At 48.7% G+C, this 57,671-nt stretch carries 60 protein-coding genes and 1 riboswitch (1 of these 61 only partly in view); of the genes, 17 read left to right on the forward strand and 43 right to left on the reverse strand.

Going from position 1 to position 57,671, the window contains the following annotated elements:
• Positions 1-191: 191 nt before the first annotated feature.
• From AM231_RS18540 to ilvB, 4 genes are all read right to left on the reverse strand, one after another.
• Positions 192-1,730 carry a 2-isopropylmalate synthase gene (locus AM231_RS18540; protein WP_054403970.1) on the reverse strand — a complete coding sequence of 513 codons (1,539 nt, stop codon included), beginning with the start codon at positions 1,728-1,730 and terminating at the stop codon, positions 192-194.
• Between the two features lie 170 nt (positions 1,731-1,900).
• The gene (gene ilvC, locus AM231_RS18545; RefSeq protein ID WP_053491839.1) at positions 1,901-2,893 is read right to left on the reverse strand and encodes a ketol-acid reductoisomerase; all 993 of its coding nucleotides are present in this window, start codon (positions 2,891-2,893) and stop codon (positions 1,901-1,903) included.
• A 174-nt stretch (positions 2,894-3,067) separates the two neighbouring features.
• A complete protein-coding gene (ilvN, locus tag AM231_RS18550) occupies positions 3,068-3,553 on the reverse strand; it encodes an acetolactate synthase small subunit (RefSeq protein ID WP_053491838.1) in 486 nt (161 codons plus the stop codon).
• A gap of 1 nt (position 3,554) precedes the next feature.
• Positions 3,555-5,297 carry a biosynthetic-type acetolactate synthase large subunit gene (gene ilvB, locus AM231_RS18555; RefSeq protein ID WP_054403971.1) on the reverse strand — a complete coding sequence of 581 codons (1,743 nt, stop codon included), beginning with the start codon at positions 5,295-5,297 and terminating at the stop codon, positions 3,555-3,557.
• Between the two features lie 605 nt (positions 5,298-5,902).
• On the opposite strand from ilvB, the gene AM231_RS18560 reads away from it, so the two are divergent.
• Positions 5,903-6,352, forward strand: coding sequence for a GNAT family N-acetyltransferase (locus tag AM231_RS18560; protein WP_053494118.1), 450 nt, complete (start codon positions 5,903-5,905; stop codon positions 6,350-6,352).
• Here AM231_RS18560 and AM231_RS18565 read toward each other — a convergent pair whose 3' ends face one another.
• The 5 genes from AM231_RS18565 to AM231_RS18585 form a co-directional block, all read right to left on the reverse strand.
• Positions 6,353-6,694 (reverse strand): hypothetical protein, encoded by a 342-nt coding sequence (locus AM231_RS18565; RefSeq protein WP_053491836.1) that lies wholly within the window; start codon positions 6,692-6,694, stop codon positions 6,353-6,355. It abuts the gene before it with no gap.
• A 212-nt stretch (positions 6,695-6,906) separates the two neighbouring features.
• A complete protein-coding gene (gene rplT, locus AM231_RS18570; RefSeq protein ID WP_006212255.1) occupies positions 6,907-7,266 on the reverse strand; it encodes a 50S ribosomal protein L20 in 360 nt (119 codons plus the stop codon).
• A 30-nt stretch (positions 7,267-7,296) separates the two neighbouring features.
• Complete coding sequence (gene rpmI, locus AM231_RS18575) at positions 7,297-7,497, reverse strand: 50S ribosomal protein L35 (RefSeq protein WP_053491835.1); 201 nt, start codon at positions 7,495-7,497, stop codon at positions 7,297-7,299.
• Between the two features lie 26 nt (positions 7,498-7,523).
• Complete coding sequence (gene infC / locus AM231_RS18580) at positions 7,524-8,018, reverse strand: translation initiation factor IF-3 (RefSeq protein WP_053491834.1); 495 nt, start codon at positions 8,016-8,018, stop codon at positions 7,524-7,526.
• Between the two features lie 277 nt (positions 8,019-8,295).
• Positions 8,296-9,534, reverse strand: a complete 1,239-nt coding sequence (locus AM231_RS18585; protein WP_053491833.1) for a glycosyltransferase family 2 protein — start codon at positions 9,532-9,534, stop codon at positions 8,296-8,298.
• Positions 9,535-10,195: 661 nt separating this feature from the next.
• Between AM231_RS18585 and AM231_RS18595 the strand changes: the two genes are divergently transcribed.
• The gene (locus tag AM231_RS18595; RefSeq protein ID WP_054403972.1) at positions 10,196-11,323 is read left to right on the forward strand and encodes an MGDG synthase family glycosyltransferase; all 1,128 of its coding nucleotides are present in this window, start codon (positions 10,196-10,198) and stop codon (positions 11,321-11,323) included.
• A gap of 117 nt (positions 11,324-11,440) precedes the next feature.
• On the opposite strand, the gene trmB is transcribed toward AM231_RS18595, so the two are convergent.
• Positions 11,441-12,154, reverse strand: coding sequence for a tRNA (guanosine(46)-N7)-methyltransferase TrmB (gene trmB / locus AM231_RS18600; protein WP_053491830.1), 714 nt, complete (start codon positions 12,152-12,154; stop codon positions 11,441-11,443).
• Between the two features lie 190 nt (positions 12,155-12,344).
• Positions 12,345-12,527 (reverse strand): hypothetical protein, encoded by a 183-nt coding sequence (locus tag AM231_RS18605; RefSeq protein ID WP_054403973.1) that lies wholly within the window; start codon positions 12,525-12,527, stop codon positions 12,345-12,347.
• Positions 12,528-12,778: 251 nt separating this feature from the next.
• Here AM231_RS18605 and mnmL point away from each other — a divergent pair, with 251 nt between their 5' ends.
• The 4 genes from mnmL to AM231_RS18625 all read left to right on the forward strand — a co-directional run bounded on the left by mnmL (position 12,779) and on the right by AM231_RS18625 (position 16,391).
• Positions 12,779-13,732, forward strand: a complete 954-nt coding sequence (mnmL, locus tag AM231_RS18610) for a tRNA modification radical SAM protein MnmL/YtqA (protein WP_054403974.1) — start codon at positions 12,779-12,781, stop codon at positions 13,730-13,732.
• The gene (gene mnmM / locus AM231_RS18615) at positions 13,732-14,322 is read left to right on the forward strand and encodes a tRNA 5-(aminomethyl)-2-thiouridylate-methyltransferase MnmM (RefSeq protein ID WP_054403975.1); all 591 of its coding nucleotides are present in this window, start codon (positions 13,732-13,734) and stop codon (positions 14,320-14,322) included. Before mnmL ends, mnmM begins: the two co-directional genes overlap by 1 nt.
• An 80-nt stretch (positions 14,323-14,402) precedes the next feature.
• The gene (locus tag AM231_RS18620) at positions 14,403-15,371 is read left to right on the forward strand and encodes a type I phosphomannose isomerase catalytic subunit (protein WP_054404270.1); all 969 of its coding nucleotides are present in this window, start codon (positions 14,403-14,405) and stop codon (positions 15,369-15,371) included.
• Positions 15,372-15,428: 57 nt separating this feature from the next.
• A complete protein-coding gene (locus AM231_RS18625; RefSeq protein ID WP_054403976.1) occupies positions 15,429-16,391 on the forward strand; it encodes an alpha/beta hydrolase in 963 nt (320 codons plus the stop codon).
• A 141-nt stretch (positions 16,392-16,532) separates the two neighbouring features.
• On the opposite strand, the gene AM231_RS29170 is transcribed toward AM231_RS18625, so the two are convergent.
• The 3 genes from AM231_RS29170 to recQ form a co-directional block, all read right to left on the reverse strand.
• Positions 16,533-16,709: a hypothetical protein gene (locus tag AM231_RS29170; RefSeq protein WP_165593437.1), complete on the reverse strand. Its 177-nt coding sequence runs from the start codon at positions 16,707-16,709 to the stop codon at positions 16,533-16,535.
• Between the two features lie 155 nt (positions 16,710-16,864).
• Complete coding sequence (locus AM231_RS18630) at positions 16,865-18,637, reverse strand: B12-binding domain-containing radical SAM protein (RefSeq protein WP_054403977.1); 1,773 nt, start codon at positions 18,635-18,637, stop codon at positions 16,865-16,867.
• A 157-nt stretch (positions 18,638-18,794) separates the two neighbouring features.
• Positions 18,795-20,678 (reverse strand): DNA helicase RecQ, encoded by a 1,884-nt coding sequence (gene recQ / locus AM231_RS18635; protein ID WP_054403978.1) that lies wholly within the window; start codon positions 20,676-20,678, stop codon positions 18,795-18,797.
• 178 nt (positions 20,679-20,856) lie between these two features.
• Between recQ and AM231_RS18640 the strand changes: the two genes are divergently transcribed.
• From AM231_RS18640 to speD, 4 genes are all read left to right on the forward strand, one after another.
• Positions 20,857-21,651, forward strand: a complete 795-nt coding sequence (locus tag AM231_RS18640; RefSeq protein WP_242615234.1) for a helix-turn-helix transcriptional regulator — start codon at positions 20,857-20,859, stop codon at positions 21,649-21,651.
• Between the two features lie 91 nt (positions 21,652-21,742).
• The gene (locus AM231_RS18645; RefSeq protein ID WP_054403980.1) at positions 21,743-22,204 is read left to right on the forward strand and encodes an SRPBCC family protein; all 462 of its coding nucleotides are present in this window, start codon (positions 21,743-21,745) and stop codon (positions 22,202-22,204) included.
• A gap of 25 nt (positions 22,205-22,229) precedes the next feature.
• Positions 22,230-22,595, forward strand: a complete 366-nt coding sequence (locus AM231_RS18650) for a VOC family protein (protein WP_242615235.1) — start codon at positions 22,230-22,232, stop codon at positions 22,593-22,595.
• A gap of 247 nt (positions 22,596-22,842) precedes the next feature.
• Positions 22,843-23,655: an adenosylmethionine decarboxylase gene (gene speD, locus AM231_RS18655; RefSeq protein ID WP_054403981.1), complete on the forward strand. Its 813-nt coding sequence runs from the start codon at positions 22,843-22,845 to the stop codon at positions 23,653-23,655.
• 19 nt (positions 23,656-23,674) lie between these two features.
• On the opposite strand, the gene AM231_RS18660 is transcribed toward speD, so the two are convergent.
• Both AM231_RS18660 and AM231_RS18665 read right to left on the reverse strand, forming a co-directional pair.
• The gene (locus AM231_RS18660) at positions 23,675-24,481 is read right to left on the reverse strand and encodes an MBL fold metallo-hydrolase (RefSeq protein ID WP_053491819.1); all 807 of its coding nucleotides are present in this window, start codon (positions 24,479-24,481) and stop codon (positions 23,675-23,677) included.
• Positions 24,482-24,505: 24 nt separating this feature from the next.
• Complete coding sequence (locus AM231_RS18665; RefSeq protein ID WP_207383638.1) at positions 24,506-25,117, reverse strand: winged helix-turn-helix domain-containing protein; 612 nt, start codon at positions 25,115-25,117, stop codon at positions 24,506-24,508.
• Between the two features lie 266 nt (positions 25,118-25,383).
• On the opposite strand from AM231_RS18665, the gene AM231_RS18670 reads away from it, so the two are divergent.
• Positions 25,384-25,899: a hypothetical protein gene (locus AM231_RS18670; RefSeq protein ID WP_054403982.1), complete on the forward strand. Its 516-nt coding sequence runs from the start codon at positions 25,384-25,386 to the stop codon at positions 25,897-25,899.
• A gap of 85 nt (positions 25,900-25,984) precedes the next feature.
• Here the strand turns inward: AM231_RS18670 and AM231_RS18675 are convergent, their stop codons facing one another.
• From AM231_RS18675 to AM231_RS18700, 7 genes are all read right to left on the reverse strand, one after another.
• Positions 25,985-26,839: a VOC family protein gene (locus AM231_RS18675; RefSeq protein WP_054403983.1), complete on the reverse strand. Its 855-nt coding sequence runs from the start codon at positions 26,837-26,839 to the stop codon at positions 25,985-25,987.
• Between the two features lie 231 nt (positions 26,840-27,070).
• On the reverse strand, positions 27,071-27,514 hold the full coding sequence (locus tag AM231_RS18680; RefSeq protein ID WP_053491816.1) for an Rrf2 family transcriptional regulator: 444 nt from the start codon (positions 27,512-27,514) through the stop codon (positions 27,071-27,073).
• Positions 27,515-27,709: 195 nt separating this feature from the next.
• Positions 27,710-27,871 carry a hypothetical protein gene (locus AM231_RS29175; protein ID WP_165593438.1) on the reverse strand — a complete coding sequence of 54 codons (162 nt, stop codon included), beginning with the start codon at positions 27,869-27,871 and terminating at the stop codon, positions 27,710-27,712.
• Between the two features lie 119 nt (positions 27,872-27,990).
• The gene (locus tag AM231_RS18685; protein ID WP_054403984.1) at positions 27,991-28,914 is read right to left on the reverse strand and encodes an AEC family transporter; all 924 of its coding nucleotides are present in this window, start codon (positions 28,912-28,914) and stop codon (positions 27,991-27,993) included.
• Between the two features lie 107 nt (positions 28,915-29,021).
• Positions 29,022-32,105, reverse strand: a complete 3,084-nt coding sequence (locus AM231_RS18690) for an ATP-binding protein (RefSeq protein WP_242615236.1) — start codon at positions 32,103-32,105, stop codon at positions 29,022-29,024.
• A 178-nt stretch (positions 32,106-32,283) separates the two neighbouring features.
• On the reverse strand, positions 32,284-32,787 hold the full coding sequence (locus tag AM231_RS18695; protein ID WP_053491813.1) for a hypothetical protein: 504 nt from the start codon (positions 32,785-32,787) through the stop codon (positions 32,284-32,286).
• A gap of 173 nt (positions 32,788-32,960) precedes the next feature.
• The gene (locus tag AM231_RS18700; protein WP_321178417.1) at positions 32,961-34,115 is read right to left on the reverse strand and encodes a response regulator; all 1,155 of its coding nucleotides are present in this window, start codon (positions 34,113-34,115) and stop codon (positions 32,961-32,963) included.
• A 181-nt stretch (positions 34,116-34,296) separates the two neighbouring features.
• On the opposite strand from AM231_RS18700, the gene AM231_RS18705 reads away from it, so the two are divergent.
• Positions 34,297-34,641 carry a hypothetical protein gene (locus AM231_RS18705; RefSeq protein WP_054403986.1) on the forward strand — a complete coding sequence of 115 codons (345 nt, stop codon included), beginning with the start codon at positions 34,297-34,299 and terminating at the stop codon, positions 34,639-34,641.
• 70 nt (positions 34,642-34,711) lie between these two features.
• On the opposite strand, the gene AM231_RS18710 is transcribed toward AM231_RS18705, so the two are convergent.
• The 3 genes from AM231_RS18710 to AM231_RS18720 form a co-directional block, all read right to left on the reverse strand.
• Positions 34,712-35,176, reverse strand: a complete 465-nt coding sequence (locus AM231_RS18710) for a GNAT family N-acetyltransferase (RefSeq protein WP_054404271.1) — start codon at positions 35,174-35,176, stop codon at positions 34,712-34,714.
• A gap of 130 nt (positions 35,177-35,306) precedes the next feature.
• Complete coding sequence (locus AM231_RS18715) at positions 35,307-35,882, reverse strand: GNAT family N-acetyltransferase (RefSeq protein WP_054403987.1); 576 nt, start codon at positions 35,880-35,882, stop codon at positions 35,307-35,309.
• 77 nt (positions 35,883-35,959) lie between these two features.
• Positions 35,960-36,463, reverse strand: a complete 504-nt coding sequence (locus AM231_RS18720) for a GNAT family N-acetyltransferase (RefSeq protein ID WP_207383639.1) — start codon at positions 36,461-36,463, stop codon at positions 35,960-35,962.
• Between the two features lie 208 nt (positions 36,464-36,671).
• Between AM231_RS18720 and AM231_RS18725 the strand changes: the two genes are divergently transcribed.
• Positions 36,672-37,760: a M24 family metallopeptidase gene (locus AM231_RS18725; protein ID WP_054403988.1), complete on the forward strand. Its 1,089-nt coding sequence runs from the start codon at positions 36,672-36,674 to the stop codon at positions 37,758-37,760.
• A 189-nt stretch (positions 37,761-37,949) separates the two neighbouring features.
• On the opposite strand, the gene AM231_RS18730 is transcribed toward AM231_RS18725, so the two are convergent.
• The 11 genes from AM231_RS18730 to AM231_RS18780 form a co-directional block, all read right to left on the reverse strand.
• On the reverse strand, positions 37,950-39,344 hold the full coding sequence (locus AM231_RS18730) for an L-cystine transporter (protein WP_053491808.1): 1,395 nt from the start codon (positions 39,342-39,344) through the stop codon (positions 37,950-37,952).
• A 206-nt stretch (positions 39,345-39,550) separates the two neighbouring features.
• Positions 39,551-40,369: an adenosylcobinamide-GDP ribazoletransferase gene (cobS, locus tag AM231_RS18735; protein WP_054403989.1), complete on the reverse strand. Its 819-nt coding sequence runs from the start codon at positions 40,367-40,369 to the stop codon at positions 39,551-39,553.
• Entirely contained in the window at positions 40,366-40,950 is a 585-nt protein-coding gene (gene cobU / locus AM231_RS18740; RefSeq protein ID WP_054403990.1) for a bifunctional adenosylcobinamide kinase/adenosylcobinamide-phosphate guanylyltransferase, read from the reverse strand. Before cobU ends, cobS begins: the two co-directional genes overlap by 4 nt.
• Entirely contained in the window at positions 40,947-42,005 is a 1,059-nt protein-coding gene (cobT, locus tag AM231_RS18745) for a nicotinate-nucleotide--dimethylbenzimidazole phosphoribosyltransferase (RefSeq protein WP_053494113.1), read from the reverse strand. Before cobT ends, cobU begins: the two co-directional genes overlap by 4 nt.
• 10 nt (positions 42,006-42,015) lie before the next feature.
• Entirely contained in the window at positions 42,016-42,876 is an 861-nt protein-coding gene (locus AM231_RS18750; RefSeq protein ID WP_082341748.1) for an ABC transporter ATP-binding protein, read from the reverse strand.
• Positions 42,873-43,919: a FecCD family ABC transporter permease gene (locus AM231_RS18755; RefSeq protein WP_054403991.1), complete on the reverse strand. Its 1,047-nt coding sequence runs from the start codon at positions 43,917-43,919 to the stop codon at positions 42,873-42,875. Before AM231_RS18755 ends, AM231_RS18750 begins: the two co-directional genes overlap by 4 nt.
• Entirely contained in the window at positions 43,916-44,920 is a 1,005-nt protein-coding gene (locus AM231_RS18760; protein WP_053491804.1) for an ABC transporter substrate-binding protein, read from the reverse strand. Before AM231_RS18760 ends, AM231_RS18755 begins: the two co-directional genes overlap by 4 nt.
• A gap of 257 nt (positions 44,921-45,177) precedes the next feature.
• Positions 45,178-45,377, reverse strand: a riboswitch (cobalamin riboswitch).
• Between the two features lie 152 nt (positions 45,378-45,529).
• Positions 45,530-46,177: a histidine phosphatase family protein gene (locus tag AM231_RS18765; protein WP_054403992.1), complete on the reverse strand. Its 648-nt coding sequence runs from the start codon at positions 46,175-46,177 to the stop codon at positions 45,530-45,532.
• Positions 46,168-47,145: an adenosylcobinamide-phosphate synthase CbiB gene (gene cbiB, locus AM231_RS18770; RefSeq protein ID WP_054403993.1), complete on the reverse strand. Its 978-nt coding sequence runs from the start codon at positions 47,143-47,145 to the stop codon at positions 46,168-46,170. The genes AM231_RS18765 and cbiB overlap by 10 nt, the downstream gene beginning before the upstream one ends.
• Positions 47,142-47,876, reverse strand: coding sequence for an adenosylcobinamide amidohydrolase (locus AM231_RS18775; RefSeq protein WP_054403994.1), 735 nt, complete (start codon positions 47,874-47,876; stop codon positions 47,142-47,144). Before AM231_RS18775 ends, cbiB begins: the two co-directional genes overlap by 4 nt.
• A 70-nt stretch (positions 47,877-47,946) precedes the next feature.
• A complete protein-coding gene (locus tag AM231_RS18780; protein WP_054404272.1) occupies positions 47,947-49,071 on the reverse strand; it encodes a pyridoxal phosphate-dependent aminotransferase in 1,125 nt (374 codons plus the stop codon).
• Between the two features lie 176 nt (positions 49,072-49,247).
• On the opposite strand from AM231_RS18780, the gene lplA reads away from it, so the two are divergent.
• Complete coding sequence (lplA, locus tag AM231_RS18785; RefSeq protein WP_054403995.1) at positions 49,248-50,249, forward strand: lipoate--protein ligase; 1,002 nt, start codon at positions 49,248-49,250, stop codon at positions 50,247-50,249.
• 87 nt (positions 50,250-50,336) lie between these two features.
• Here lplA and AM231_RS18790 read toward each other — a convergent pair whose 3' ends face one another.
• Positions 50,337-51,047: a metal-dependent hydrolase gene (locus tag AM231_RS18790; RefSeq protein WP_054403996.1), complete on the reverse strand. Its 711-nt coding sequence runs from the start codon at positions 51,045-51,047 to the stop codon at positions 50,337-50,339.
• A 278-nt stretch (positions 51,048-51,325) separates the two neighbouring features.
• Between AM231_RS18790 and AM231_RS18795 the strand changes: the two genes are divergently transcribed.
• The gene (locus AM231_RS18795; protein WP_054403997.1) at positions 51,326-52,228 is read left to right on the forward strand and encodes a DMT family transporter; all 903 of its coding nucleotides are present in this window, start codon (positions 51,326-51,328) and stop codon (positions 52,226-52,228) included.
• 41 nt (positions 52,229-52,269) lie between these two features.
• Complete coding sequence (locus AM231_RS18800) at positions 52,270-53,076, forward strand: Cof-type HAD-IIB family hydrolase (RefSeq protein ID WP_054403998.1); 807 nt, start codon at positions 52,270-52,272, stop codon at positions 53,074-53,076.
• 131 nt (positions 53,077-53,207) lie between these two features.
• Here the strand turns inward: AM231_RS18800 and AM231_RS18805 are convergent, their stop codons facing one another.
• Positions 53,208-53,969, reverse strand: a complete 762-nt coding sequence (locus AM231_RS18805) for a TioE family transcriptional regulator (RefSeq protein ID WP_054403999.1) — start codon at positions 53,967-53,969, stop codon at positions 53,208-53,210.
• A gap of 222 nt (positions 53,970-54,191) precedes the next feature.
• Here AM231_RS18805 and AM231_RS18810 point away from each other — a divergent pair, with 222 nt between their 5' ends.
• The gene (locus AM231_RS18810) at positions 54,192-54,599 is read left to right on the forward strand and encodes a GNAT family N-acetyltransferase (RefSeq protein ID WP_054404000.1); all 408 of its coding nucleotides are present in this window, start codon (positions 54,192-54,194) and stop codon (positions 54,597-54,599) included.
• 114 nt (positions 54,600-54,713) lie between these two features.
• Here the strand turns inward: AM231_RS18810 and AM231_RS18815 are convergent, their stop codons facing one another.
• From AM231_RS18815 to AM231_RS18830, 4 genes are all read right to left on the reverse strand, one after another.
• Positions 54,714-55,493: an MBL fold metallo-hydrolase gene (locus AM231_RS18815; protein WP_054404001.1), complete on the reverse strand. Its 780-nt coding sequence runs from the start codon at positions 55,491-55,493 to the stop codon at positions 54,714-54,716.
• Between the two features lie 127 nt (positions 55,494-55,620).
• Entirely contained in the window at positions 55,621-55,854 is a 234-nt protein-coding gene (locus AM231_RS18820; protein ID WP_053491793.1) for a hypothetical protein, read from the reverse strand.
• Entirely contained in the window at positions 55,851-56,879 is a 1,029-nt protein-coding gene (locus AM231_RS18825) for a TIR domain-containing protein (protein WP_053491792.1), read from the reverse strand. The genes AM231_RS18820 and AM231_RS18825 overlap by 4 nt, the downstream gene beginning before the upstream one ends.
• Positions 56,880-56,989: 110 nt before the next feature.
• Positions 56,990-57,671: the 3' portion of a serpin family protein gene (locus AM231_RS18830; RefSeq protein ID WP_242615237.1), read on the reverse strand. It continues 602 nt past the right edge of the window; 682 of the gene's 1,284 nt are visible here — the last part of the coding sequence; its start codon lies beyond the right edge, outside the window; it ends in the stop codon at positions 56,990-56,992.

Genomic DNA, 57,671 nt, shown 5'->3' on the forward strand with positions numbered 1-57,671 from the left:
CTTGGCTATGGTAGGCGCTTGCCAGCCCCCATTCCGGACTTTCACCGTATAGATGACGCCCATGCTGGGCGTACTAACAAAAAAGAGGAGCTGCATATATTGCGGCTCCTCTTTTTCATTGGATATCTCCCATGGATTTCTCGACGTACCCTGAGTTACCCATCATTCTTTGTACCAGATTAAGTATAGAATTACAGTGTTGCTCGCTCACGCCGGCTGAACGTTTTGCGTTTCTCGATCAGAACATTGACCGCATCCACGTAAGCTCTTGCACTCGCTTCCAGAATATCCGTGCTCAGGCCGCGGCCTTGTGCAGCCACATCGTTTTGCGACAGTACCACATGCACTTCACCTTGAGCATCTTTACCATGGGTTACCGATTTGATGGAATAATCCGCAAGCGTCACTTCTTCACCGGACACTTTGTCGATCGCATTATAAATCGCGTCTACAGAACCATTCCCCTCGGCTTCTTCCTCAATCGTCTGATCTTCTGTTGCAATGCGAACCCGGGCCGTTGGCGTTGATTCATTGCCATAAGCGACAAAGATCGTTTCCAATTTGAAAACTTCCGGTGTATCGATCAGTTTTTCTTCCAGCAAAGCCAGCAGGTCCTCATCGGATACTTCCTTCTTCTTGTCAGCCAGCACCTTGAATTTGGTGAATGCCTCATTCACTTGTTCTTCGCTCAAATCATAACCGAGATCCATCAGTTTCTCCCGGAAAGCATGACGGCCGGAGTGTTTGCCAAGTACCAGCTTGCTTTCCTTGAGTCCAATGGATTCCGGGGTCATAATTTCATATGTTGTCTTTTCTTTCAGCATTCCATCCTGATGAATACCAGATTCGTGAGCGAATGCATTCGCACCAACGATGGCTTTGTTGCCTGGAACGACCATACCGGTAAGCTTGCTGACAAGGCGGCTCGTGCGGGCAATCTCAGTCAGTGCAAGCCCCGTCTTCGCTCCGAAGAATTCGGCACGCGTCTCCAGCGCCATCGCAATCTCTTCAATGGCGGTGTTGCCTGCCCGTTCTCCGATACCGTTGATCGTGCCTTCAATCTGGTCGGCGCCATTCAGAATAGCGGCCAGCGTGTTGGCGGTAGCCATACCCAAATCGTTATGACAATGGGCGCTTAGCTGCACCTTTTCGATATCCGGAACGTTTTCCTTCAAGTATTTGAATATAGCTCCATATTCCGAAGGGTATAAATAACCTACCGTATCTGGAATATTCACAACACTGGCGCCTTCACGCACAGCCATTGCAACTACTTCAGCCATGAAATCCAGCTCGGTCCGTCCGGCATCCTCCAGGGAGAATTCCACTTTGGAAAAATACTTCTTGGCGTAACGGATGGAGGCTTGCGCCGTTTCCAGCACTTGCTGTTTCTCCATTCTCAGCTTGAATTTGCGATGAATCGGCGAAGTCGCCAAAAACACATGAATGCATGGGTCCTGTGCTCCAATAAGCGCTTCACGAACCGCATCGATGTCGCTCTCTCGGGAACGTGACAATCCGATAACGGTAACGTCCTTAACCGCGCGTGCCACGGCGTTCACAGCTGCAAGGTCTCCGGGTGACGCCGCTGGAAATCCGGCTTCCATGCGGTCGATTTTCAACTTTTCGAGTTGAAGGGCCATTTCCACCTTTTCCCGAGTGTTCAAATTCACGCCTGGTGATTGCTCCCCGTCTCTCAGTGTTGTATCAAAGACATAAATCTTTCGCATTATCGGCACCTCCTTGAAGTTTATCACACTTGAGGGAAACACCCGGCGGCAGGTTCGTTTATCCCCTGCCGCCGGCTGCTTCATCTAACGGATCGAATAGTCACAGCATCTTCTCACTGCCTGCTTGACTGTTCGTATCCGGAAGAATTCCTTATGAAATCTATATATTCTTATTTCTTGATCCAATGCATCATTTCACGAAGCTCTGCACCCACTACTTCGATTGGATGCTCAGACTCGTTACGACGAGTAGCTGTCAAGAATGCGCGGCCGGATTGGTTCTCAAGAATAAAGTCGCGAGCGAATTTACCCTGTTGAATATCGGAAAGCACTTCTTTCATTGCCTTCTTCGTATCTTCGGTTACAATGCGCGGACCAGTTACATAGTCACCATACTCAGCTGTGTTACTGATGGAATCACGCATGCTGGCAAGACCACCTTCATAGATCATGTCAACGATCAGTTTCAGCTCATGCAGACACTCGAAGTATGCCATTTCAGGAGCATATCCTGCTTCTGTCAGAGTTTCGAAACCGGCTTTAACCAATTCGGATACACCACCGCACAGTACTGCTTGCTCACCGAACAAGTCTGTTTCGGTCTCTTCACGGAAGGAAGTCTCGATAACGCCTGCACGAGTACAACCGATACCTTTTGCATAAGCCAAACCGATTGCCTTAGCTTGTCCAGTTGCATCTTTCTCGATTGCAATCAGTCCAGGTACGCCAAAGCCCTCAACATACGTACGACGAACCATGTGGCCAGGAGATTTAGGTGCAACCAGCAGGACATCATTGTCTTTCGGCGCTACGATTTGACCGAAATGAACGTTGAAACCGTGAGAGAACATCAGTGCCGCACCTTTTTTCAGGTTTGGTTCGATATCATTCTTGTAAACCGCTGCTTGTGTTTCATCCGGCATCAAGATTTGTACAACATCCGCACGGCTAACAGCTTCTGCTACAGGAAGCACTTCGAAACCATCGTTCTTCGCTTTGTCGAAGGATTTACCTTCCCGAAGGCCGATAACTACCTTAAGTCCGCTGTCGCGTAGGTTTTGTGCTTGGGCATGGCCCTGGCTACCGTAACCGATAACCGCGATCGTTTTGTCCTTCAATACGCTCAGTTCTGCATCTTGTTCATAATAAGTAGTAATTGCCATTTGTATAAGTCCTCCTTTGATTTTAAAGACCCTTCATGATGAGCGGGTATCTCAATAGACCAACGGATCTATCTTTCGATCTGCTGAGACACCCGCTCATACGATGCAGGTATCTAACACTTATCTTATATCACAATAACTTTGTCACCCATATAGAAGAGAATCGTATAATGATTACGCATTACCGCGAATCATCGCGGTAACCCCAGTCCGGGAAAGCTCCTGAATGCCATACGGCTTGAGGAGTTCGATCATAGCATCAATTTTGACAGTATCGCCAACAACCTGCACCATCATGTTAGCTGAGCCAATATCCACGACGGAAGCGCGGAAAGTCTCGACAACGCCCATGATTTCCGGTCTGGCCGAAGGCTCAGCCTTTACCTTGATCAGGGCTAGCTCTCTGGCTACCATCGGTTTGGAGCTAAGGTTAATAACTTTAATAACATCGATCAGCTTGTAAAGCTGCTTCTCCACCTGCTCCAATGTCGTTTCATCACCGGTGGTTACGATAACCATCCGGGATAACCCAACCTCTTCCGACTGCCCGACGGTAATACTTTCGATGTTAAAGCCTCTGCGTCCGAATAGCCCCGATACACGCTGCAGGACACCCGGCTGGTCGTTTACTAGTACAGCAATGGTATGTTTTGTACTCATCTTACGCATCCCCCATCAGCATTTGATCGATTGTCGACCCTTGCGTCACCATCGGATATACGTTCTCGCCTTTCTCAACGACGAATTCAACAAGGACGGGTCCCGGTGTTTCCATCGCTTCGGCCCAAGCACGCTGTGCTTCTTCTTTCGTTGTGGCGCGAAGTCCTTTGACACCATAGGCTTCAGCCAGCTTAACGAAATCAGGGCTTCCAGCCAGATCAATATGACTGTATCGGTTGTCGTAAATCAGCTCCTGCCATTGCCGAACCATGCCAAGCACTTGGTTGTTGATGACAACGATTTTTACCGGAATGTTGTTGATGGCGCAGATCGCCAGCTCCTGGGAACACATCTGCATACCGCCATCACCGTTGATCGAGATGACCAGCCGATCCGGATGCGCCATCTGGGCACCAATCGCGGACGGGAATCCGAAGCCCATCGTTCCAAGGCCTCCTGATGTGATCCATGAACGCGGTTGGTTGAACTTGTAATACTGTGCGGCCCACATCTGGTGCTGACCAACATCAGTCGTTACAATCGCTTCGCCCTTCGTCGTATCATTGAGCATTTCGATAACCCACTGCGGCTTCAGTACCGTATCCGAATCAACGTAGCGGAATGGGTATTCAGCCTTCCATTTGCTGATCTGGTCTCTCCAAGCATCCGCTTTGGCTGCGTATGAAACGATAGGATTCAGCATTTCAAGCACCGTTTTCACATCGCCGACAATCGGAATATCAGTCGGTACGTTCTTGCCGATCTCAGCCGGATCAATGTCGATATGGACGATTTTTGCATGCGGTGCAAATCCGTCCAGCTTGCCTGTAACCCTGTCATCAAATCTTGCTCCAATGTTGATCAGGAGGTCCGACTGCTGAATTCCATGGTTCGATGTATACGTTCCGTGCATACCCGGCATTCCTGTCCACAGATCATTACCGGTTGGGAAAGCACCAAGACCAAGCAGTGTGGTTGTGATCGGGATTCCGGTTTTGTTCACGAATTCGTGCAGACCTTCATGAGCCCCGGAGTAGATCACGCCGCCGCCTGCCAATATCATCGGGCGCTCCGCATCCTCAATCGCGCGGGCCAGTTTATCCAGCTGAAGCTTGTTCGGAACCGTTCGAGGATTATAACCTTTCAACTGAATCCGCTCTTCCGGTTGGAACAATGTGGTAGCTGCGGAGACGTCCTTCGGAATATCAATCAGTACAGGTCCTTTACGTCCAGTCGATGCAATATGGAACGCTTCATGGATCACTCTTGGCAGATCCTTTACATCTCTTACCAGGTAGCTGTGCTTCGTGATCGGCATCGTGATTCCTGTGATATCCGCTTCCTGGAAAGCATCGGTACCGATCAAGCTTGTTGCAACATTACCGGTTATGACAACGAGTGGAACGGAATCCATATAAGCTGTTGCGATCCCGGTCACAAGGTTGGTTGCCCCTGGTCCTGAAGTCGCTATACATACACCGACTTTTCCACTTGCACGGGCATAACCGTCAGCTGCATGAATGGCACCTTGCTCGTGACGGGTCAAGACATGGTTGAAATCCTCAAAACCATACATGGCATCATAGATATACAGGACAGCTCCGCCCGGATATCCGAAGACGCACTCGACACCTTCGAGCAGAAGACTCCGAAGCAAGATTTCCGATCCGGTAATCACTTCAGGCTTCAACCATTTCTCTCGTAATTGTTCTGTAGACCGCACTTCTGGAGTTTGCGCGCTCATCAGTCATCCTCCTCTCAAATATTGGCACTCACTTTCTCATGATCAAGCAATAAAAAAACCTTCCGTCGCCACACCCGGAGTATCTCCGTGTGAGGGACGAAAGGTTTAGCTTCCGTGGTACCACCCATGTTTGCCCTACACTTCGCAGTGTAAAGCCTCAGCAGGTATGAAGAACAATAAACATAGCCCTTCAATATCTGCAGTCCTTAACGCGGACTATAACGATTCCCCCTAATAAACGCGCTGTTACGACTTAATGCGATAAAGTCCTAGCGTAGCGCCTTTCAGGAAAACAGCTCCGAGGTGAGCTCGTATAAAAGGGATTAAGGTGGTGGTTTCAGCTGATCCAGCCACTCTCTGAGCAAAAGAGCCCTTTAAACTTCGTCCTCATCATTGCCGATTGGATATATTCGTTAAAATGTTTAGAAACATTATATGATTCATTCATTCCAGAAGTCAACACATTTATTTTGCTTCCGGTGTAAGGGGATCATTCACAGTGATATCATTTGACTCGCCTCCTTCACGCAAAACACCCTCTTAAAGCTTGCTACATATGATAAACGGAGCTTACTTTAAACGTCGCGAAGGGAGGGAGCAATATGATAATCCGTTATCGGAAACCCGGGTATGATGATCCGATGATTCTCCAGCTGATCGAGTCCCAGCTCGTTCCGCTTTCCCACATGACAAAAAAAGAGCTCGACACCATTCGTAAGGATATTCCTTCTCGATTACAACGCGGCGTTACCCTCGTTACTTCGTCGGAGAATGGTGACAGAGTCTTTGCTTTTATACATTTCATGATGCATGGCGAACTGCTGTATATCGACATGTTGGCCGTAGCATCCACAGCACAGCGAAAACGGTGGGGTGCCCGATTGATGGAGCATGCTGAACATTTCGCTGCAACCCGCGGATGCACACGCGCCAAAGTAATGGTAGATATTGGAAATACGTCTGGTCTGAACTTTTACCGAAAGCTCGGCTATACGGTGACCAGAATCATCGAACCCAGCCAGTGCTATGAGCTTAAAAAAAACCACTTGGTTTAATCACCAGAAGAAGCCTGGCCCAAAACCTGGTCCGAATCCGCCATAACCCGGTCCAAATCCACCGTACCCTGCCGGGTATCCACCCGGATATCCACCATAGCCGCCTCCATATCCACCCCCGAATGCATACGGTGCCGTTCCTATGGCAAGAAGATCAAATAAAGCCAGCGGAATAATCGCTTTAGTTCTTACTTTCTTTCCCTTGGTCTCCGGTGTCACAAAAAGACGGCTGCCCGAAACGCGGACCAGCTTGCCTGTCACCATCGTCCCGTCCTTCTTATACGCTACGATCTGTTTGCCCACATATGACTTCACTTTTGCCTTGCTGACAGGCTTGTGCATAAGATCCCTCCTCAGGTAATATACATTTCAATCTATTCCCGAGGGAGTTCACTTGCTTGTTTCATGGCCCTTTCGTTAGCAAAATATGAGCACATTCTCTATCATCGAAGCATACGTAACATTCGTAACCTACGTTTCAGCAGAGGTCATTTGCGAAAAGAAAACACAAAAAACCGCCGTAATCATACGGCGGTTTCTTCATACACGTTTAATTAAGCGTTCACTTTTTCTTTAGCTACAGTAGCCAAAGAATTGAACGCGTTCAGATCATTCACAGCCAGATCAGCGAGCATTTTGCGGTTAATGTCCACGCCAGCAAGCTTCAGACCATGCATCAATTTGCTGTAGGACAGACCGTTTTGGCGAGCTGCCGCGTTGATACGAACGATCCACAATTTGCGGAAATTACGCTTCGTATTACGACGATCCCGGTATGCATAAACGAGGGATTTCATAACCTGCTCGTTAGCAGTTTTAAAAATGCGGTGTTTGGAACCGAAATAACCTTTCGCAAGCTTCAATACTTTTTTATGTCGACGACGAACGACAAATCCGCCTTTAACTCGTGCCATATCAATAGACCTCCCAATAATTGTTGTTTACTATTTCAAGTTAGCCAGACCTTGCTTCAAACGTTTAACATCTCCAGGCGCCATAATAGGGCTGTTGGATAGCACGCGCTTCGCACGCTTGGATTTGTGGGAAAGCAAGTGGTTTTTGTAAGCTTTATAACGTCTTACTTTACCAGTACCGGTAATTTTGAAGCGGCCTTTCAGGCTGCTATGTGTTTTCATTTTAGGCATTGTAGTACTTCCTCCTCTAATTTCTCTTAGGCTTTTGGAGCCAAAATCATAATCATGCTGCGACCTTCCAATTTAGGATGGCGCTCAACGACGCAGAGATCTGCAACTTCTATTTTTACGCGTTCCAAAATTTTCTGGCCAATACTGGCATGGGTGATTTCACGACCACGGAAACGCACGGAGCATTTCACTTTGTCGCCTTCTTTCAAAAACTTGATGACATTGCGAAGCTTGGTTTGATAATCGTGCTCCTCAATGTTGGCACGGAACCATACTTCTTTGATATCTACAACTTTCTGGTTCTTGCGCGCTTCCTTCTCTTTCTTCTGCTGCTCATAGCGGAATTTACCGTAGTCCATGATGCGACATACCGGTGGTTTCGCCTGAGGGGCTACGTTCACCAGATCCAGATTGAGATCAATTGCCATTTGCAGTGCTTCACGAATCGGTGTGATCCCGATTTGCTCACCTTCGGCACCAACCAAACGTACTTCCTTGGCCCGAATCTCGTCATTGATCATATGTTCTTTACTGATAGTCCTCCACCTCCAAATTACTTGTTGTTCCTGTTTGCAAAAAAATAAAGGGATGCCGGGTTAAACACCGACATCCCTATTTGATACTCATCTCACAAATGAAGTTGAATCCATTCATTGATTTCGTGATCAAACCAGCCAACATATGTCGGTCAGGTGAGAAGCGGTGCTTCTGCTTGCAATCAGATATTCTGTTTAACAGACTACGATAGTATAACAGGTTATACAATCCCGTGTCAACACAGAATGGTAAAATTCTTGATTACCCTTGTTTGCTCTGTACCTCTTCAAGGCGCACAACGCGGGTATGCTCCGTATGACTCCACTGCTTGTTGTTCTGCGTGAAGAACGCATATACCGTGATAGGATACCACGAAAGCAAGTAGATCGGGAACAGTACCAGGTACAGATATACCTTCTTGTACTTCACCTTTTCCAGGAGCATGGCGATCATGAAGGTGAAGATATTCGCTGCGATCGCTGTAAAGCTCAGCCATAACGGTAGATAACCGTATAGATTCGCAATATTCGGACCATCAAAGAAAGAATTGTCAATCCAGATGACGGCTGTCAACAAGAAAGTCAGCAACACGATGTAAACGTTGACCCCGTACAATGCCAGGTCCAACTTTACGAGGCTGCGTTCTTTAATGGCACGCCACAGCAGCGGGAAGAAATAACGGCGGGCAACCGTAAAGTGGCCCTGCATCCAGCGCAGACGCTGTCTGGCCGAAGCCTTAAACGTAAGCGGCTTTTCGTCAAATACCTTTGCGTCATAGTTGAACTTCGGGTATACGCCGCGCATAACACTGCGCATCGTAAACTCTAGGTCCTCAACCAGACTGGTCGCGCCCCAGCCAATCTCCTTCAGCAGATTGGTCTCAAAGCACATTCCCGTACCGCCAAGGAAGTTAGCCATATTCAGATTGCTGCGGGAAAGCTGCCACAGACGGTTGATATACCAATACGACACCCCGTAAGAAGCAGTGATCCAAGAATCTTCTGGGTTCTTGGTATCGATATATCCCTGGATAACTCTCGCTCCAGAGCAAAGATCATTGTTCATTTCATTCAGGAAATTTGGATCTGCCAGATTATCCGCGTCGAACATAACGACTGCATCATACTGGCGCGGCATTGCCCAGAGCTCCTTAAGCATCCACTCGATGGCGTAACCCTTGCCTCGCAGATTCTGATTCGTGCGTACGCAAGCGTTCATCCCGTGGGCACGGACGATCTCTGCAGTACGGTCTGTACAGTTGTCACAGATGACAAATACATCGTACAGATCTTTCGGATAATTAAGCTGTTTCAGGTTCTCCATGAGAGCCCCGACAACCTGCTCTTCATTGTGCGCAGCAACTAGCACTGCGAACGATTTATTTGGTTCAAAATGCTGTTTCTTTTTTCTCTTGATCAGACCAAACAAAGAGAATACGAACTGGTACACACCCACCGCGGCCAAAAATAATTGGAGCGCGATAAAGATGGCGTCTGTCATGATTCTCCGTTACCCCCTTTTTTTAACCCGAGAATGTTTGTTTTTTTCTCTCTAAGTTTTTCGCTATTTTTATTGCTGTATGACCCTGTGACTTGTGTGTCTGTCTTCAGTAGCCTCGGTGCCTCGGGGCAACTTTGCACATCATACACGATTTTCCACACTTTTGAATCTTTTGTCAAAACCGTGGAATGCTCTAATTTACGGAAAAACTTCGTAAAAGAGCTCAGCTTGCAATCCAGTTTGCCAGCAAGCTTCGTTTCAAATGGCATTAGTTCTTATTTTCATCCGTTTTCTTACTTTTTATTTCTCTTTGCCGCCCATCTTTTCTGGAATCGACTTGTCCGCCAATTAATAAACGCAACAGATGACCAAAAAGTTGTATTGCGGCATTCTCTTTTTCTAATAAACTTTTTGATGTCTGTTTGAATCATTGTATCGGCAACTTAAATTCAAGTCAAAAGACTACGGTCCCTGATTTTCTACAAAATGCGCGCCGCCGACTACCGCCTAAGTAGCAGGCAGCCAGCAAGAACCCTGTTGGTAAAGCTTCTCCTTACCAGGACTAAAGTCCCTTTGATTGGAGGATGGTACTGGTTGATTTCTTTTCTCAAAATCGATATGTTAAAGGTAATGAATATCGCTGCAGAACGGGTGAAAAGTAGTGGCTAAAAAAAGAGTCTTGCTGTTATCTGAAGGGTTCGGTGCCGGACATACACAGGCCGCTCATGCTCTCTCCAGCAACTTGCGCCAGTTGTCGCCTAGCATACAGACCAAAGTTCTCGAGCTTGGAAGCTTCTTGAACCCCAAAATTGCTCCACTGATCATTTCGGCCTACAGAAAGACGATTACAACTCGCCCCAGACTGGTTGGGTACATGTACCGCCACCAGAAGTCATTTAACCGTTTTACCGCTCTAGCCCTTCATCGCATGTTCTATACAAGTACGAAGAACGTGGTCAAGCAGCTCCGGCCAGACATCATCGTGTGCACTCACTTCATCCCCAGCGCAGTCATCTCGCGTTTAAAACGGCTGGGCACAAATGTGCCCCTGTGTACCGTTATAACCGATTATGATGCTCACGATACATGGATCAGCCCGGAGGTCGACCGATATTTCGTATCCACGCCGGAAGTGAAGCGCAAACTGCTGAGCCGCGGAGTTTCCCATGCGAAAATTCAGGTCACCGGCATCCCGATCCATCCCGATTTCTGGACCCATCCGAGCAAGGAAGAAATCAGGGTGCAGTTTAATCTGTTAAATATGCCCACGGTGCTTGTCATGGGCGGAGGCTGGGGGATCATGAATGATGAGGTCGTGCACGAATTTTTAACCCGATGGCGTGAAGAAATCCAAATTATATTTTGTTTCGGCAACAATGACAAGGGTCGGGAGGAAATGGAAAGCAATCCAAGATTCCAGCATCCGAACATCCGGATTTTGGGTTTTACGCGCGAGATCGACAAGCTGATGGAGGTATCGGATTTGCTTGTTACTAAACCGGGCGGCATGACGTGCACGGAAGGCCTGGCCAAAGGAATTCCCATGCTGTTTCACCAGCCCCTTCCAGGGCAGGAAGAAGAGAATTGCCAATACTTCACAGCGCAAGGTCTGGGCGAGCCTATTCAATCGCTAGAAGTTCTTGAAAAATGGATGAACAAGCTTCTGCAACAATATGACCTGCTCCAACAGCAGCGGGCCCAGAATTTGCAAAATATCGAACGCTCCCATCCGATGCAAAGCGCCCGCAGCATCATCGATATGCTGGAAAATGAAAAGGTGTACTCCTAAAGCAGGAGTACACCTTTTTTGGTGCTTATATCCGAGAGCCTATCTCAAAATTGATAGATTTCCTTCTATTATAATAGATGAAAACGCAATCATAGGGAAGTCCGCCTGGAGACTATATTATTTACCGTATTTTTCAAGGCGATTCTTCTGGTACGAAGCAAGGGCTTCCTTGCCGACTATAACCTCGCAACGATGGATCTGCATTCCTTGACCCACGAATTTCGTCTCGTATTCCGTCATCACATGCTCCTCGTTCAATCCATCACGGTGCAAGTCCAGCGAAATATTGGTCATTTGCAGCCCATAATCGGCAAAAGCATTCAGAGAAAATTCAAAGAGGGTCACCGAATCGGTTTTGAAGTGAATTTCTCCGCGCTCGTTCAGGATCTGGGAATACTTGTCCAGAAAACGCGGGTGCGTTAAACGGCGGCGAGCATGCTTTGCTTTTGGCCATGGATCGCTGAAGTTCAAGTACATTCGTTCAATTTCACCAGGTTCAAACACTTCTTCAACATTCTCAATATTGAACAAGGCGAGCTTCAAGTTCGGAGGTGTAGTGATATCATCCTGAGCCCACGCATTACGCCCCTTCTCACTTGCCCGGCGAATCAGCTCATCATACATATCAACCCCGATAAAATTCACATTCTGATGCTTATAACTCATCTGACTGATAAACTGCCCTTTGCCCATGCCGAATTCTACATGAATCGGAAGGTCATTGCCAAACAAAGAAGCCCATTTTCCTCTATATTGACCGGGGTCCAAAACGACCAGGTCTTCCTGCTGCTCCAGATTTTCCCGTATTCCTTTTCTTCCGCGTAACCGCATGTCATACCTCCGAAACTTTCCAAGTAAGATTTAGATTGATATCAAGATACTGCACCTATTGTGACGAAGTTAGTCCCAAAAGTAAAGAGCCCATAGAAAAAGGAACCCGAGCTTTGCCTTGGCAAAGCCTTAGGTTCCTTTTTCATATATTTGGAATTGGGGTTCCGCGATAGTTAAACTGTGGAATAGTTTACCTCTCTTCTGCCATAAAATCAAATGTCTTCTCATAGGCAGCCCGAATCTTGCGTTGTGCTGAAGCCTTTACATCCTTATTGGCACTAAATGCTACACCCGTGAGGGCCAAAGCTTCATTCGGGGTGAGTTCCACAGTGATTCTTTCCTTGCTTCCATTGTGAATAGCTGACGAATTCATTCGTAATCACCTCACGGTATAATTGTATCCATGACGTCACACAAATATGAATCCTATCCAATATTACCCTCGCCAAAATAGGTTGAATCATTTATTTATTTATCTATTTTAAATATATCAATTATATGTAAACCATTCAAGTAACAATGCCTGAATTAGGCTCGAAGACCTGTATATGACGCAGTTCTTTATTTTTTGTTACAATGGATGTATCTGTATAAATCAGTTGAGATTGCTATAAAGGAGCCAACATGAGCACACCACATATAACGATCCCCAAGCTATGGGGAGACAAAAGATTTCATACGTGGAATTACGAAATGCGCAGCCAATTCCAAGAGAAGATATTTAAAGTGATGCTGGATGCCGGCTTTACGTGCCCAAACCGTGACGGCACGATTGCCAAGGGAGGCTGCACCTTCTGCAGTGCGCGAGGCTCAGGAGATTTTGCGGGACGCCGCCGGGATGACCTCGTTACCCAATTCAATACCATTCGTGACAGACAGCATCAGAAATGGCCGACTGCCAAATATATCGGCTATTTTCAAGCCTATACCAATACCTATGCTCCTGTCGAGGAGCTTCGGGAATACTATGAAGAAATTCTCCAGCAGCCCGGTGTTGTCGGTCTGTCGATCGCTACGCGCCCTGACTGCCTGCCTGACGATGTCGTGGAATATTTGGCTGAGCTGAATGAGCGTACGTATCTGTGGGTGGAGATGGGACTGCAAACAATTCATGATTCCACCTCCGAGCTGATCAATCGGGCCCATGATACGGAGTGTTATTTCAAAGCGGTCGAGAAGCTCCGTAAGCATAACATCCGTGTCTGCACGCACATCATCTACGGTCTTCCGCAAGAGGACCGTGACATGATGCTGGCTACAGGCCGAGCGGTGGCCAATATGGATGTACAAGGAATCAAGATACATCTGTTGCATCTGATGCGCAAAACTCCAATGGTAAAACAATATGAAGCCGGACTGCTGCGTTTTCTCGAGCAGGATGAATACATCAACCTTATCGTGGATAGCCTGGAGTTTCTGCCGCCGGACATGATTGTACACCGCCTGACTGGAGATGCTCCTCGCGATCTCTTGATTGGACCTACATGGAGCCTTAACAAATGGCAAGTGCTCAACGGAATAGATGCTGAACTAAAGCGCCGGGAGACCTGGCAAGGAAAATTGTGGGGGGTGTCCTGATGGGTTTCCTGTCGGTATTGAGTTTTGCCCATAAACTGGTGTCCGAAAGGCTTCGCCCTGGAGACACCGCAGTGGATGCCACGGCTGGAACAGGGGCAGATACTTTATTTCTGGCTAAAACCATAGGGACAAAAGGCCATGTTCATGCTTTTGATATTCAGGAGCAGGCGCTGGTACTTACGCGCGACAGGCTCACTAAGGAATCACCCGGTACCCTTGGCGGAATTACGCTTCATCACCAAAGCCATGCTCTCATGAAGAGCTGCATTCCAGAGCATGATCATGGTCATGTAGGTGCCATCATGTTCAATCTCGGTTATCTGCCGGTGGATTCATCCGATAAACAGATTATGACAGAAACTGCGAGTACACTGGAAGCTCTAGAGGCTGCCATCGAGCTGCTCCGTCCTGGCGGCATCGTCACCATCGTGCTGTATCCAGGCCACAGAGGCGGAGATACCGAAGCGGATGCTGTGCAAGCGTGGGCTGCAAAATTGCCGCAGCAAAGCGTGCAGACAATTCTATATCGTGGTCTTCAGCGTTCTGAGGCGCCTTTCCTCATTGCACTGGAACGAAAGAAGACGTTATGATATAAGTTCTTAAGAGAGTTTTCATGTAGTATTAGGCATCCTTAGAATAAGTCAACCATGAAGAAAGGTAGATGATTATGATGACAAAACCATATCCACTATTATTCCAACCTGAATTTAAAGAACGTGTATGGGGCGGCCGCGCCCTGGAACAGTTCGGCCTTGATATCCCCGCAGGCCATATCGGAGAAGGCTGGATGATCGCTGACCATCCCAACGGTACGACCCACATTGTAAACGGTGAGCTTGCCGGCCTGGGACTGGACCAAGTTCGGGAACAATTCGGTCAGGAATGGTTCGGAAGCAAAGGATTCTCTGAAGTTAACGGACGTTTCCCTCTGCTGATCAAACTGCTTGACTGTAATGATAACCTTTCGGTTCAGGTCCATCCGACTGATGATTACGAAGGACTTCCGAAAGGCGAGCTTGGCAAAACTGAAATGTGGTATATCCTTGCTGCCAAGCCCGACGCCAAAATCATTTACGGTTTGAAAGATGGTGTTAGCCGTGAAACTCTGAAGGAAGCTATGGAAAACGGCACGGTAATGGACCAGCTGCAAGAAGTGTCCGTAAAAGCCGGAGATACCTTCTACATACCTGCCGGTACGGTACATGCACTCTGCGCGGGTGTTGTCGTAGCCGAAATTCAGCAAAACTCGGATACAACGTACCGGATTTTCGATTATAATCGCCCTGGCCTTGATGGCAAGCCGCGCGAGCTTCATATCGAGGACTCGTTGAACGTGACGGCCTATGAAGGCTCTGGAGCGACCACAATGAGCACAGAAGAAACCAAGCCTGGAGAATGGCTTGAGCTTGCGAAATCACCTTATTTTATCGTGGAAAAGGGTGTTGTCAATGGTGCCTGGTCCTTGTCGACTTCGGCAGAAAGCTTCACGATCGTAGTTGTATGTGACGGTCAAGGCACACTTAGCTGGGATAACGGTTCCATCGACTATACGTCGGGACAATGCTTCCTGCTGCCAGCCAACCTGGGAGCCTATAAATTAGATGGGCAGTCCACTGTTCTTCGTTCATATCTTCCTTAAACCGGGTATAAATCATTTATAGTAACCACTCGTTATTGTGGAGGTGTTATACCTTACATGCAAACCGACACGTTTACGATGCTGAATACGCAGGGCATGCATGTGTTTGTATATCAATGGCTGCCGGATGGGGATACGCCTATTCGCGCCATTTTGCAAATTGCGCATGGTATGTGTGAGACCGGAAAACGTTACGAGGAGCTTGCCGAGCTGCTTACAGGGCATGGCTACGCCGTATACTGCAATGATCATCGAGGTCATGGACAAACGGCCGGTCTAGAGCTTCTGGGAGATGTGGGCGAAGATGGATTCGAGGGAATGATTGAAGACCAGCTGCTTCTTGCTTCCGAGCTTAAGAAACGTCATGCAAGTGTACCCCACTACTTGATGGGACACAGCATGGGGTCTTTCTTGACACAAAAGATGATGTGTCTGAACGGCGATATATTCGACGGATTCATTCTGTCAGGCACCAACGGTCCACAGAAACTGCTGACCTTCGGCATGAATTTGGCAGCTGCGCAAATGCGTTTCCAAGGAAGTACGCATCCAAGTCTGATGCTGAACGCCATCGTGTTCGGCCCATACAGCAAAGGCTTCGGCACCATCCGTACGCCATTCGATTGGTTATCCCGAGATGAAATGGAAGTGGATAAGTATATCGACGACCCGTACTGCGGCAAGGTATGCAGCGCTCGTTTCTTCCGCGATTTCTTCAAGCTGCTGTCCCAGCTTCATAAGCCCTCATTGATGGAATGTCTGCTGAAGGATAAGCCGGTTTATATCTTCTCCGGCGAAGAAGATCCTGTCGGACACCGCGGCGAGGGCGTGAGGCGCTTGATTGAATTATACCGGAAATACGGCCTTCAAGACCTGGAGTACCGTTTGTATCCGGGCGGGCGTCATGAAATGCTGCATGAGATCAACCGGGATGAAGTAGCAGCCGATGTTCTTGACTGGCTCGAGCGTCATACATCCTCATCGAATGAGGACCCGCAGGTATCGATGCCGATGTTGTAGTGTGTAATGGTAATGAATGCATAAAAGGGATGCCCCCGGTTTCATCCGGGGCATCCCTTTTTAGTATAGATGACAAAATTGGCGCTTTTTCGTTTTAGCACTTATCTGGGTAGCTGCTCTGTTGAAACAGATCGGCTGCTCTTATTCTTCATCGCTTGGAGTCCGATCCACAAGCAGCTGCGTAACCTCGGTGTAGTTCCCTTGAGCGACTTCATCTTCGGTAGCTTCTTCACGCAGATCGTCATTGGTTTCCAGCCCTGGAGCAATCGTTGGCTCACCTGACGAAGGCTGTTCTTGCCCCTTCTGATCCCCGTTCATAACATCGCCTCCTTATCTTGTAGATGCGATTAGAATACGGATACCCGAGATGTTTTATTCCAGTACGCACACTAATAAAGAAAGCAGCGATAAGCTTGGATTTCAAAAAAAGAGCAATCCCAAGCAAGAAGTGGGTTTGACGTTCATTCCCCCTGTTAGGCCTGCTCTATAAGCTGCACAGGCATCGTATAGTATTGTGGTTGACCTGTTTCGTCCTGTTGGTACAGAACCAGCAGCATCGTAGCTTGATTTGGGTTGTCCTGAATACCGCTGCCTCCCTGGATGACATCGCTCAGATTAAATGGCAGCATCTCGATCATTGCATGTTTCTGCAGTTCGCGCTCCGTAATCCCAAGATCAGCAAAACGGTTGGATAATGCCGCAGGCTCCTCAAGAATTCGTCGTATATTAGCGTTCCATACCGCTTTATCCTGAGTATGATCCCACCATATTTTCCTCGGTTTATACTTATGTCCCAGGAAATAATCAAACTTCATTAGCCCCAGGATCACGTCCATATGCGCTGTCCTCCGACTCTCAAGAAAAGCCGTTAAACGCGTAAACAGGTCCTCGAGCTGGTGACCTATTTTCTGCCAGCCTTGTCCTTCCCAATAGTCGCCAAACTCCTGAAAGAAATCAAAAGACGACATGAATTCATGCTTCATCAAATAATTCAAGGTATGATCCATGCGATGCGCATTCCAATATTTCTCCAGCACATCTTCCAGTCTTTTCAGACGGACGATATCCGAGAATGGAAGCACGTTGCTGCCCAGGATTTCGTACGGAGCATGATCCATATAGGTATAATTGTACTTATCCGCATCGATCCGCAGCCCGGTTCCCCGGAGCATCTTCAAGAAACCCAGCTGCAGCTCCTCTGGCCCGAGCGCAAATACATCATTAAACGTTTTGCGGAAGGTGTCGTAATCCTCCTCCGGTAGCCCTGCAATCAGATCCAAATGCTGGTCAATCTTGCCGCTGTCCTTGATCATGGTCACCGTACGTGACAGCTTGGTAAAGTTCTGCCGACGCTTTACCAGCTCATTCGTTGGATCATTTGTAGACTGGACCCCGATTTCAAACCGGAAAATGCCGGGAGGCGCATTCTTCGCCAAATAGTCCAGCACCTCGGGACGCATGATATCTGCTGTAATCTCGAACTGGAATACACAGCCACCATGATTCTCAATTAGAAACTCGAACATTTCAAGCGCGTAATCCCGCTTAATGTTAAACGTCCGATCCACGAACTTGATCAGCTTAGCTCCCTTATCGATCAGATAGAGAATATCTGCCTTTGTCCGTTCAATATCGTAATAGCGAACCCCTACCTCAATGCTTGACAGGCAGAACTGACAGCTGAAGGGACAGCCACGGCTGGTCTCAAAATAGACGACCCGCTTTCCAAGATGCGGAATATCCTCCGGAAACCGATGCGGGGAAGGCAGCTCGGCGAGTATGCTCTTCGGTCTTCCCGGGTTCACGATGACTTCGTCCTGCTTGCGGTAAGCTACGCCATATACAAAATGAAATTTACGGTCCCCTTCGATCGTATGCAGCAAATGGTGGAATGTCTCCTCGCCTTCGCCCATAACGATAAAGTCGACATTGTGCAGCCTTTTCATCCAATAATCCGTATCATATGATACCTCGGGCCCGCCCAGTATAATCGTAACCTCCGGCATAATCTTCTTCACAATGTCAATCACTTTAATCGTTTCTTCGATATTCCATATATAACACGAGAAACCGATCACATCCGGCTTGCGCTGGAACAAATCGGAGACGATATTCATCACCGGATCCTTGATGGTATACTCTGCCAGTTCGATATCGAAATCTTTCTCGCTGTATGCCTTCAGGCAGCGAATGGCCAAGGAAGTATGAATGTACTTGGCATTCAGAGTTGATAAGATGACTTTCATGGTAGGTCCACTTTCCTTCTACATAAAATATTCCGTGACCGCTCATAAGACAGCATGTTCACACAGGAATTCAAATCTATTAATTAGGAGTATGCAAGAACTCGTATAGTCTCAAAGGTAACAAGTAATAAAACCCACGAATCTGCAGATCACCATTTTAGTCTTCGTAGTCGAATAAATCATCACTGTCATTTGGCGTCCCCTGACTATTCAGGAAAAAATCAAGGAATGGGCGTCCGTATTTACGGAATTTCACTTCCCCTACCCCTTTGACATTCAGCATCTCTTCCTCGCTCTGCGGACAAACCACACTCATCTCACGCAGTGTTGCATCGTTAAAAATAATGTACGATGGTACATGCTCTTTGCTTGCCAGCTCCCGCCGAATCAGGCGCAGCTGCTCAAACACCGTCTCGTTGACAGCAGACGGCGAGTAATCGGCCCGGCGGCCGCTGCGCTGACTGGCTGCGGCTTTGGAAGGCCGGGGAACGCGCTGCATGACTTCACGCTGCCCCTTTAACACATCAGCCGCCCCGTTCTGTAGTTTAACGACAGGGTACTGACCCTCCGTCAGCGCCAAGAACCCTTCCGAAACAAGAACATTGATCGTTTCGGATATTTCTTTCTCGGTCCGATTCGACATCACACCATAGGTTGGAAGCCGATCAAAGCCATATTCCAGCACTTTTTTGGCCCGCGATCCCTTAAGCACGGAAGCAACCATGGACACACCAAATCGTTCGCGCATTCGGTGAATGCAAGAGAAGATCTTCTGCGCATCCACGGTGATGTCGACAAGCTCCCGGTCATCCGTGCAGGAGCTGCACGTACCGCAAGGTTGATCTTCATGCTCTTCCCCGAAATAGTCCAGCATTGCGCTGCGCAGGCAGCGGGTAGTATAGCAGTAATCAATCATCTGCTGCAGCTTGCGGTAATCGTTCTGCTTGCGCTCACCCTCCTGGGGATTCTGTTCGATCAGAAATTTCTGCGTCATGATATCCTGTGCGCTGAACAGCAGGATGCACTGGCTGGGTTCACCATCCCGCCCAGCGCGGCCCGCTTCCTGCACGTAAGACTCCATATTTTTCGGCATATTGTAATGGATGACATATCGGACGTTGGATTTATCGATTCCCATACCAAATGCGTTTGTTGCAACAATTACGCGAATATCATCATACAGGAAAGCCTCTTGGCTCTCCGCCCGCTCGGCGTCACTCATACCGGCATGGTACCGCCCTGCAAGGAGTCCTTTAGCTTGAAGGCGCTGGCTTAAATCATCCACTTCTTTACGGGTCGCAGCATAGATGATTCCCGGCTGATGGCTATGCGAGGCGGCATATTCCAGCACAAACTCCCGTTTGTTCTCACCGCGAAGCACCGACATTTCCAGATTGTCACGCCCAAGTCCGGTCACGAACACCTGCGGCTGTTCCAGGCGCAGCAAACGCTGTATGTCCTCCATAACTTCTGGTGTGGCCGTGGCCGTAAAGGCCGCTAATAACGGACGGTTCGGCAGCCCTTGGACGAAAGGAGCCACCGAGAGATAGCTGGTCCGGAAATCATGCCCCCACTGGGATACACAGTGTGCTTCATCGACGGCTACAATCGAAATATCAAGGCCGGCCATCTCTTCCCGAAACCAATCGAGTTCGAGCCGTTCCGGGGCGACATACAGCAGCTTCAGCTCTCCGCGCCTTGCTGCACGTATGCGCTCGTTCACTTCCTTGCCGCTGAGCGTGCTATTGATATAAGCTGCAGCCACACCCGCTGTCGTCAGAGCATCTACCTGATCTTTCATCAAAGAAATCAAAGGCGAAACGACCAACGTCAGCCCCGGGAACAAAAGCGCTGGAATTTGGTAACAGATGGATTTACCTCCGCCTGTCGGCATGATTCCCAGCGTATCCTGACCATCGAGAAGGCTGGCGACGATATTTTTCTGACCATCCCGAAAATCAGGATAGCCGTAATATTTCTGCAAATATTCCCGTGCTGTATCTAAATTCATAACTTCTCTATCATTTGTTTCCACATTCATGGATAAAAACTCCTTATTTTACCTTGGTTTCCAATTTCGAAAAAGGCCTCATTCTTTCAGTTTAACGACCTTTTCATGAATGGGCAACCGAATACGGGAGGAAATTGCATTCGCTAAGGAGAACTTCATCATAATGGAAATTTGTATGATATCGTGAACAATCGAAAATAAGAAGCTGGTGATCTTTGTGAAAGACGAATATGCCGAAACCATAATTCAAACCATTCATTATATGAAGGAGCATCTGAATGAGCCGCTGACGGCCAGGAAGCTCGCCGATCTGGCGGGGTACAGTCCTTTTCATTTCTCCAGATTATTCAAGCGAGTAACCGGAATTTCGGTCAGGCAATACTTGTCTGCGCTCCGTGTTGAGTCCGGTAAGACCGAACTCCTGCACAGTCCCTCCCTGCTTGTAAAAATAGGAATGAGCGTCGGTTTGTCCAGCCCGGGCACCTTCAATACCCGATTCAAGCGGCTTGTCGGTCTGTCCCCTCTGAAATTCCGCTCCACCGCTGATTCGCTTCATCGTTATGTGAATCAATATGAGCACAAACCGTTAGCCTGGACAGCGGAAGAAGCCCATGATCTACCCCGGATTCGCTGCCGGATTGAAGCACCAGATGCATTTCGCGGCATCATTTACATCGGCTTGTTTCCAAGACCCGCACCCGATCAGAAGCCCGTAGCCGGTACGGCGGTCAACCTTAAAAACAGAGCCTGCATCCTAACTGGCATCCCGAGCGGCACGTACTATGTACTTGCAGCCGGCATCCCTTGGAGCCTTAATCCACGGGATTATTTGCTGCTGAACAAATCCTTGCGCGGCAAGCTGGACGATCCTGTACATATTGAACAAGGGACGGATCTAGCCGTGACGATCACCTTACGTGAACCTCTTCCCTATGACCCGCCGATTGTTGTCAATCTGCCTCTGCTATTATTCGAGAAGGATTGGAATGACAAAGCAAGGTAGAAGAATTTTGTAAGAGCTTGCCCCTATATAATGGAACTGCACGAATAGTAATTCCAAAACAGTGAGGGCTCTAAGATGAGGGGGAATACATATGACCATTATTCAAGAAACCGTGATCCAGGCTGATGACCAGCTCCTCTGGCGAGCATGGACGGAGTCTGCGAGGATAACGAAGTGGTTTGCGCCAGCTGCGGAAATCGAACCGAGAGTGGGCGGAAAATTCGAGCTTTATTTTAACCCTGCCAATCGTGAATCGATGTGTACTGCAGGCTGTACCATTTTACAATATGATGAGCCGCACACCCTTGTATTTGAGTGGAAGGGACCCGACCCTTTTGCGGATACGATGAATCAAGGAGAATTGACCAGGGTTAAGGTGTCTTTTCGACCAGAACCAGACGGCGGTACAAAAATCACCTTAGAGCACACAGGCTGGAAGGATTCCGAGGCGTCATTGCAAGCCCGCGAATGGCATGTAGACGCATGGAAAGGCATGCTGGCCAGCTTGAAATCCAACTTGGAATCCGGTGAAGGTATTCTATGCTGCGGATAAACCAACTCAAGAACTGGAGGAGTGAATGACTATGTCAAACCTATGCGTATTATCTATTAATGTAAATGATATGGATCAAGCCAGACGATTTTATTGTGACATTCTAGGATTCGAAATTTCCAGGGTTTACGATGAAGAGATCATCAGTTTGAAGAATGAGGGTATATCTCTGATTCTACAAAAATGCGAGCGCCGAGCAGACACGGATTACCCTCACGAAGCGCAGGTGATCATCGGAATCGAGACCGCTGATGTTAACGCAGCTATTGAGGCCTACAAATCACAGGGTGTTGAAGTCATCATTGAACCCCCGAAGCCTTGCCCTCCCGGGCTATACAGTGCGATACGAGACCCGTTTGGCAATGTGATCGAATTGCTGGAATTTACGTAAATCGTTTTCTGGGGAGGAGCATGATTTCTGCAATAAGAAAGTCCATGGATTATGAAGGATACTCTGCATGCATGCAAGGGTGTCCTTCTTAGTGTGTAATCTGGTCTGTTAATGTTGAACCCGATACGGGTAAGAACATATTAATGTAAATCTCTAAAGATAAAGCATAAGCAGATTAGGAATAGTCGATTTCGGAAATAATAGATAATAGAACTGATATATTAACTACACAAGGGGGACATTTCATATGGATATGACACCAGAACAACGCATTACCCTGCATGGGTTCAACAATCTGACGAAGTCTCTCAGCTTTAATATGTATGATGTCTGTTATACAAAAACCAAGGAAGAACGGGAAGCATATCTGGAATATATAGACGAGCAGTATAATGCGGATCGGCTGACAAAAATATTAAGCCATGTGGCTGAAATCATCGGGGCGCATGTCCTGAATATTGCCAAGCAGGATTATATCCCACAAGGCGCCAGCGTAACGATGCTTGTATCTGAAGGACCTGTCGTGGAGGTTCCGGAGGAATCCTATGACGAATCGCCGGGGCCGCTCCCGGATAACGTTGTGCTGCAGCTCGACAAGAGCCATATTACCGTCCATACGTATCCGGAATTCCATCCCGACGAGGGGATAAGTACCTTCCGGGCGGACATCGATGTGTCGACATGCGGGGAAATCTCACCGCTAAAAGCCTTAAACTACTTGATCCATTCTTTTGATACGGATATAATGACGATCGACTATAGAATTCGGGGATTTACAAGAGATATTCATGGACACAAGCTGTTTATCGACCATGAGATCAGCTCCATTCAGAACTATATTTCCGACGAAGCGAAAGATTTATTCGATATGATTGATGTCAACGTATACAAAGAGAATATCTTCCACACCAAGTGCAAGCTGAAGCAGTTCGATCTGGACAACTACCTGTTTGGTTACACGAAGGATACGCTGTCCCAAGCTGAACAACAGGAAATTACCGAGCGAATTAAACTAGAGATCGACGAAATATATTACGGTAAAAATATGGACCGAAGTTAGGGATGATGAGTGTTAACGATCAGAATTGGACCGAGAATCCATTGAAGTGATGAATGCCCGTTCCAAATCGGACAAGGTCTTTTTCCCGCAGATCTTGCACCGCTTCTCTCACCACAGCCAGCAACGCCGGGTCCAGTCCAAGTGTATTGTGAGAACCAAAGATCCGATTTATGCCATCGATATTCGTGATCCGCTCGAGCGAGTTTACGAGATCCTCCGGACTTGTCGTTGGATAAAAGGCATATACCGGCGTCTCATCATACAGCAAATCCCCTGTGAACAAGTAACCCCGATTGATATCAAATACCGCGATATGTCCTGGAGAATGGCCCGGTGTGTGATAAATGACCAAACTCCGTTCGCCCAGCTCGATGATATCCCCATCCCGGAGAAGGCCTGTCGGCTGGCCACGATAAGGGGTGTAGGTTGACGGATCGAAGGATGCCGGCACGGGCCTCGTGATATCGCGTGATATGTCTTTACGGATTTGTTCAATAGAAAGCTTCTTAATCCCGCTGACGAGCCAATCTTCTTCGACCTCATGGACATAAATCTCTCTGAACTGCCCATGACTGCCGATATGGTCTGCGTGAACATGCGTGGTCAGAACCATGATAGGTAAATCCGTTAACTGATCCGTCATCCGCTTCATATTATCAATGCCCAGTCCCGTATCGATCAATACGGCACGCTCGCTTCCTATCAGCAGAAACGAATGCACCTTTTCCCAATGCCCATACTCACTGATCGCATATGTAGCCGCATCTAGCTTCGATACGGTAAACCATGCATCATCGATAACAACGTTATATTGATTATTCTCCATATGTAATTACTCTCCCATCATGGATTATCGAATGGTAATATCCTCTTGATCATCTTGAAATGCAATCAACGACATATAGTAGCTTTTCTCTTCCGGGGACAGTGCCGTACTGCCTGGTTCGGCCGTCTCCATCGTGAAGTGTTTATGCATGAGCTGCTTAAACTCCTCCACAAAAGCATGGAAATTCTCCTGCGTAGCATGGAACCGATAAGTGCCGGCGATGTTCTTCCTATAATGTTCGCTTTCGCTGTTCAAGGCAAAAGAGGATACGGATGCATTCTCAATCTTCGTCCGGGTAACATCGAGTGTCTCCATAAAAACCTGTCTAGAAGTTTCTACTAAATCCAGACTTGGCAGCAAATGATCTTCAGGAATGAAACGACTTGCGACGGCGCGATAGTATTTCTGTACGATACCGTTCTTCTCTTCCTTCCGGACCACATGAATGATGCCATGCTTCTCCAGCTCCTTGAGATGAAAGTAAATATTGTTCCGCGTAATGTCCAGTAACTCGGCTAGCTGCTGCCCGGTGTAGGCATCTTTCACGAGATTCATCAGTATCTTGGTACGCAGCGGATCGGCAATCGCTTTGAGCTGTTCGTGGGTTTTAATTTTATAGACACCTGTCAATTTCATTTTAACACCTCTTTTTATTTTACCAGTAAAATTAATTTTACTGTTATTCATGGTTCATCCTATCATGACTTTTATCCTTGAGTCAATCCTGCTTCTAAGCGCTAGTCAAAATGAGTCGATTAGGTAATACTGTGTTAAAACAGAAGGAAATCTCACAGAGAGTGCCGCTTACAGCAAGGGCATGTTCCCCTGAAACAGATTTATTGTGATATATTATTCACGACATATGTACGTCATTATCATGTTCAAAGGATGTGCCTGGCCTCATGTTTGACCCAACGATATTCGAAAATTTAAAGGTGGGCATCGAGAATGCGGTTTATGACCTGGATAACCTCGATGAAATCATTCGCATTACCGATCGAAAGGATCTCCTGGATATGGCAATATTGTCCAGAAGTTTCAGTATTCGGTTTGAGCTGATTCAGCAACTTACAACTTCAGCCGAACTTTGTCTGGAAACCGGGCTGCGAGATTTAGCAGCTGAGATTCTGGACAATCCGGAAGATGAACCAGGCTGCGAGTTGAAGCTCCGCTTTTATAAAAGCATGACCGATGCTTCCGTGGAGTGTCCCGCACTCGCACAGATCGTAGAGGACATATGGAAACCGGAGCTTCCACCGATACAAACGATACGATATATCTACGGTGATGAACTGCTCCTCCTCCACAACACGATCGAGCTGCGCTTTCCTCGCAAGATCAACGAAGAGCAGATGAGCGATATCCCCACTATTTTGGAGTTTATGCTCCGTACGCTGGAAGGATTAAATCAGGTATGACTTGCCTTCTTCAGGGGAGCATGCAAATCGATGCGAAGAATATAGCCTGACCGCAATAGGGGTCAGGCTTATTTCATGTTCATATTTAAGCTACGGCCAACCGAATCCAAATGTCTGATGGATCCTGGACGGTGAAGGTACTATCCCGCTGTTCCACTTGAAGTCCTGCCTCGCGGATACGGCTGACGACTTCCTCAAGCGCCTCACGGCTTGGAAGCTCAATCGTATAGTCCTCCATCCCGGCCGCATTTCGGGGAGTATTCGGTACTCCGATTCCTGCCCATACATTGAGGCCGATATGATGATGATATCCTCCTGCAGATATAAACAATGCGGCACCGCCATAATGAGCGGTCAGCTCGAATCCCAGGACATCGCAATAAAATGCGCGGGCTTTATCCAAATCGGATACATGGAAATGTACATGACCGATGACTGTCCCGTCGGGAAGTCCATGCCATTCCTTGCCTTGGGAGAGAGCGAGCAGACCCTCAACATCAACCGGGTCGGTGGTCATCACATATTCCCCGTTGGCATCGCGTTTCCAGGTATCCTTAGGCCGATCGGCATAAATTTCGATGCCGTTTCCGTCCGGGTCATTAATGTACAATGCTTCACTGACCAGATGATCGCCTTGACCGACAGGAATGTTGTGAGCAATCAGATTGGCAAGCGCAAGACCGAGCGCTTCCCGATCCGGAACCAGAATTGCAAAGTGGTATAGTCCTGCCGTCCGAGTCTGTGAAATCACCAGATCCTGGACCTCCTCGATGATCAGCAGCGGCCGTTTGCCATCGGCTGTCAATTCGGCTATTCTGCCATGCTGACGAAGCATTCGCAAACCAACAACTTCCGTATAAAAGCGCACGGATTGTGCCAGATTACGAATTCGAAGAGAAACCGACCCCAGCTTCGTGGATGGATGTATAATAGCTGTCATATGCTCACTCCTTGAGTATTGTAATTTTGTCTATTGAATAAAATGTATCAGGTTAACGAGAGGCTTTCCTGTAATTAAAATAGTTACAACTAACCTGTAATCATTATAGTTACAGGACGGTCTTGTTGTCAAATCCGTATTGAACCTGCGGACCGAACGGCTCCCCTAGCCGTCTAATCGAAACAACGAAAAAAACGCTCATCCTTATCAGGATAGAGCGCACCTCATTCATTATTCACTTAATATTCCGCCCGCAGATGCTTGAATTGTCCCGACAATTTCCTCCAGATTCACTTCCTGAAGCTTGTTCTCCATTGCCCTCTGGGCAGCTGAGAATACCGGGACAACCGCTGATTGAATATGTTTTCCAACAGGACATTTCGTGTCCGAATTCTCATGAATGCCAAACAAAGAATCTTCCTGAACGACATGTACGGCATGATATATGTCAAGCAGCGTAATCTCGGACGGAAGCTTTGCCAGCCTCGCCCCCGCTACGCCAGGTTTTACTTCGACCAAGCCCGCTTTGCTCAGCATGCCTACAATACGCCGGATCACGACCGGATTTGTATTCACGCTCTCCGCAATATAATCCGAGGTGCTGACGCCGGCCTTATTCATCTCAAGTATGGTTAGAATATGAATGGCCACTGCAAATCGGCTGCTAATATTCATGCAATCCCTCCTGACGGCCATAATCTCAATTGACTAACATGTTAACCATCATAGTAATATTGGTTTCTAAAGTCAACGATCAGGCCGTGAGGCCAATGGAGCGAATTCATTTAAATTAAGCCTCCATGCCAAGACATTCTAAATCATATGAAAAAAAGCCCCTCCCCTTATGGGGAAAGACTCTCGAGATGATGTTTAGAACATCGGGAATACATACTTGATAAGGAAATACAAGAATCCAAAAAAGATAATAAGGTATGCAACATACTTGATGAGTGTTGAAGCTACCCTGCTGGAGTCATTACGCTCTTCGATATTGCGGGTCTCGATTTCCACATCATGGTCATGCCTGCTCATAATCTCCACCTCCATCCGATTCTGTCGTGCAGATGATGGTAATTTCTGAATGCTTACTACTTTATACACGCACATCTCGATGTTGAACCAGTTATTAGGAGGAGACGAAGAATGTGCTTTTACAATAAGCCAATCATGAGCGGCAGTACAATAAAGGATGCCAGCGTCGTCCACAGAATGCATCTGGATACCAGCCTGGGGGCAGCGTCATACTCCTCGGCAAGAATGACCGCGTTTACGGCCGCAGGCATTGCTGACAAGATTAGAATAACCGAAAACAGAGTTCCTTCAATCGATAGCACCAGCAGCAGCAGCCAGGCAACAGTAGGACCCACCAGCATTCGCATTACCATCCCTGACCAGAATCCACGCTTCGTGACAATAAGGGTGGTCTCACTCTCACGAACCCCGACCATCTGCGCTCCGAGGATGATTAGAGCTAATGGCGCATAAGCCGCGGACAACATGGATATGCCGGTTTCCAATCCTTGGGGAAGTTGAAACTCCATCCACCGGAAAAATACAGCGAGCACAGCCGCATAGACCGAGGGAAGCGTAAATACCGACCGGACAGCTTTAGCAGCCGAAAAATGAGATCTCGCTGCCAGATACACCCCGAGTGTATTCATCAAGATAATCTGAACGATGACGTACACGGAGGCTTTGTCCAGCCCGGCTTGTCCGAACGCAAGAAGGACCAAAGGCAACCCATAGTTTACACTGTTCGTAAAAATAGTGGTTAAGGACAGGCCGGATTTTTCAGCCTGTGACAAGCCAAGCCATCTCCCAATGAAAGCACTTAGTACCCAAAGGACGAGCATGTTCAGTAAGCAAAAGGCAACGGTAACCGCCACTTCATTCGAAGTAATGGAGGCATTCTCCAGCGTTTCGAAGATTAACGCCGGGCTCAGCACATATAGAGACAGGGCCGACAGCCCCTTGGTATCAATTCCCTTGAACCGCTTAAGCAGGGCTCCGCCGATAACAGGGAGCGATATGGGTAGGAATACGCTATACATCGTAAGTAAAATAGAAGAGATCATGAAGTCCACCCTTATACAGAAGTCAATATCATTACCTCTCCATCCTACCCCACAGGTTAAGCATTCGTCCAAGATACAAAGACTATAGCATTAATAGGTTTAGATTCTTAGGGTGTCATCTTCCTGATCAGAAATGACACATTAGTTCCTTTACCCGGTGCGCTATCGATTTTGAGCCCTTGGCCGTAGGCTTGTTTCAAGCGTCGATCTGTGTTCATCAGGCCCACTTTCTTATCAGAGTGTTGTCCGCTCCCCAGAATCAATCGGAGTTTCTCAGGATCGGTTCCGACTCCATTATCCGAAATGGTGACCCTTACTGCTTCACCTTCACTTGTAATGCTGATGGTAACAGCTCCTCCCACGGTACGCGCCAGTATCCCATGGACCACCGCATTCTCCACAATCGTCTGCATGGCAAGAGGTGGAATCCCCCACTGCTGGAGGGCAACTTGATCCGAAATATGCCAATGGACACGCAGTCGTTCGCCAAATCGCTCGCCCTCGATATACAAATAGGAACGCACTAATTCAAGCTCCTGCTCGAGTGGTATAAATCGCTGCAAATTGCTCACATCGTAGCTGGCTCTTAAATAATGACTAAACCGTTCCAACAGCATAATCATCCGAGAAGGATCAATCTCGCTAAGTGAAGCGATTGAATTCAAGGTGTTGTGTAAGAAATGCGGCTGGATCTGGGCCTGGAGCCAAGCGGCTTCCATATGTAAACGTTCCTTCGTGGACCGCTTGAGCTCAAGCAGCGCCCGGACCCTTGTTTTTAACTCCAAATGATCCACCGGCTTTATTAAATAATCGTTCGCTCCTGCATTGAACCCCATATGAATGTCCGCAGGCCGGTTTCTTGCCGTCAGCAGCAGAATTGGAAGCTCGGATAACATATACCTTTCCCGGACCTTCTGTGACAGCTCATACCCCGACATTTGAGGCATCATTACGTCGGATATAATGACATCCCATTCCCCTTGATCCAACTGACGCAGAACCTCCTCAGCCCGGGTAACCGCCATAATCTGGTATCCTTCGCCTGACAGTAAATGATGGATGATCTCCAAATTTACAGGATCGTCGTCCACGATGAGTAATTTCCCTAGCGGGGGATCGGTAGGCGCTACTATCTCGGTATTATCATGTTCATTTCTAGCATCGTATTCATATCGCGTCATACTATCTTTCGAAGAAACGGAAATGGAAGTAGCCGCAATCAGCTTCAGGGGATCGGACTTCACCTGAATCATCGTATCATCCACCTTCAGTGTGAAAGTAAACGAGCTTCCCTGTCCCGGCGTGGACGTCACGGATATCTCTTCTCCATGCAGCTCTACAAGCTGCTTACAGATACTCAGTCCTAACCCCAAACCACCATCCGCCGAGGCATCATGGGAATCTCCATGCTCATAGGGGGAGAAGATTCGCCCTAGTGTCCTTTCATCCATCCCCATTCCTGTATCTCGAACATGTATGTACCCCCTTCCATCGACAACGTCGGCAGTCACCCAAACCCTGCCTGACTCCGTATACTTGATTGCATTATGAACCAAGTTGAATATGATCTGAATCAAACGATTCTCATCTGCTACAACCCGGGGAAATTCATTCGGGATCTCGCATACAAGCTCGATCTGCTTACCTTTTGCCATCGGTTCAAGCAGTCCCATCACGCTCTGGACAGTAGATTGGAGATGAATGCTCCCTACGTTCAGACGGATCCTCTTTTCCTTCAATAACGATATATCCAGCAAATCATCCAGCAACAAGGACATTCGCCGTCCAATGCCCGTGATTAATTCAAGCTGATTTCGGTCCTCTTGCTGCAACCTTTCTCCTTTACGATCCAATAGGGTTTGTGCCATATTAATCATGCCGTGCAGCGGATTACGCAGCTCATGGGACATATTCGCCAGAAACTCGTCCTTCATCTTATCGGCCCGCTGTAACTGCTCAGCCTGCTCCTTCAACACAACGGTGTTTCGGGTAAAGCGGATAAACCAGAAGGAAGCAAAACCAAGAAATGCAATGATTAAGTCAAATGGATAGTAGGGCAGTTCCTTAAAAAATCGAAATCTTAAAACACCACTAATCATGATGTTGCAAGATACCGCGACAGCAGATAACAAGATAAATATAGCGGCTTCCTTTCGCTCACTGACCGCTTTCTTGGCCAATGACGGTAGAAACAGCACCGAACTAATGAACACAACAGACAAGAATTTAGAGAGATGCACCATCAAATGAACTGGCATAAGCAAATAGATACCCGCATAGGAAATCACAAAAAACGTATAAGCCCGGTAGAAGCCTTCCCTAATTTGGGGCTGTAGTAAATGCTTGGTGCACAGAATCAAACATAAACATATCGCGATGTAGGATACAACTCGGATCTTCACCGCCCATTCGTAATTGATCATAGGCAGCCATTCTAGCAGCAGCTTATCATCATCTCCGAGCGTAGCTATAAGCGTTGACAGAATAAGGCAGGCAAAATAAAAAAGGCCCTTGTTCCGATAACCAATCAAATACAAGATGAGGACATACATTACATGAAGCAGCAGCACAATGCATACCAATAATTGCATGTTCTCCGAGAAGGCTTTCCCCTTCATAACAGCTTCGGCCGTTCCAAAGTTAATCGGCAGCCGAATTCCGCCCGAATCGGGATATTGATAGTTGCTCACTTCCAGAGCGATATCCAGCTCATTACCGGCAGCCGGAGGAAAAATCTGTACATAAGGAACAATTCTTGAGACATGGCTCTCCGGCGAAGCGGATGGATGCCCTGATTCGTGCAATAAATCGCCATTTACATATAATCGATAGGCAGTCCGAATATCGGAGATCCACATGCCGTATGACACGTTCATATCCGGCAAGCGTATCTTTAAACGGTAGGTACCATATCCGAATAAACTGCCATTTTCATTGACATTCTTCCAGGGACCCGGAACTTGAATGGCATTCAAATCGGGGGAGAACTGTCCCTCCTGCTCCTGGCTCATCCATTGATCCGGGTAAAAGTTCCATTCTCCATTTAAAGCCACCATGCTACGGGAATCTGCCAGCCATTCCCGCAGATCCAATACTCCTTGCTCGATTGAGACTTGCTTAGGTATTGTGATTGTCTTAAACCATACATAGCGTAACGAAATGAGGATGATGATAAATAATAAAGTAATCACAAGCAATCTTTTGCCAGAGATTGGTTTCGATTTAGCATGGACAAGGGTCGACAATAATAACAGTCCTTTATATCATATTGGAATCATGAACTGCACGATCTAGATGTCCATTATTTTACATGAGCGTCGAACTGTTGTCTGTCCTTTTTTAATAGATTCGTATCCCATAATCGTATGCTTACGCATATGCCGGTAAAGTCGCTAAAGTATGGCCAGAGCGGTGCAGCGACTCGTACGGATATAATTCGGTAGCCGATACGTTCTTAACCGTATAGTAAGCGTAGAATTTCCTTTTCCCGGAGGCTTCATATAACCAGGAGAAAAAGTCGAATATTGAATCGTCCACCCACTTTTCATCGTATTTAATTAAGGAGCGTAAATAAGAGATTTGGAGCTTCACATCTCCTTCCCACATAAAAATAAATGTATTGATTTCCGAATTTTTCCTGAGCAAAAAATGGGCTGTATGTTTATCCAACAAATATTTGTCCTCATTACATAGAAATACTGGCCCTTCGTCCGTAGCGACGATGCCGATCCGCATGCCATTGAAGTGAAGATAGAAGCCCCTGCAATGCTGTTCGCCCTTCCCTGCATCCAGCTCCACTTCCCGAAATGTTCCAAGTTCGAGCCCCATGGCTTTATGCAGCGAAGATTCCTTAAATCTTCGAATGAATTTCATAATCGAAATATACCTCCCGATACATCTGTTTCATTCTCAAGTATAGGCGGCATTCCTCTACAATTTCTGAACAAGCCGGTAAAGCCGTCTGCCCGGTCCATATCATCACATAAAAAAAGAGCATCGGATGAACATCCGATGCCTGCATGCCCTATGACCGAGCAGTTAATTATTCACGTTGTCGATTGAACTCCTGCACTCCATTCTTCGTACCATTTCTTGATATAAGGATTTGGCTCCTCTTCCATCTCTTCCTGGAGCACTTGGGATAAGAGAATGTATTGGCGATGCACCTGACCAGGATTATCCTGCAAGTTGTATATTTTCATCAGCGAAAAATAGGACCTCTCTTCAAGCGGATGCAATCTTTGTATCGAGGAGTAGCAGAGCAGAGCTTCATCGAAGCGTTCCTGATCCGCATACCACTCCGCCATAGAAAACGAAACACTTAACCATAACTCTTTTAACCGCTGTCGTTCTCCTTCAGCCCACCAATAATCATACTCCTGCAGGTAGTCTCCCGTGTACAGCTTAAGCATTTCCGTATGCCGCTCCATTAAATCGGCCGTTATGGCAGAATTCGAAGTGAACCAATTCTCCCATTCCTCGGTGTCGAGCTCCACATCCTCCATATTCAGAACATAGCCCTCCCGCGTATTGGTGATCTGGAACCGCGAGTTATAGGGCTCTAATGTTTTTCGGATATGGTAGATTGCGGTATAGAGCTGGGGATATGCCTTGTCCATATCAAATTCAGGCCACAACATATCGATCAAGGCCGCCTTGCGAACGAGCTGCCCTCTGTGTTGGAGCAAATAAATGAATACCTCCTGAGCCCGGGTTGTCCGCCAATGAAGCATGGCGAATTGCCCTGGCTCATTCGGCTGCTCAATCATAACCTGGCGAAACATCGTCATTCGGATTTTGCGATTGGGCTCGATGGTTACTTCCGGCTTGGATACAATGCGGCTTCGCAGCCGTTCCATCGTCTTGGCCAACCGGTCAAGCTGAACAGGCTTTACGATATAGTCTACGGCGTTTAACTCAAACGCTGTCACCGCATACTCATGATATCCCGTCACAAAGACAATACAGAGATGGGGTTTCTGTTCCAGCAGCTGCTCTGCCAGTTCGATGCCGTTCAATTCAGGTAAACTGATATCTAAAAATACGATGTCCACATTCCTAGCGAGAATCTCGTTTCTTCCTTCGAAGGGATTCGTATATGTACCGATTACGTCGATCGACATGGTATTCAGTTTTAACAGCTGACGTTCTAAATACTTCAGGGCCAACGGTTCGTCATCTACAAGAATTACCTTCATCATATAACTCCTTGGATTGGAAAAATACGGTCACCCTTAACTATATTGATTCATGTGCCTAGTTGCAACAATCAAGAGGCTATAGATAACAATATACTCTTGAATTTATCCTTGAAAAACTCATAATTCCAAGTATAATACTTGGTATATAACTTTGGTAGTCTTTTTAAGGGGGCATTTTAAGTTGAAACATCGTGATACTGAACTGACATCATTGTCCCTCGATGATTATCTGGATATTCTCAATTTGGCTATTCATTTGGGAGATCAAGAATGGCAGGCAGACATCATTCGAACGCTGCATCATAGGACAGAACCGGGTTACCGGGAACCAGCCAAACCGGGGGAATGTACGGAACAGGAGCTGTGGCAATGTGTGGATCAGATCAATGATCGCATGCTTGCTCTATACAAAGAACTGAAATCAACAGATGACCAAGAGACACAGCGGAAGCTGCTCGATCAGATGTGGGAACTTAAAATTGCACGCGTTGAAGTCTTTCGAAAAATATGCTCGATCTATCAATAATAAACAAGACGCTGTTCCTTAGGGAATAACGTCTTGTTTGTTTATCGGATAATATTTGCAATATATGAAACTATAAATCCAGATAGTAAGCTATAAACTCATCATCTTTTACATACCCCTCGGATTCATACAGCCTCTGAGCTGCCAGATTATGATGCTGTGTGGACAGATTCAGCCCCTTAGCTCCGGTCTGTATAGCGTTCATTCGCGCTTGATGAAGCAGTTTCCTTCCGATGCCGCGCCCGCGATATTTGGCATCCACGTATAAATCATTCAATATCCACAGCTTGGACATCGATAGCGACGAGAGGGTTGGATATAATTGTAGAAATCCTGCGGGGACCGAGAGTCCGTGTTGCTTCCAATCCGCTAGATAAATAACGGAATCCCGCCGGATCAATCTCTCCTTGATATATCGCTCAGCCCGGAGCATATCATCGTCCCGCTCATAGAATTGCCGATACTGATTAAACAAGGCGGCTGCCTTGCCCAGATCCTTGAGTTCCGCTTGATATATATGAACCTCTGCTGCCATATCGCCCACACCCTTCTCCCCTGCTGGTAGAACCTTACCCAAGTGTACCGGATGAGGCGCAGGGGGAGGAATACAGAATGACATCAATAGTTTGCACTTATCACCATCTATACAATCGAAGCTCTATCTATTACCCTTGATGGTATTTCGCTCTGTACTCGTCCTCCAGCATGCTCATTATAATCGAGTCATAATAACGATGCTCGTAATACAAGGCGTCACGCTGAACCCCCTCACGCTTAAAGCCAACCTTCTCGTATGCCTTGATTGCACGCTGGTTAAAGTCAAACACCTGCAGCTCAATACGATGAAGATTGAGGTTTCCGTAAGCATATTCCAGCAAAAGCCTCATGGCATCGGGCCCATACCCCATACCGAGATGCTCATCCGAACCAATAGCTATCCGCATATTTGCATTTCGATTAACGTAATCGATGTCCTGCAGAGCAATGTCACCAATGATCTGGTCATCGTCTGATAAAGCAATCAACAGCAGCATCGTATCCGGACTACCCGACTTGTCTTCAATATACCGCCTAACGCCATCGATTGTAAAAGCTTGCCGTGTTCCGGTCAGCCTTCGTATTTCCGGATGAAACAGCTTTTCATAATATCCTGCAGTGTCCTCTGGACCAAAAGGGCGCAAGTAAAGCCGTTCGCCTTCCAGAAACCGCACGGGTTTCGTATTCCGTTGAGCAGAGTTCATTCGATATAACCTCCCGTATCCTCTGTAACTCATTTTTCCTTATACTATAACTAAGTTACCCTCAGGTGTTTCAGCACTTAAATTGCACGGCCTACAATGACCAGATCCCGCTTGATTCCATCCAGCTCCGCAACAGCCGGGAGCAGTCCCCACTGCTCAAATCCAAACTTCTTCAGCAGTTTGAGACTCGGCTCATTATGGCCGAATATAAATCCGACCAGATTGTGAATGTGAAGCCTCGGGCATTCCTCGATAGCTCTCTGAATTAAGATGCTCCCAGCCCCAGTGCCGCGGTATTTCTCGTTTACATATATACTGATCTCAGCAGTGCCGTTATAAGCCGCTCGTCCATAAAAGGACTGAAAGCTCATCCAGGCAACCATCCCGTCTTCGGACCGCATAACCCATAGCGGACGATGGTCGCTCTGATGTTCTTCAAACCAGCGTATACGGCTTTCAACCGTAACAGGCTCCAGATCGGCTGTGACTTTTCTGCTGGAAATCGTTGAATTGTAAATGTCCACAATGGCCGGCAAATCCTCTTTGACGGCGTACTCAATATGATATGGATGTGTCACCATGACCTTACCTCCGAATAGATGCGTAATTTTCCTATGAGAACTATTGTACAAGGGGTGACGGAAAAACGCTTCTATTTTTCACAGATGATCTTCATGAATGAAGGAATTCTGCACATATTAGGAGCAGACTTTACTTACACGACTGAACGCGATACTCTTACATTGACGGGCTTAAGGCCGTCTTGGGTTAAAGAAAGGAATGAACAGAATGAACGAACGATTGCTAAGTTTACTCCAATCCATGAAAGCTCAGGGCTGGGATCATGTACTTATTACAGACCCTAAGCATGTTTATTATTTGACCGGGTTTGCGAGCGACCCGCATGAGCGCTTTTTGGGACTGCTCCTCTCCACTGCGAATGATCCAGTCCTAATTGTACCCGCTTTGGATAGAGAAGCGGCTGAGGCTGCTTCAACGGTTAAGCATATTGTCGCGCATCAGGACACGGATAACCCTTACCTATTGCTTCAGCAGCAAATTCAGGGTACCGCAGGTACGCTGGCCGTGGAGAAGGACCAGCTGTCGGTCACTCGTTATGAGCAGCTGCAGCAGCATGTTAAGTCAGAACAGGTCGAGGATGTAGGGGATGTGCTTCGCGGACTCCGAATTCGAAAATCCGCCGAGGAAGTGAGCATCATTAAACATGCTGTGCGGCTGGTTGAAGATGTGCTGACTCAAGGGCTGGCCCAAGTAAAAATCGGTGTTAGCGAAATCGAACTTGTCGCCGAGCTGGAGTATTTGATGAAGAAACTGGGCGCTGATGCTCCCTCCTTCGCCACTATGGTTTTATCCGGTCCCAACACCGCCCTGCCTCACGGTGTTCCCGGTACCCGCCGGATTGAAGCAGGGGATCTGCTCATGTTCGATCTTGGGGTATATGCGGGCGGTTATGCATCGGATATCACGCGTACGTTTGCCGTCGGCGAGCTGAAGTCGGAAGCGGTCAGCATCTATGAGACGGTTCTCGCTGCAAATCTGGCCGGCATCCAGGCTGTAAAGCCTGGCGTAACCTACGGGTCGATTGACCGGGCAGCACGCAAAGTGATTGATGATGCAGGATATGGCGCTGCGTTTGTGCACCGCCTCGGACATGGTCTTGGCATGGATGTTCATGAATATCCGTCCGTCCATGGACTGAACGAGGAAATACTGCAGCCCGGAGCCGTGTTCACCATCGAACCGGGTATTTATCTCCCAGGCGTAGGTGGCGTGAGGATTGAGGATGATGTCCTCGTAACCGACCATGGCGTTGAGGTCCTGACCTCGTTCCCGAAAGAACTGACCACCATCGGATAATTGAACCCACCATGATAAAAAGCCCGGGCCGTTCTTATAACGGAATCCGGGCTTTTGCTTTTGTCATCTATCTGATTAATGCTGTCATTGTACTGATTAAGAGATGGTAATTTGCAGTTGATTCATATGCAAAAGAGCCATCTACCGGCAGTAATCATGCCTTCAAGATGGCTCTCTTGGTTGTGCTTTTTAGGTCTGCACCATGTCCAGTTCAATATGGTCGTCGTTGTACACGTCTTTATCCACTTCATTCATGACTTTGCCAGTAATCACGCCAGCTGTCATGGAATCATTCACATTCAGGGCGGTCCGTCCCATATCGATCAATGGCTCGACAGAGATCAGTAGACCCGCCAAGGCAACTGGCAAGTTCATCGTGGACAGCACGATGAGCGATGCGAAGGTTGCTCCGCCTCCAACGCCCGCCACGCCGAAGGAGCTGATCATCACGACTACTATCAAGGTTAGGATGAACGACCAGGAGGTCGGGTCCACATTGGCTGTCGGCGCGATCATGACTGCCAGCATAGCCGGATAAATCCCCGCGCAGCCGTTCTGTCCGATCGTGGCGCCAAACGTAGCCGAGAGGTTTGCGATGCCTTCTGAGACGCCCAGTTTCTTATTCTGAGTCTGTACGTTTAACGGAATGGTAGCCGCACTCGAGCGGGATGTAAAGGCGAAGGTCAGCGTCGGGAATACCTTTTTCACGTATTTAAGCGGGTTGAAACCGAATATCGCAAGCAGCACAAGATGGATAATGAACATCACAATTAAGGCCACATAGGAAGCTAGAACGAAATCAATCAAATTGATGATGACCGCAAGGTCGGTGGTGGCAATCGTTTTGGCCATAAGCGCCAGGATACCGTAAGGTGTCAGACGCAGCACCAGCGTGACGATACGCATAACGACGCCATAGACTGCATTGATCATGTTGCGGAACGTCTCCGCCTGTTCCTTGTTCTTCCGGTCCAAGCCGAGCACCGCAATCCCGACAAAAGCCGAGAATATGACGACCGCAATCGTTGACGTTCTACGTGCTCCGGTCATATCAGCGAACGGATTGCTCGGAATGAAATCAAGGATTTGCTGCGGTAAGGTGCGGTCCTGAACATCTCCCAGCCGCTCCTGCAGCAGAGCGCCTTGCTGCTCTTCGGCAGCGCCGCCCTGGATATTCACAGCGGATAAATCGAAAGCCAGTGCGGTTGTAATTCCGACCGCAGCAGCGATCGCCGTTGTAAGAAGCAGTACCGTGATAATGAGTCCGCTCATTTTGCCCAGATTACGACCGCCCTTAAGCTTCATAATAGCTGATATGATCGATACCATGATAAGGGGAATGACCATCATTTGCAGCAGCCTGACGTACCCGTATCCAATCAGATTAAACCAATCGGTGGATTTCACCACTACATCCGAGGTCGAAGTGTAGATGAGCTGAAGCGCCACGCCGAACAATACACCCAAACCCAGCCCGGCAAACACGCGTTTCGTAAACGAGTAATGCTTTTTCTGCATCCAGTACAGAATACCGACTAACAGAAAGAGAACAAGAACATTGATGATAACCCAAAGCGTTTCCATCCTCATAAATCCTCCTATTCTTCAAAAAAGGATATGCTGCCTCATCCTGATGTCATAAGTGCGCTAATATGTAGTCATTTCCATTTAGCCGCCCACTCTAAACATTACATTACCCGTTTGACGTGTAATTCCTACCGGAACTGTTGTTTTTGTGTGTATATTTATTATATGGATGGGATTACCCGGTATATTCTTCGTTTATCGTATCAAGTGTGCGACAAGAGCAGAACCAGATAAATCAATATGACCGTTTCGATGAGCTCATTCAATGCGCCGTAAGTATCCCCCGTCAATCCGCCAAGTCTTCGGCTCATTCGGCCAGCCGCCAAACTTCCCGCAGCCCAAGCAATGAACGGTATTATCAGGCCTCCTCCCCCTATCCACCAACTCTTGGGCGAGAAGCCTGTGATTACATTCCAGCCTAAAATGACCAGCGTTAACAGGAGCGCCATTACGCCTGCCAGCAATCTCTTTCTCCCGGTCAGTCCGTGAAATAGAGCAGCAAGCCCCTCGCTCCCCCGTGCCATGGGAAAGCGATACATGGCATGAACCATAAACCAGCGGCTCCAGATTGGAGCGAGCATCAGGAGCATAACTTCTTGTCTCCATGTTCCACCAGCTAATTCCCATACCGACATGATCAAGGACGTCTTTAGGAGAAGCAGCAGTACACAGGCGATAACGCCCATCGCCCCAACGCGGCTATCCTTCATGATCTCCAGCATCCGTTCACGTGAACGATAGCTCAGCAATGCATCAGCGCTGTCCATCCAGCCATCGAGGTGCAGCCCACCCGTCAAGGCTACCCATACCACCAGCATGATGACTGCGGCTGGAAAGGAAGGCAGCACAAAGCTTAGGCCCAGTCCCAATCCTACAACAATAAAACCTATGACCGCCCCCACCAATGGATAAAAAATGACGCTCCGCTGTTGAACTTCCGGCGTAAAAGGAACCTCCCTTCTAATCGGAAGCCTGGATAAAAATTGAAAAGCGGCCGCAGCCGCTTCGAACATCTTGCTCATATCAGATACTCCCTGCTCTTGATTTCCATCGGGATGCCCGCAGTCACCACGAAGACCTCATCACAGACTTCGGCCAGCCTCTGGTTCATAATCCCTGCCCAGTCACGATATATTCGGCCCAAAGGATATTCCGGTACAATCCCTGAACCCACTTCGTTAGTCACCAGGATGATCATGCCCGGATAGATTTGCACCGCCCTTGCCAATCTGCCGATTTGAAGTCTCAACCGTTCTTCCATGGCAGCCGTTCCCTCGGGTTCGGCCTGCAGCAGCACATTCGAGAGCCATAGGGTAAGGCAGTCCACAACCACCGCAGGTGCATTAGATCGAGACTCACCCTCGCCAAGCGTATCCAGTAGTTCTGGCAGAGCAACAGGCTCCTCCACAGTCTCCCAAGCATAGGCCGAATCATGCCGGCGGTCTTGATGAATTCGGATCCGTTCCCGCATCTCATCGTCATAGGCTTGCGCTGTCGCCACATACATGCCGGAATCGGCCCGCTTCATGCACAGCTTCTCCGCGAATGAACTCTTCCCGCTTCTCGCCCCCCCGGTTACCAACACACTTCCTTGTTGACTCATACGGCTCCTCCACTAATTCCGGCACTCTCAAACGTCGCCATCTCACTCATAATTCTGCACGCTGCTTCTACTAAATGCAGACACAGCACCCCGCCTGTCCCTTCTCCAAGACGCATATCCATTTGCAGCATTGGATGAAGACCCAGCTCTTCGAGCAAGAGTACATGAGCCTGCTCATGCGACACATGGGAAGCGATCATGTAGGACAAGGCCTCTGGGCAGATGGATTTGGCTACCAGGGCAGCCGCACTCGATATAAACCCGTCAATCAATACTGGACACCCGTGGGCTGCCGCGCCAAGAATAAGTCCAGCCAAGCCGCCGATTTCATATCCTCCAACCTTGGCCAGCACATCGATTGGATCTTCGGCTTGTGGCGCATTGACTTGTATGGCCTGTTCAACTACTTGAATCTTATGGCTTAGCCGCTCATCGGTTACGCCAGTTCCGCGACCTACGACCTCGGATGGCTGCCTACCTGACAGTACCGAGAAAATAGCTGCACTAGGGGTCGTATTTCCGATCCCCATCTCTCCGGTCACGAACAATTGCGTACCTTGCGACACAAGCTCTGCCGCCACCTCTGCTCCTGTAACTAGAGATTGGAGCGCTTCTTCACGCGTCATAGCGGGGCCTTTGACCATATTAGCTGTACCTCTGCCAATATTACGGGACAGGAGCTTCTCATGGTTCAGCTCGGTCGCTACGCCGATATCCACACAATGAACGTCTGCTCCCGCTTGACGGGCGAGCACATTAACGGCAGCCCCTCCATTTAGAAAATTTATGACCATCTGAGGTGTCACCTCAGCCGGGAACGCGCTGATTCCTTCTTCGCAGACTCCGTGGTCTCCAGCCATGACGACAACCGATTTTTTGGCCAGCGTAGGTTTCATTTGCCCCGTAATTCCGGCTAACTGGATGGCGAGCGATTCCAGCTTGCCCAAGCTCCCCGGAGGCTTCGTCAATGTATCCAAATAAGCGGCTGTTTCGGCCTGTACTTTTGTATTCAACGGTTTAATGTCAGACGTGATGCGATGCAAAGTATCCATCATGTCATTGATGTTATTGGTCAATGAAACGATCCCCTTCCTCTTCTGCCTCCATCTTACATCCCGGGTCGATATGCGGCAATCCCCCTGCGTAGGATGCACGATTCGCTGTTAACAATACCTGCGGTGCTCCATTCTCGGGATGGGTCACAATGGCGGGCTCTACCCGAAAAATCCGGCGGATATAAGCAGCAGTCAGCACCTCCTCCGGCGTTCCGATCCCTGCGATCTTACCCTGGTCGAGCACCAGCAGCTTATCGCAGAATTGCGCTGCCAGATTCAGGTCATGCAGTACGCTGATCACCGTTATACCGGACGTGTTCCGCCACTCTGCCACCATATCCATGAACTGAAGCTGATAGCGGATATCCAGGTAGGTTGTCGGTTCATCCAACATCAGCAGTGAAGGCTCCTGAACCATGATCTTGCCAAGAGCGACACGCTGACGCTGTCCGCCGCTTAACTCGGTAAGCCGCCGTTCCTCCAGACCGTTAAGGTCCAGCTTTTTGATGATAGCTTCGATAAGCGGCTCCGCATCCTTCTCCTCGCGGCCCAGCCAATTCAGGAACGGGAATCGTCCCATCTCCAGTACCTCACGGACCGTAAAATCCGTGGGCTCCAGACCTTCCTGCTGAAGCACCGCTACGATCCGTGCTAATGCTTTTCGGCCATAACTCCCAAGCTCCCTGCCCAGGAGGGTAACATTTCCTTCCGTAGGGCTCTCCACACCGGATAGCAGCTGCATGAGGGTGGACTTACCACTTCCGTTCGGACCAATGATTCCCCACCATTCTCCTTCGCCAATATGAAGGTCCATTCCTGCGAGAATAGGCATTTTGCCATACGCTTTGCCAAGTCCGCGGGCTGTGATCATGTTAACGCCTCCCTGCGCCGTTTTTTGTTCCGGTACAGCAGATACGCAAAGAACGGAGCACCGATAAACGCCGTCACTACCCCCAGCGGGATTTCCATTGGAGCCAGCACGGACCTTGCCGCCGTATCGCACCAGACCATGAATATGGCTCCACCCAAAGCCGATAGCGGAACAATGACGCGGTAATCGGAGCCGGTAATCAAGCGGATCATATGCGGCACAACCAGTCCTACGAACCCAATAACGCCGGATACCGACACAGCTGCAGCGGCAAGCAGGGTTGCAACGATCAGCACACTGGTTTTCAGCCGATCCACATTTACTCCCATATGAGCGGCCTGCCGTTCTCCTAGCGACAAAATATTAAGCGCCCGCGACCTGCTCCATAAGTATATAAAACCTGCGATAAAATACGGGAAAAGGATGGCCGTATACGACCATCCACGCATGCTCAGGCTCCCCATGGTCCAATAAAGGATCTGGTTTACCGTATCTTTGGACATTACAGTTAGAAACGAAACCACCGCGCCCAGAAACGACTGCATTACGACGCCCGACAGGATCAACCCATGGATGGGCAGCTTTCCTTGATCCCTCGCTAGCAGAAGAACGACCCACAGAGTCCCTGCCCCGGTGAGAAACGCTACAAGCGGCAGCGTATAGCCTCCGGCAAAGGAGTATTCCATTCCGTAAAAAATAAGAGATGCCGCCCCAAGAGCAGCACCCGAGGATACACCAAGCGTGAACGGATCCGCCAGCGGATTTCGTAATACGCCCTGAAAAGCGGCTCCGGCAATCGCCAGGGAGGCTCCTACGAGCATCCCCAGCAATATGCGCGGCAATCTGACCTTCATTAAGATTTGCTCGGATGAAGCTTCCCAGTTCGGAACGATGGAATCGCCGATGCCCGGCAGCCGGTGCAGCAGCATCGCCCCAATCTCTCTCACAGGCAGGTGCACAGAACCGATTCCGAGACTGACAACCAAGGTTAACAGTAATAGGATCAGGCCGGCCGCACCGAATCCTGCAAGTTTTTTACTCATGGATTCATCAGTTCCGGATAAACAGCCTTCGCTACTTCAATCAGTCCTTGTGTCACACGGGGACCTGGACGGCTCAGCAGGTTGGCATCCACCGCAATTACCTGATCGTTCTTAATGGCTTCGATCTGATCCCAGCCGCCGCGCTCTTTAATCAATTGGTCCAATGTTTTTTTGGTTGCTTCATCCACAACATCATCCGTATACAGAATGACATCCGGGTTCGCTGCAATTATATTTTCCTCGCTGATTTCAAACCAGCCTTCCGTATCTCCGGCTGCGTTGATACCACCGGCAAGATTGATGATCTCATCCATAAACTCGCCTTTACCGACGGTCCAGCCTGGAGAGAATTCCACATATACTTTCTTCTTATCTTCATCCTTCACGGATTTCACAGCTTCAGTTACACTGTCCAGTTCCTGCTTCATCTGGTCAACAACCGATTTAGCCTCCGCTTGGCGATCTGTAATCTGGCCAATTAATTCAATGTTCTCCATAACCGCATCGACGGTTTTCGGATCATTAACAAACAAGGTAACGCCAAGCTCACGCAATTTCTCGGCATTTTGGGCATTGATCGAAGCAGCAAATACAACATCGGCATCAGCTGCGATAATCGCCTCTTCATTTACTTGGTACCCGCCGAGTTTAGGCTTGGATTTAGCAGCTTCCGGATAATCATCGTTGTCCGATACGCCTACAATCTCATCATCCAGTCCGAGTGCAAACAGTTTCTCCGTCTCGGACGGTGCCAGGGACGCGATTTTGGCCGGTGCTTGCTCAAACGTCATTTCAACTCCGGTTGAATCGGTAACGGTTAATGGATACGTCGTTTTAAGTTCTGCACTGGAATCAGCAGGCTCTTCGTTTGTCTGCGCTTCCTGTTGTGCCGGCGGTGTTGTTTCTTTTGGTGCAGCTTCCTTGTCCCCACAACCAACCAAGGCCAGGGCCATCAGTATGGCTACCAGAAGTATGGACCATGTTTTGTTTAATGCTTTCATCTCTTGAAATCCTCCTAGAACATAATTGAGAACCTGGCGCATTGTATCTAAATTCCTTCGACCGATCCTTACCTGGGAAGAAAACATCAATTGTCATACTCCAAAGAAGCAAAAATCCCTGATTCCTCGTTTAGAAGGACTCAGGGATTACGTTTTAATATAAGGTCATCTGGATGATCATTCACAGATAGCGCCTTAAACTTCCGCCCACACATACTGTGCGGGTCAGGCAAACGTAATCCTCTCCTCGAAGGACCGTCATTCATTTGTCGAGGGCAGGTCTCCTGACTTGCAGGCTGTAACGACTTCTCCGCCTTCCCAAGCGCTATCGCTCAGTGGCATATGGAGAAGTCCCTGCTTCACAGTGGCGGGACCGTGCCGGACTTGCACCGGCTTCCCTATTAACCCGGCAGAAGACTTACGCCCTCTGTACGGGACCCTCGCAAAACTTATGAATTTATGTATATTCGGCCAAGCATGGTTTCTCTGCCCAAGATTATAGGCGATAAACCCTTCGCTTACAACTGAAAGTTTCGTTCAATTCAAATGTATAATGATACCGATTTATCCTGTTATCGTCCATTCCGAACCGATATCATACAATTTCATTTATTCGCTTAACCGTACGCCTTGCCACTGTTGTCCATCCCATGTCAACTGCAGCGTGAGCGCCTCGCCTGGGGACACCGATGTCGCCCAAAATTCCGTATGCGGAAGGGTTGCTGCAACGATCTGCCGGATAACGCCACCATGCGTGACCACCAGCACTTCAGGTTCCGCCCGCTGTGTACCCAGACCATAATATAATCCTGTCAAGAATGCCTGAACCCGAGAGCGGAATGCCTCCCAGCTCTCTCCATTCGGCGGCGTGACCTCAGCAGGATTATCAATCCAGCGGCGATAAGAGAGATCCGACTTCAAATCTTCATATGTGTTCCCTTCCCAATCTCCGAAATCGAGCTCGCGCAGCCGCAGATCATACTCCACGCCCGGTATAAACTCGCCTGGAACTTCTTCATTGGGAACAGCTGCTAAGTTGGAGTCCGACAGGATCACGTTCAACGTCTGCCTGCATCGCAGGAGATCACTGCAATAGATCCGGGCAAATCCCTTGGCAAAATACCTCCCCCGCAGAGGGAGAAGCTGCTGTCTTCCTTCCATCAGGATCCCCTGATCCTCGTGACCGAGATAACGGCGTTCCTCGTTCCACAACGTACGGCCATGACGGACCAGATGCAGAATAATCCTCATATCCATAGCCTTCCTCCTGCTGCGGCAATACCCCCAAGCGCAGCGGTCCCCAGTATCGTAAACAGTACCGAAACGCCCAGCAGCAGCCGGTTTGTCATCCGAATATCCTCCGCTTCAAGCGGACGTTCGGGATCGCCCAAATAGGCCCGAAATGACAGAACACCCTGATAGGAATTCTCGCCCCCCAGACGGATGCCTAAGGCACCGGCAACGGCTGATTCCGGGAAGCCGCTGTTCGGACTGGGGTGCTTGCGCGCATCCCTTCTGATGATCTTGATCGCTTTTTTCCATTGGAGTGACAACATCGCAGCCACGATGGTCAACAGCCCAGCGGTCAAACGAGCCGGTATCCAGTTGGCGAGATCGTCCAGGCGGGCGGATGCCCAGCCGATATGTTGGTACTTCTCGTTTTTATAACCAACCATGGAGTCAAGCGTGTTCACGGCCCGATAGGCCATCGCTAGCGGTGCTCCCCCGATCATGGCAAAAAACAGCGAAGCGATAACCGCATCCACGATATTCTCTGCCACCGTCTCCACCGTTCCCCGCACAATCTCCGGCTCATCCAGATGGCCGGTGTCTCTCCCGACCACCATGCTGAGCGCCTGCCGGGCCTCCGCGATGCGGCCTGCTCGAAGATGACTGTAGACCTCCAGTCCGGCTTCACGCAGCCCCTTGATAGCAATCGTAGTCGCAATAAGCACGATCTCAACTCCCCACGCAAGCCATGGATGAATCGCTGCACACAGCTCCAGCAGCAGCCATGCCAGCGCGAAGGAGCCGCCGACTACGATCACCGGCAGCAGAATACCCGCTCGCTTCTGTCCCTGTTCAGTCTTCGTCCAGTGGCGTATCCCGGCTTCAACTCGGCGAATGACTTTCCCCATGCCAATAACGGGATGGGGGAGCCATCTCGGATCCCCGATCAGCAAGTCCAGCACGACCGCTGCCCAAATGACCCACACGACGGTCATACCCGGTCCTCTCTATCGGAGACGATGCTTTCCGTGACACTCTCGTAGACAAGACGACCGATCATGCCGCCAAGATCGGTCGCAGTACCGGCATAATGATGGTTCACGCCATACGCTGTATTGCCGCTGACTCCCAGGACCATCGCGTCCGTCGTCGTTCCGGTCGCAAGGGCCCCGGTTTCATGATCTAACACGTTCAAATCATGTAGCGCTGCGGCCTTCGCTTCCGTCGCCGTCAGAACAGCATTCAGCATGCAGCCGGGTGTTAACATCCCATCGATCATCAATATGATATTGATTGTGCCCGGCTGGTAAGCAGCGAAGGTCGTGCGGCTCGCCCCTGCGCGGGCCGCGTTGCCTACACCGGCGGTGGTGCAGCATAGAATGGACGCTTGCTCACACCGCTCCTCACGAATGGAAGTGTACTTCAGCTTCACCGCTGTCATCAATCCCGCTGAAGATTCATCCGGATAGCCGTGAGCAGCCATAAAGTTAGACATATCGTTTATCGGGTCACTGCAATCGTAATGCTTGTCCACATAACGGTTCACGATATGGTCCAACTGGACAAATCCACCGCCATATATGGCGCTGCTTATGGACGCAGCCCGTCCGGGTAACGATATCCGGATATGCGGCTGTTCCAGCTCCGATTCCAGAGACACCACCGCTTCGGGCCACGCCATTGAACGATACAGGCGATTCCTGCTGTTCAGAAAAGGTACTGCCATGTTCCTCTCTCCCTACTCTCTATAAGCTAAATTCCTCTGTTCCCGAACATCTTGAGTTGACGTCGATTGCTTAGGTTGCGTCTGCTAAAGAAATTCCAAGAACCTCCGATATGATGACAAGCAGCCTGCCGTTAGCATCGGCATCCTTTACGGCTAACCGGATATGACGCTCACCTAGTCCCGGATACATGGCACAGCTGCGGACAAGTACTCCGCGGATACCCATCTCCTTCTGAAATGTTTCGGCAGTCCATGGCTGGGGCAGCTCGATAAGCAGAAAATTGGCCTCCCCCGGCGTAACGTCAAGCCCTAGCTCACGTAACCCCCGTATAAGCTGCTCGCGTTCTGCCCCAATCAATTGCAACGTATGCTGCTCGTATTCCCTTCCGCTGCCAAGACAAGCCTCTCCCGCAAGCAGCGCCAGACCATTAACGCTCCAGGTAACCTGCTTACCCGCCATCTTGCGTATCACATTAGGATGCGCAACTGTATACCCCAGACGCAGACCCGGAATCGCATAAAACTTGGTCATCGATCGGACAATAATCGTCCGTGAATAGTTCTGAAGCTCCGGCATCAGTGTCTGTCTGTCTTCAAGTGGAATGAAATCGATAAAGGCTTCATCCAGCACCAACCAGGTCCCTTCCTCCTCTGCGCATGCCGCGAATTCGCGAATATCTTCAAGACTGTACTGAACGCCGTTCGGATTGTTGGGCTGTCCCAAAAACAAGAGGTCCGTGCGAGCCAACAATTTCAGCACATCCGCCTTGTCCGCACGCCAGTCCTGCTCAGGATGACCACATACAGAGCAGATATCCGAACCGAATTTTGAAGACAACTCACGGTATTCGGAAAAGCACGGGTCGACCACGCCGACCTTTCCTGGCTGCAGGCCCATCAGCAGCAGCGCCATGCACTCTGCCGCTCCGTTGCCAACAAGAATGCACTGCGTATCGGTATCCAGCTCTGCTGCCAATCGCTCCTTAAAATTGCGGTGTCCCGGATCTGGATAACGTATGACGGCACTCATCCCCTCTTGTAAGGCCGTCACCACTCCTGGCGGCGGCCCGAGCGGGTTAATATTGGCGCTGTAATCCAGAAAATCTCCGGCACTCCTTCCAAATGCGGCGGCGGCCGTCTCCACATCCCCTCCGTGGCCGTACACCTCAATCAAGGGTTGTTGTTTATCGTCCATAAGGGCTCCTTTCGTATCCATGTCCTGGCTCTTGCAAGCCCTGCCGGTTATGTAATGCCATCATTATGTCGCTACCGTCCCTGGCTCGTCAACATGGAATGCTTTGTCTCTGTCTTGAAATTGGTTTACAATAGTCTGGAAGCATCATATTTAGAATCGTGACGACGGAGGGTACTATGCTATTTATCGATAATCAGGGGATCCATGATCCATCCATTAACCTAGCGATTGAAGAATATGCCTTAAAGCACTTGTCTACGGACGAAAGCTACCTTCTCTTTTATATCAACAAGCCTTCCATTATCATCGGAAAGCATCAGAATACGATTGAAGAGATCAATCAGGAATACGTTCGCGATAACAACATTCAGATTGTTCGCCGCTTGTCCGGTGGCGGAGCCGTATATCATGATCTCGGCAACTTGAATTTCAGCTTCATTACGAAGGATGACGGCCAGTCCTTTCATAACTTTCTGAAGTTTACACAGCCGGTCATCGATTTCTTGCAGAAGATGGGTGTCCCTGCTGAGCTCAGCGGTCGAAATGATCTGCAGGTCGGTGAGAAGAAAATTTCGGGGAACGCACAGTTCTCTACACGCGGGCGCATGTTCAGCCACGGCACGCTGATGTTTGATCTAAATCTGGATGATGTACAAGCCTCGCTGAATGCCAATCCGGAAAAATTCAAATCCAAGAGCACCAAATCCGTCCGCAGCCGTGTTGCCAACATCAAGGAACTGCTGGGCACTGATATGACCATTGAACAGTTCCGTGCGGAACTGCTCCGCTCCATCTTCGGTATGGAGCCGGACCAAGTGCCACAATACGTGCTTCAAGAGAAGGACTGGGAGGTTATCAACCAGATCTCAAAGGAACGTTACCAGAACTGGGATTGGAACTACGGACTGTCACCTGAGAGCAATGTGAAGCATGCCAAGAAGTTTCCGGTGGGAATTATCGATATTCGCATGGACATCCGTGAAGGACATATCGGCGAGATCAAAATTTACGGCGATTTCTTCGGTGTCGGCGACGTCACGGATATCGAGAACCTGCTGCGCGGTAAACGGTATGAAGAAACGGCAGTGCGCACCGCCCTATCCGAGATTGACGTCAAGCATTACTTCGGCAACCTTGAGTTCGACGATCTGATCGGCCTCATCTTTCTAGAGGAATAAAGCTCCTCGCAGCCAAATAAGCCTCCTGTCCCTGTGCTGCACGTATAGGGATGGGAGGCTTTTTCATCTGTAACAGAGTACTTCGGCTCAAGATGCCATAAATACATACCAAACAAGGACAAGGGTCAGGACAATACAGACATTCTCTACCATACGTCCCCATTTGCTTCCGGTGCTCATGATTTTCAGTTTAATTCTCCATTTAAACGGCGGGAGCGGACGAATTCCGCGGTTGGTCAGTGCATCTGCGAGCAAATGAATGGAATAGGATAATCCCCCGGCAAACCATAGACTTTCTCCGCCAGTCTTGTCCTGCGACGCAAAATAGAGCAGGCCCGTCCAAGCGGCAGCGGCATAAATGGTATGTGTAAGTCCCCTATGAGTCACCAAAGAGCCTGCAATCAGTACGCTGCCTGCGATGGTATTCCATGGGCTGAAGCTTTGGCCGAAGGATATCAATCCAAGACCAATGAGGAACATGACAATATGACGCAGCGTTCGGCTGGGCAGGTATGAGACGATCCCGATGAGTCCGGCCAGTGCGATGTTCCAAGGGGCATACTCTTTGCCGTAAAAGACAACGAATATCGCGGCACCAATCATGGCTAGCTGCAGAATTCGCAAAAGCCCGGAGGGAATAGCATTGCGAACCAGCAGGGAGTTAGGCTCGTCAATGTCGGGAAGAAGCGAGCTAACCAGAGCGACTGCGGCAGCGGGCAATGTAACAGGAACTCCACTCATGCCCATTACGGATAAAGCGACCCCTGTGCTAATAATCAAATGAGCTCTGCCCATCATGATGACGATCTTCCTTTCTAAGCTGTGTGTCGACTATGGATCGTTTGTCGGTCGTTCGTCCGATAGCCCAGGTTCACGAGAATATATGTTCGGTTTATTAGTATAGCAAAATCATCCTCTTTTTGTCTACCCCTTCCACTTTTTCCGGGTGCAAAAATAGTTGTCCGAATCCCTGTTATGGGATACAATTTGATCACTTGTTTAAAATGTGAATCTGGGTACATTTGTTTGGAAATCTCATCAAGAGCTGCACACTTTCTCGAAAGGATGACTACCTAGTGAATCGCTCACGAATTGCCGATATCAGCCTGCTTCTTGTGGCTATGATGTGGGGCTCCACATTCCTCATCGTCCAGCATGCGGTACGCGTGCTTCCGCCCATGGCCTTTAATTCGGTCCGCTTTCTGGGAGCAGCCCTGCTTCTGGCTTTGATCATCACCGTATTTTACCGGAGCCAGTGGAAGCAAATATCGGGTAAAATGCTGCTGCATGCTTGCTTGCTGGGTCTTTTTTTGTTCATAGGATACGCTTTTCAAACGGCTGGTCTTCTCTACACAACCACGTCCAATGCAGGGTTCATTACCGGTTTGTCCGTCGTATTGGTTCCCTTCCTGTCCTATGTCCTGCTAAAGCATGCCATCTCAAGATTTACCTGGCTCAGTGCATTGCTTGCAGCATCAGGCCTGTATTTGCTTACCTTCACCGGAGCCGGCATGAGCTTAAATAAAGGGGATTTGCTCGTATTTGTCTGCGCCATCGGCTTTGCCCTACATATCGGTTATACAGGCGTATATGCAGGGCGGTACCCCTCTCTAGTGCTGGCGGCTCTCCAGATGGCCGTTGTAGGGATACTCAGCTTGGTGGCTTCTGCATGGACCGAGCAGGTTGGTAATACATCTGAGATGATCGACAAGTTGACAAAGCCGGACGTGCTGTGGGCACTGGCCATATCCATCGGACCTACCAGCGCATTCGCTTTCTGGATTCAAACGGTCTGCCAGAAATATACCTCGCCTTCCAGAGTGGCTATCATCTATGCAATGGAGCCAGTATTCGCGGCAATCACCGGAATCCTGTTTGCGGGTGAACGGCTTACGTTCATCGGGGGCATCGGTTGTCTGTGTATTTTGGCGGGGATGATGATTGCGGAATTGAAGTCTGCGCCACAAAAGGTAAAATAGAGTTAGAAGAGACATAGACAGCATCAGAAGGAGAGATAACTATGACTACTTACAAATTGATGGCCATCGACATTGACGACACCTTGATCAATGACGATAAAGAAGTAACTCCCGGCGTCCAGCAGGCGCTTGAGCAAGCGGTCGCCCATGGTGTCGTTGTGACACTGGCAACCGGACGTGCCTATGCATCAGCCCAAGCGATCGCCCGTCAAACCGGACTCAACGTGCCTATCATTACCTATCAGGGCGCGCTGATTAAAAATCTGCTCGACGAGAAAGTTCTCTATGAACGCTTCGTTCCCGTTGACGCTGCCGTGAAGCTGTTTGAATACTGCGTGGAGCACAATCTGCATCTTCAAACCTACGTCGATGACAAGCTCTATGCCCGCGAAGAGAATCAAAAGCTTAAAGATTACTGTGCCCTGAACCGGACGCCGTATTATATCGAGCCTGATTTCTTGACGATGGTTCAAAAGCCGACACCAAAAATGCTCATTATCGATGATCCCGATTATCTCGATAAATTGATTCCTATATTCCGTGAGCTGCTTGGGGAGGATGTTCATATTACCAAATCCAAGCCGCATTTTCTGGAATTCATGCATAAGGAAGGCACCAAAGGACATGCCCTCACCTTCCTTGCTAATCATTTCGGCTGCGATCTCAAGGAAACCATCGCTGTCGGCGACTCCTGGAACGATCACGAAATGCTCGAAGCAGCCGGGCTTGGCGTTGCCATGGGAAATTCCATCGAGCCGCTTAAAGCGATTGCCGATTATGTTACGCTAGGGAATAACGAAGACGGCGTGAAGCACGTCATTGATAAATTTGTGCTTAACCAAGTTTAATCTACGCAACAAAATAGAAAGCACAACAATAAGCCTCCACGATATCCGTGGGGGCTTCTTCATGTCAGTTAATGGCCCTAGACCGCTTCTTACCGGTGCTGAGTCAGCAGAAACTTCTCGACGCATATCCATCAATCCCGGTCGGGGTTAAAAGTTAGAATCGGCTTCAGAAGAGCTGCATCATTGAAATCCAGCAAGCCTAACTCCATACATAGCTCCATCAATTTATGAATGCCGTTAAATTGCTGCCGAATCCGTTGATGAATGATGGACAACGCTTCGCGCACCAATTTTTTGGCCTGTTCAATACTCTGATGCTCCACAGCTTGAATAATATCCTTAATACTCTCCAGGTAATACACCGTTCGTCTTAGCGAGCAGATCAGCATGATCTGCCTGACATGTGAGGGGCTGTACAGCCGATATCCATTCTTGGGATTTCGATCTGGGGTGATCAGCCCTTCCTTCTCCCAGTGGCGGATCGCAGATGATTCCACGCCGCTCAGTTCGGCCACCTCACCAATCGTCATATGGGCTTTCAAACGTTTATTCTTGATGCTGTCAAGCTCTGGATTCTCGAGCAGGGCAAGCGTATCGTCGGCAACGGTTTTCTCCTGCTGCAGTTTAACTTGCTCCGCATTCACAATCCAGAGGGCTTCCTCCATCTCCCTCTTCTGGATGTGGCGAATCACATCATATGTAATCGGGTAACCGTACGCGGGGAACATGGCCCGCAGGCATCGGAAGTAGGCCAAATGTAAATGCGTATAGAGACGGTATCCCTTCTCGTTTCGCTCAGGAGAGGGCACCACTCCCATAGACTCATAATGCCTTAAAGCACTTGTACTGATACGCAGCTCTTTGGCGATATCCTTCGGTCTGTAGTAATGCATGTCGTCCCCCCTTGTTCAAGATCGAGAACCTACTTTACCAGAATTACTAGGCATAGGCAAACCTTGAATCTAAACCTTAAAGTGCTATGACAAAGTCTATGCAATTCATCCCCTAGAGTGGATTGAATTCGGTGTTTAGCGCCTTCTCACTTGCATCAATGTTGTATATTGATGGTGTGAAATCAAGTTAAACTCATTCTTAACAGCGGGAGGCTAATCGTAATGAATAAACACATAACCGAGGATTTTCCACAGAGCAAGGAATATATGGATCTCAGAGTAGAGGCAGGGCTGCCTGAGGTGGAGAAAACAGTCGCAGAGACAGCCCTCCCCCGCAGCTTATTATCCGTTCTCATCCGAGACGACAATAACCGGTTGATCGGTATGGGGAGAGTCGTTGGCGATGGCGCTTTCTATTTTCAACTGGTGGATATTATGGTCGCGATACCCTACCGGGATCACGGCATTGAGGAAATGCTCGTGTCCGAGCTGATGAAACACTTGGAAAAAATAGCGCCAAGCGGTGCAGAGATCACCGTCATCACAGACGTTCCCGGAATCAAGCTGTATCAGAATGCCGGCTTTAAGCTGCTGTACCCTGAACGGTATGGCATGGCCAGATTCCTGTAAGGAAATGATCCCTACAAGCGCGACTTAAAGCGGCAACCCTGCCGCATGTCCGCGCTGAAGCCTCACTGCATGGAAACAATCGAGCCGCACGCATGCCCTGCTACCTCAATATTTTCATTTATTTAAGCTCACGGTCATGCCTGCCATCGCCACCTGGGCCCCTGCGGGCAGCGGCAATTCTTGTCGAACGTCTACGTCATGCGACATATGGGTGTACACCGTCTGGCCAGGCTTCACCTCCGATATGAGCTCAGCCGCTTCCTTCATGTCATAGACGGAGCGGCTTTCGAAAGCGGCGGTTTCATGAACAAAGCTTGTCCCCAGCACCAGCAAATCCACACCTTTCAAAGGTTCTTTTTCTGCAGGGCTCAGATTAATCGAATCCGAGTTGTATACCCAAATATACCCCTCCTTCTGGAATCGGTAGGCGTATGAATACCCGTTCTGACCATGATTTACCTTCCAACAGCAAATCTCCCATCCGCCAAGAGTAATGCCATCATCCACGGCCGTCATGTCCATTTGGCGCGAAAGCCATGGATACTGGCGCATTATCTGGTACAGTACCTCGGAGGGCGCGTATAATCTTCCCTTCTCCCTCTGCCATCTGCAGGCATCGCTCCATTCCGGAAGGCCGCCGATATGATCAAAGTGAGCGTGCGTAATTAACATATCCCTCATCTTTCGCTTCCCAAGCCGTTCCATCATGACGCGCCAATCAGGTCCACAGTCGATCATAAAAAAAGTTTCCCCGCAATCCACCATCACCGAGGATCGTAAACGCCGGTTAACGCCTTTATCCCGGGCTTCCGTACATACGTCACAATCGCAGTATACCCGTGGGACACCCATGGCATCTCCAGTTCCCAAAAAAGTTAATGTATCTCCACTCATAGCCATCCCCCATGTATGTTGATTGGAATCTCCCAGTTACGTATATGAAACAACAAAGACCGCCGGGATCATCCCGAAACGGTCTTTCGTCATTTCTGCATAACGATGCGATTATTCTACCCGCTCATTAAGCAAATGAAGGTTTATTATCGTCAACAGCTCCGCTGATGACCTTGACGTACTTCTTATCTACACCTTCCACGGAAGGACCAACGTATACGCTGTTCTTGCTTGGTCGTCTTACCGAACGTTTCCGGGATTTCACGGTACTCATCATCGGTACGGGTCCACGAACCACCCAGCTGCCATTGGCGGACCCTTGTGGATGACCTGAAGTTCTCTTCTTCTCATTCCTGCTCACGACGAATCCCCTCCAACTAAATGCCTAATGGTACGAAGCAGCTCGCGATTCTGTTCCACAACACCCGCGAGATCTTCATCCGTAAGAATCTCATCTCCCGTAAAATGCACGGACAATACATGATTTACTCCTAAAGGATAGCAGAACACATACACCTGCGCAACTTCCTCTTCGTGATAAAATGCCCATTTTCCACTATTATAGACATCCATCACGTAAATCGACTGGTTGCTTAGCGAATGCTCCTTTTTCCCATCGAACGGGAAATACCGTCCTCTACCTACATTACCCCCAATTTGGGCAATGCCTTCATCTTTTCGTGCCCAGAAAGCGGCTCCGGTCACCCTGAATCCCCCTGCTGCCGGCGGCAGCAAAGAATTTCGCACAGCTTCGCTTAAGGCATGGTATTTTTCCTCTTGATCGCTCACATGCACATGACGGTTATATTCCCAGAAAAAATGCAGCACGCTTTGCTTGCGCCTAAGCTCAGCATCCTTCTCCTCAATCACGGCACTCGGGTTGTTATAGAACCCTTCCCTTTCGATCGCATTCAGAATATGCCCGCAGGCGACATCTACCGCTGATTTGTAATCATCGTCGCTGCGCAGTTCATATTCGAGCAGAGTAATTCCCTGTAGGTCGGAGAGAAGATGATAGTCCTTAACGATTACATCCTGTACGGAATGGTGATCTGACTCCACCTGATCGGGGATAATGCAGTACACCCTTCGTCGTCCCAGCCTTCCCCAGTACAGCCCCATTTCAAACAGTGTATTGTCTCGGGTGACAAATACATGTTTGCCTCGAATGAGTGCCACATCATCCGGAGAAAAGACGAACACACCAAAATCACTGGACGCCAGCTGTTTCTCCAAAGCTTCCATCGTATACATATTTGCCCCAAACGTTCCGCCATACCACGGGGTCACTTGGGCAGAACGCTTGATCTGTTCGTGGATCGCCCTTGCATACTTGATGGCTTCTCTGGAAGATCCTATGAATAAATTCGGCTTTGGCATGGTCATAGGCATACCTATTCTCCCTTTGTTATACATTTTAGTATTATTTGACCATTATAACAAAGTTGCCTATTTTTAGGTGGAAATTCTCTCCATGCAGGTTGGTACAGTATATGCTACGGGTTCAAAACAGACCCCATAAATAACCATGTGCCAGTATCGCGGTCTTCAATGGCGAAGAAAAAAGGGCGGTTGATATTCATGACGATCGGCTCGGACGGCGGAGCAGCACCTGCCTCGACCCCGACTGCTGTAACCGCTGCGGCCTCTGTCCCTTTTTCGCTGACATCGACAATCGTCCGGTGTTTGACATGATCGATATAAAATTCATCACCCTCCTCCGCCATGGAGCTAAAATCTGCTCTGCCGTAGTCGAATGCCTTTACCATTCCCAGGCTTTTGAGGTTATCCGAAAGTTCGAAGCCCTGCTCTGCCTTAAACTTGGGCAGCCCAAGCTGCACAGTCTCGAACGAATAACCCTCCTTCCAGATGGAGGCATCCCTCCACAACTGCTGATGCAGCTCATGGATCGATGATGATTCTTTCGGTAGAATGACCAGCATATGCATACGGTCGTCTCCATACGGAATGCGAATGGCCTGCCAGGACTCTCCTTCCTTGTAACCATACCTTCCTTCCTGTTTCATCATAGGTACAGATCTGTGCGTTCCGTCCGGCAGCGTGAATGGTTCGTCCACCGTGCGTGCCGGATCAAATTCCTCCATCCATCCGCCATTGAAATAAATAGCGTTGATCAGGACAGCGGCGCCGCCCGGAGGGCGGTCATAAATCGTTGGG

Origin of the sequence: Paenibacillus solani (genome assembly GCF_001277345.1) — a bacterium.
In the GTDB taxonomy this organism is placed as follows: domain Bacteria; phylum Bacillota; class Bacilli; order Paenibacillales; family Paenibacillaceae; genus Paenibacillus_AQ; species Paenibacillus_AQ solani.

Coding starts and splice junctions, on each gene's coding strand:
- AM231_RS18540 (WP_054403970.1), bottom strand. CDS start 1,730: ATGCGAAAGATTTATGTCTTTGATACAACACTGAGAGACGGGGAGCAA.
- ilvC (WP_053491839.1), bottom strand. CDS start 2,893: ATGGCAATTACTACTTATTATGAACAAGATGCAGAACTGAGCGTATTG.
- ilvN (WP_053491838.1), bottom strand. CDS start 3,553: ATGAGTACAAAACATACCATTGCTGTACTAGTAAACGACCAGCCGGGT.
- ilvB (WP_054403971.1), bottom strand. CDS start 5,297: ATGAGCGCGCAAACTCCAGAAGTGCGGTCTACAGAACAATTACGAGAG.
- AM231_RS18565 (WP_053491836.1), bottom strand. CDS start 6,694: ATGCACAAGCCTGTCAGCAAGGCAAAAGTGAAGTCATATGTGGGCAAA.
- rplT (WP_006212255.1), bottom strand. CDS start 7,266: ATGGCACGAGTTAAAGGCGGATTTGTCGTTCGTCGTCGACATAAAAAA.
- rpmI (WP_053491835.1), bottom strand. CDS start 7,497: ATGCCTAAAATGAAAACACATAGCAGCCTGAAAGGCCGCTTCAAAATT.
- infC (WP_053491834.1), bottom strand. CDS start 8,018: ATGATCAATGACGAGATTCGGGCCAAGGAAGTACGTTTGGTTGGTGCC.
- AM231_RS18585 (WP_053491833.1), bottom strand. CDS start 9,534: ATGACAGACGCCATCTTTATCGCGCTCCAATTATTTTTGGCCGCGGTG.
- trmB (WP_053491830.1), bottom strand. CDS start 12,154: ATGCGGTTACGCGGAAGAAAAGGAATACGGGAAAATCTGGAGCAGCAG.
- AM231_RS18605 (WP_054403973.1), bottom strand. CDS start 12,527: ATGAATTCGTCAGCTATTCACAATGGAAGCAAGGAAAGAATCACTGTG.
- mnmL (WP_054403974.1), top strand. CDS start 12,779: ATGAGCACACCACATATAACGATCCCCAAGCTATGGGGAGACAAAAGA.
- mnmM (WP_054403975.1), top strand. CDS start 13,732: ATGGGTTTCCTGTCGGTATTGAGTTTTGCCCATAAACTGGTGTCCGAA.
- AM231_RS18620 (WP_054404270.1), top strand. CDS start 14,403: ATGACAAAACCATATCCACTATTATTCCAACCTGAATTTAAAGAACGT.
- AM231_RS18625 (WP_054403976.1), top strand. CDS start 15,429: ATGCAAACCGACACGTTTACGATGCTGAATACGCAGGGCATGCATGTG.
- AM231_RS29170 (WP_165593437.1), bottom strand. CDS start 16,709: ATGAACGGGGATCAGAAGGGGCAAGAACAGCCTTCGTCAGGTGAGCCA.
- AM231_RS18630 (WP_054403977.1), bottom strand. CDS start 18,637: ATGAAAGTCATCTTATCAACTCTGAATGCCAAGTACATTCATACTTCC.
- recQ (WP_054403978.1), bottom strand. CDS start 20,678: ATGAATGTGGAAACAAATGATAGAGAAGTTATGAATTTAGATACAGCA.
- AM231_RS18645 (WP_054403980.1), top strand. CDS start 21,743: ATGACCATTATTCAAGAAACCGTGATCCAGGCTGATGACCAGCTCCTC.
- AM231_RS18650 (WP_242615235.1), top strand. CDS start 22,230: ATGACTATGTCAAACCTATGCGTATTATCTATTAATGTAAATGATATG.
- speD (WP_054403981.1), top strand. CDS start 22,843: ATGGATATGACACCAGAACAACGCATTACCCTGCATGGGTTCAACAAT.
- AM231_RS18660 (WP_053491819.1), bottom strand. CDS start 24,481: ATGGAGAATAATCAATATAACGTTGTTATCGATGATGCATGGTTTACC.
- AM231_RS18665 (WP_207383638.1), bottom strand. CDS start 25,117: ATGAAATTGACAGGTGTCTATAAAATTAAAACCCACGAACAGCTCAAA.
- AM231_RS18670 (WP_054403982.1), top strand. CDS start 25,384: ATGTTTGACCCAACGATATTCGAAAATTTAAAGGTGGGCATCGAGAAT.
- AM231_RS18675 (WP_054403983.1), bottom strand. CDS start 26,839: ATGACAGCTATTATACATCCATCCACGAAGCTGGGGTCGGTTTCTCTT.
- AM231_RS18680 (WP_053491816.1), bottom strand. CDS start 27,514: ATGAATATTAGCAGCCGATTTGCAGTGGCCATTCATATTCTAACCATA.
- AM231_RS29175 (WP_165593438.1), bottom strand. CDS start 27,871: ATGAGCAGGCATGACCATGATGTGGAAATCGAGACCCGCAATATCGAA.
- AM231_RS18685 (WP_054403984.1), bottom strand. CDS start 28,914: ATGATCTCTTCTATTTTACTTACGATGTATAGCGTATTCCTACCCATA.
- AM231_RS18695 (WP_053491813.1), bottom strand. CDS start 32,787: ATGAAATTCATTCGAAGATTTAAGGAATCTTCGCTGCATAAAGCCATG.
- AM231_RS18700 (WP_321178417.1), bottom strand. CDS start 34,115: ATGATGAAGGTAATTCTTGTAGATGACGAACCGTTGGCCCTGAAGTAT.
- AM231_RS18710 (WP_054404271.1), bottom strand. CDS start 35,176: ATGGCAGCAGAGGTTCATATATATCAAGCGGAACTCAAGGATCTGGGC.
- AM231_RS18715 (WP_054403987.1), bottom strand. CDS start 35,882: ATGAACTCTGCTCAACGGAATACGAAACCCGTGCGGTTTCTGGAAGGC.
- AM231_RS18720 (WP_207383639.1), bottom strand. CDS start 36,463: ATGGTGACACATCCATATCATATTGAGTACGCCGTCAAAGAGGATTTG.
- AM231_RS18725 (WP_054403988.1), top strand. CDS start 36,672: ATGAACGAACGATTGCTAAGTTTACTCCAATCCATGAAAGCTCAGGGC.
- AM231_RS18730 (WP_053491808.1), bottom strand. CDS start 39,344: ATGGAAACGCTTTGGGTTATCATCAATGTTCTTGTTCTCTTTCTGTTA.
- cobS (WP_054403989.1), bottom strand. CDS start 40,369: ATGAGCAAGATGTTCGAAGCGGCTGCGGCCGCTTTTCAATTTTTATCC.
- cobU (WP_054403990.1), bottom strand. CDS start 40,950: ATGAGTCAACAAGGAAGTGTGTTGGTAACCGGGGGGGCGAGAAGCGGG.
- cobT (WP_053494113.1), bottom strand. CDS start 42,005: ATGATGGATACTTTGCATCGCATCACGTCTGACATTAAACCGTTGAAT.
- AM231_RS18750 (WP_082341748.1), bottom strand. CDS start 42,876: ATGATCACAGCCCGCGGACTTGGCAAAGCGTATGGCAAAATGCCTATT.
- AM231_RS18755 (WP_054403991.1), bottom strand. CDS start 43,919: ATGAGTAAAAAACTTGCAGGATTCGGTGCGGCCGGCCTGATCCTATTA.
- AM231_RS18760 (WP_053491804.1), bottom strand. CDS start 44,920: ATGAAAGCATTAAACAAAACATGGTCCATACTTCTGGTAGCCATACTG.
- AM231_RS18765 (WP_054403992.1), bottom strand. CDS start 46,177: ATGGATATGAGGATTATTCTGCATCTGGTCCGTCATGGCCGTACGTTG.
- cbiB (WP_054403993.1), bottom strand. CDS start 47,145: ATGACCGTCGTGTGGGTCATTTGGGCAGCGGTCGTGCTGGACTTGCTG.
- AM231_RS18775 (WP_054403994.1), bottom strand. CDS start 47,876: ATGGCAGTACCTTTTCTGAACAGCAGGAATCGCCTGTATCGTTCAATG.
- AM231_RS18780 (WP_054404272.1), bottom strand. CDS start 49,071: ATGGACGATAAACAACAACCCTTGATTGAGGTGTACGGCCACGGAGGG.
- lplA (WP_054403995.1), top strand. CDS start 49,248: ATGCTATTTATCGATAATCAGGGGATCCATGATCCATCCATTAACCTA.
- AM231_RS18790 (WP_054403996.1), bottom strand. CDS start 51,047: ATGATGGGCAGAGCTCATTTGATTATTAGCACAGGGGTCGCTTTATCC.
- AM231_RS18800 (WP_054403998.1), top strand. CDS start 52,270: ATGACTACTTACAAATTGATGGCCATCGACATTGACGACACCTTGATC.
- AM231_RS18805 (WP_054403999.1), bottom strand. CDS start 53,969: ATGCATTACTACAGACCGAAGGATATCGCCAAAGAGCTGCGTATCAGT.
- AM231_RS18810 (WP_054404000.1), top strand. CDS start 54,192: ATGAATAAACACATAACCGAGGATTTTCCACAGAGCAAGGAATATATG.
- AM231_RS18815 (WP_054404001.1), bottom strand. CDS start 55,493: ATGAGTGGAGATACATTAACTTTTTTGGGAACTGGAGATGCCATGGGT.
- AM231_RS18825 (WP_053491792.1), bottom strand. CDS start 56,879: ATGACCATGCCAAAGCCGAATTTATTCATAGGATCTTCCAGAGAAGCC.